Annotated in this window: 57 protein-coding genes and 1 pseudogene (1 of these 58 only partly in view); 33 read left to right on the top strand and 25 right to left on the bottom strand. The window is 62.0% G+C overall.

Features of this window, described 5'->3' with window-relative positions; genetic code table 11:
• Positions 1 to 142 precede the first annotated feature (142 nt).
• Complete coding sequence (locus B4920_RS18365) at positions 143 to 1858, top strand: AAA family ATPase (RefSeq protein WP_079436112.1); 1716 nt, start codon at positions 143 to 145, stop codon at positions 1856 to 1858.
• 262 nt (positions 1859 to 2120) lie between these two features.
• Here the strand turns inward: B4920_RS18365 and B4920_RS28915 are convergent, their stop codons facing one another.
• Positions 2121 to 3356: a hypothetical protein gene (locus B4920_RS28915; protein WP_139379553.1), complete on the bottom strand. Its 1236-nt coding sequence runs from the start codon at positions 3354 to 3356 to the stop codon at positions 2121 to 2123.
• Positions 3357 to 3772: 416 nt separating this feature from the next.
• Between B4920_RS28915 and B4920_RS18375 the strand changes: the two genes are divergently transcribed.
• Positions 3773 to 4195 carry a hypothetical protein gene (locus B4920_RS18375; RefSeq protein ID WP_139379554.1) on the top strand — a complete coding sequence of 141 codons (423 nt, stop codon included), beginning with the start codon at positions 3773 to 3775 and terminating at the stop codon, positions 4193 to 4195.
• Between the two features lie 99 nt (positions 4196 to 4294).
• On the opposite strand, the gene B4920_RS18380 is transcribed toward B4920_RS18375, so the two are convergent.
• The 4 genes from B4920_RS18380 to B4920_RS18395 form a co-directional block, all read right to left on the bottom strand.
• The gene (locus tag B4920_RS18380; RefSeq protein WP_216819944.1) at positions 4295 to 4876 is read right to left on the bottom strand and encodes a metal-dependent hydrolase; all 582 of its coding nucleotides are present in this window, start codon (positions 4874 to 4876) and stop codon (positions 4295 to 4297) included.
• Between the two features lie 141 nt (positions 4877 to 5017).
• A complete protein-coding gene (locus tag B4920_RS18385) occupies positions 5018 to 5353 on the bottom strand; it encodes a FlxA-like family protein (RefSeq protein WP_079436119.1) in 336 nt (111 codons plus the stop codon).
• A 133-nt stretch (positions 5354 to 5486) separates the two neighbouring features.
• Positions 5487 to 6254 (bottom strand): slipin family protein, encoded by a 768-nt coding sequence (locus tag B4920_RS18390; protein WP_079436121.1) that lies wholly within the window; start codon positions 6252 to 6254, stop codon positions 5487 to 5489.
• Positions 6255 to 6323: 69 nt separating this feature from the next.
• Positions 6324 to 7505, bottom strand: a complete 1182-nt coding sequence (locus tag B4920_RS18395; RefSeq protein ID WP_079436122.1) for an MFS transporter — start codon at positions 7503 to 7505, stop codon at positions 6324 to 6326.
• A gap of 106 nt (positions 7506 to 7611) precedes the next feature.
• Here B4920_RS18395 and B4920_RS18400 point away from each other — a divergent pair, with 106 nt between their 5' ends.
• Positions 7612 to 8505 (top strand): LysR family transcriptional regulator, encoded by an 894-nt coding sequence (locus B4920_RS18400; RefSeq protein ID WP_079436124.1) that lies wholly within the window; start codon positions 7612 to 7614, stop codon positions 8503 to 8505.
• Between the two features lie 21 nt (positions 8506 to 8526).
• Here the strand turns inward: B4920_RS18400 and B4920_RS18405 are convergent, their stop codons facing one another.
• Positions 8527 to 9108, bottom strand: coding sequence for an antibiotic biosynthesis monooxygenase (locus B4920_RS18405; RefSeq protein WP_079436126.1), 582 nt, complete (start codon positions 9106 to 9108; stop codon positions 8527 to 8529).
• 120 nt (positions 9109 to 9228) lie between these two features.
• On the opposite strand from B4920_RS18405, the gene B4920_RS18410 reads away from it, so the two are divergent.
• Positions 9229 to 10137, top strand: coding sequence for a LysR family transcriptional regulator (locus B4920_RS18410; RefSeq protein WP_079436128.1), 909 nt, complete (start codon positions 9229 to 9231; stop codon positions 10135 to 10137).
• A gap of 49 nt (positions 10138 to 10186) precedes the next feature.
• On the opposite strand, the gene B4920_RS18415 is transcribed toward B4920_RS18410, so the two are convergent.
• Complete coding sequence (locus B4920_RS18415) at positions 10187 to 11125, bottom strand: MerR family transcriptional regulator (protein ID WP_079436129.1); 939 nt, start codon at positions 11123 to 11125, stop codon at positions 10187 to 10189.
• A 190-nt stretch (positions 11126 to 11315) separates the two neighbouring features.
• Here B4920_RS18415 and B4920_RS18420 point away from each other — a divergent pair, with 190 nt between their 5' ends.
• From B4920_RS18420 to B4920_RS18455, 8 genes are read left to right on the top strand one after another with little or no spacing between them, the layout of a single operon-like run.
• Positions 11316 to 12650: an NAD(P)/FAD-dependent oxidoreductase gene (locus B4920_RS18420; RefSeq protein ID WP_079436130.1), complete on the top strand. Its 1335-nt coding sequence runs from the start codon at positions 11316 to 11318 to the stop codon at positions 12648 to 12650.
• A gap of 21 nt (positions 12651 to 12671) precedes the next feature.
• On the top strand, positions 12672 to 13436 hold the full coding sequence (locus B4920_RS18425; RefSeq protein ID WP_079436131.1) for a DUF1365 domain-containing protein: 765 nt from the start codon (positions 12672 to 12674) through the stop codon (positions 13434 to 13436).
• Complete coding sequence (locus B4920_RS18430; RefSeq protein WP_079436132.1) at positions 13433 to 14635, top strand: cyclopropane-fatty-acyl-phospholipid synthase family protein; 1203 nt, start codon at positions 13433 to 13435, stop codon at positions 14633 to 14635. Before B4920_RS18425 ends, B4920_RS18430 begins: the two co-directional genes overlap by 4 nt.
• A complete protein-coding gene (locus tag B4920_RS18435; RefSeq protein WP_079436134.1) occupies positions 14604 to 15182 on the top strand; it encodes a chalcone isomerase family protein in 579 nt (192 codons plus the stop codon). Before B4920_RS18430 ends, B4920_RS18435 begins: the two co-directional genes overlap by 32 nt.
• Position 15183: 1 nt before the next feature.
• Positions 15184 to 16404, top strand: coding sequence for an MFS transporter (locus tag B4920_RS18440; protein WP_079436136.1), 1221 nt, complete (start codon positions 15184 to 15186; stop codon positions 16402 to 16404).
• Positions 16404 to 16925 carry a DUF3833 domain-containing protein gene (locus B4920_RS18445; RefSeq protein WP_216819946.1) on the top strand — a complete coding sequence of 174 codons (522 nt, stop codon included), beginning with the start codon at positions 16404 to 16406 and terminating at the stop codon, positions 16923 to 16925. Before B4920_RS18440 ends, B4920_RS18445 begins: the two co-directional genes overlap by 1 nt.
• A 22-nt stretch (positions 16926 to 16947) precedes the next feature.
• A complete protein-coding gene (locus B4920_RS18450) occupies positions 16948 to 17703 on the top strand; it encodes an SDR family oxidoreductase (RefSeq protein WP_079436140.1) in 756 nt (251 codons plus the stop codon).
• 1 nt (position 17704) lies between these two features.
• Positions 17705 to 18130, top strand: coding sequence for a nuclear transport factor 2 family protein (locus B4920_RS18455; protein WP_079436142.1), 426 nt, complete (start codon positions 17705 to 17707; stop codon positions 18128 to 18130).
• 40 nt (positions 18131 to 18170) lie between these two features.
• Here the strand turns inward: B4920_RS18455 and B4920_RS18460 are convergent, their stop codons facing one another.
• The 4 genes from B4920_RS18460 to B4920_RS18475 all read right to left on the bottom strand — a co-directional run bounded on the left by B4920_RS18460 (position 18171) and on the right by B4920_RS18475 (position 25130).
• Positions 18171 to 18743, bottom strand: coding sequence for an NADPH-dependent FMN reductase (locus B4920_RS18460; RefSeq protein ID WP_079436144.1), 573 nt, complete (start codon positions 18741 to 18743; stop codon positions 18171 to 18173).
• 267 nt (positions 18744 to 19010) lie between these two features.
• Entirely contained in the window at positions 19011 to 21176 is a 2166-nt protein-coding gene (locus B4920_RS18465; protein WP_079436146.1) for a methyl-accepting chemotaxis protein, read from the bottom strand.
• Between the two features lie 478 nt (positions 21177 to 21654).
• The gene (gene katG / locus B4920_RS18470) at positions 21655 to 23850 is read right to left on the bottom strand and encodes a catalase/peroxidase HPI (RefSeq protein ID WP_079436147.1); all 2196 of its coding nucleotides are present in this window, start codon (positions 23848 to 23850) and stop codon (positions 21655 to 21657) included.
• 158 nt (positions 23851 to 24008) lie between these two features.
• A complete protein-coding gene (locus B4920_RS18475) occupies positions 24009 to 25130 on the bottom strand; it encodes an HD domain-containing phosphohydrolase (RefSeq protein ID WP_079436148.1) in 1122 nt (373 codons plus the stop codon).
• 420 nt (positions 25131 to 25550) lie between these two features.
• On the opposite strand from B4920_RS18475, the gene B4920_RS18480 reads away from it, so the two are divergent.
• Together B4920_RS18480 and B4920_RS18485 are read left to right on the top strand one after the other, a co-directional pair.
• Positions 25551 to 26750 carry a two-component system response regulator gene (locus B4920_RS18480; RefSeq protein WP_254050990.1) on the top strand — a complete coding sequence of 400 codons (1200 nt, stop codon included), beginning with the start codon at positions 25551 to 25553 and terminating at the stop codon, positions 26748 to 26750.
• A 291-nt stretch (positions 26751 to 27041) separates the two neighbouring features.
• Positions 27042 to 27767, top strand: a complete 726-nt coding sequence (locus tag B4920_RS18485) for a cache domain-containing protein (RefSeq protein WP_139379556.1) — start codon at positions 27042 to 27044, stop codon at positions 27765 to 27767.
• Between the two features lie 277 nt (positions 27768 to 28044).
• Here B4920_RS18485 and B4920_RS18490 read toward each other — a convergent pair whose 3' ends face one another.
• Positions 28045 to 28278 (bottom strand): helix-turn-helix domain-containing protein, encoded by a 234-nt coding sequence (locus B4920_RS18490; RefSeq protein WP_079436153.1) that lies wholly within the window; start codon positions 28276 to 28278, stop codon positions 28045 to 28047.
• A gap of 151 nt (positions 28279 to 28429) precedes the next feature.
• Between B4920_RS18490 and B4920_RS18495 the strand changes: the two genes are divergently transcribed.
• Positions 28430 to 28879, top strand: coding sequence for a hypothetical protein (locus B4920_RS18495; protein ID WP_079436154.1), 450 nt, complete (start codon positions 28430 to 28432; stop codon positions 28877 to 28879).
• An 85-nt stretch (positions 28880 to 28964) separates the two neighbouring features.
• Here B4920_RS18495 and B4920_RS18500 read toward each other — a convergent pair whose 3' ends face one another.
• Complete coding sequence (locus B4920_RS18500) at positions 28965 to 30023, bottom strand: DNA-binding protein (RefSeq protein ID WP_079436155.1); 1059 nt, start codon at positions 30021 to 30023, stop codon at positions 28965 to 28967.
• Positions 30024 to 30334: 311 nt separating this feature from the next.
• On the opposite strand from B4920_RS18500, the gene B4920_RS30530 reads away from it, so the two are divergent.
• A complete protein-coding gene (locus B4920_RS30530; protein WP_254050985.1) occupies positions 30335 to 30922 on the top strand; it encodes an antitoxin Xre/MbcA/ParS toxin-binding domain-containing protein in 588 nt (195 codons plus the stop codon).
• Between the two features lie 102 nt (positions 30923 to 31024).
• Here the strand turns inward: B4920_RS30530 and B4920_RS18510 are convergent, their stop codons facing one another.
• Positions 31025 to 33991, bottom strand: coding sequence for a Tn3-like element ISPa38 family transposase (locus B4920_RS18510; RefSeq protein ID WP_003100881.1), 2967 nt, complete (start codon positions 33989 to 33991; stop codon positions 31025 to 31027).
• Positions 33992 to 34193: 202 nt separating this feature from the next.
• Here B4920_RS18510 and B4920_RS18515 point away from each other — a divergent pair, with 202 nt between their 5' ends.
• The 4 genes and pseudogenes from B4920_RS18515 to B4920_RS18530 all read left to right on the top strand — a co-directional run bounded on the left by B4920_RS18515 (position 34194) and on the right by B4920_RS18530 (position 38677).
• Positions 34194 to 35876, top strand: a complete 1683-nt coding sequence (locus B4920_RS18515) for a DDE-type integrase/transposase/recombinase (RefSeq protein ID WP_079436157.1) — start codon at positions 34194 to 34196, stop codon at positions 35874 to 35876.
• A gap of 2 nt (positions 35877 to 35878) precedes the next feature.
• On the top strand, positions 35879 to 36787 hold the full coding sequence (locus B4920_RS18520) for a TniB family NTP-binding protein (RefSeq protein WP_000393453.1): 909 nt from the start codon (positions 35879 to 35881) through the stop codon (positions 36785 to 36787).
• Positions 36784 to 38002 (top strand): annotated as a pseudogene (locus tag B4920_RS18525) (TniQ family protein). The gene B4920_RS18520 and the pseudogene B4920_RS18525 overlap by 4 nt, the downstream one beginning before the upstream one ends.
• A 60-nt stretch (positions 38003 to 38062) precedes the next feature.
• Entirely contained in the window at positions 38063 to 38677 is a 615-nt protein-coding gene (locus B4920_RS18530; protein WP_079436159.1) for a recombinase family protein, read from the top strand.
• Between the two features lie 52 nt (positions 38678 to 38729).
• Here B4920_RS18530 and merE read toward each other — a convergent pair whose 3' ends face one another.
• The 6 genes from merE to merT are packed head-to-tail and all read right to left on the bottom strand — an operon-like array spanning position 38730 to position 41877.
• Positions 38730 to 38966 carry a broad-spectrum mercury transporter MerE gene (merE, locus tag B4920_RS18535; RefSeq protein WP_001087809.1) on the bottom strand — a complete coding sequence of 79 codons (237 nt, stop codon included), beginning with the start codon at positions 38964 to 38966 and terminating at the stop codon, positions 38730 to 38732.
• Positions 38963 to 39328 (bottom strand): mercury resistance co-regulator MerD, encoded by a 366-nt coding sequence (merD, locus tag B4920_RS18540; protein WP_003465059.1) that lies wholly within the window; start codon positions 39326 to 39328, stop codon positions 38963 to 38965. The genes merE and merD overlap by 4 nt, the downstream gene beginning before the upstream one ends.
• A 16-nt stretch (positions 39329 to 39344) precedes the next feature.
• Positions 39345 to 40991, bottom strand: coding sequence for a mercury(II) reductase (gene merA, locus B4920_RS18545; RefSeq protein ID WP_000136268.1), 1647 nt, complete (start codon positions 40989 to 40991; stop codon positions 39345 to 39347).
• Positions 40988 to 41233 carry a mercury resistance system transport protein MerF gene (gene merF / locus B4920_RS18550; protein ID WP_000654684.1) on the bottom strand — a complete coding sequence of 82 codons (246 nt, stop codon included), beginning with the start codon at positions 41231 to 41233 and terminating at the stop codon, positions 40988 to 40990. The genes merA and merF overlap by 4 nt, the downstream gene beginning before the upstream one ends.
• Positions 41234 to 41235: 2 nt before the next feature.
• A complete protein-coding gene (gene merP / locus B4920_RS18555) occupies positions 41236 to 41511 on the bottom strand; it encodes a mercury resistance system periplasmic binding protein MerP (protein ID WP_000735441.1) in 276 nt (91 codons plus the stop codon).
• A 15-nt stretch (positions 41512 to 41526) separates the two neighbouring features.
• A complete protein-coding gene (gene merT / locus B4920_RS18560; protein ID WP_001294667.1) occupies positions 41527 to 41877 on the bottom strand; it encodes a mercuric ion transporter MerT in 351 nt (116 codons plus the stop codon).
• Between the two features lie 71 nt (positions 41878 to 41948).
• Between merT and merR the strand changes: the two genes are divergently transcribed.
• On the top strand, positions 41949 to 42383 hold the full coding sequence (merR, locus tag B4920_RS18565; RefSeq protein WP_000429838.1) for an Hg(II)-responsive transcriptional regulator: 435 nt from the start codon (positions 41949 to 41951) through the stop codon (positions 42381 to 42383).
• A gap of 426 nt (positions 42384 to 42809) precedes the next feature.
• Here the strand turns inward: merR and B4920_RS18570 are convergent, their stop codons facing one another.
• The 4 genes from B4920_RS18570 to B4920_RS18585 all read right to left on the bottom strand — a co-directional run bounded on the left by B4920_RS18570 (position 42810) and on the right by B4920_RS18585 (position 46169).
• The gene (locus B4920_RS18570) at positions 42810 to 43997 is read right to left on the bottom strand and encodes an IS91 family transposase (protein WP_079436161.1); all 1188 of its coding nucleotides are present in this window, start codon (positions 43995 to 43997) and stop codon (positions 42810 to 42812) included.
• 9 nt (positions 43998 to 44006) lie between these two features.
• The gene (locus B4920_RS18575) at positions 44007 to 44882 is read right to left on the bottom strand and encodes a site-specific integrase (RefSeq protein WP_079436162.1); all 876 of its coding nucleotides are present in this window, start codon (positions 44880 to 44882) and stop codon (positions 44007 to 44009) included.
• 177 nt (positions 44883 to 45059) lie between these two features.
• Positions 45060 to 45608, bottom strand: coding sequence for a cytochrome P460 family protein (locus tag B4920_RS18580; protein WP_043743735.1), 549 nt, complete (start codon positions 45606 to 45608; stop codon positions 45060 to 45062).
• A 27-nt stretch (positions 45609 to 45635) separates the two neighbouring features.
• On the bottom strand, positions 45636 to 46169 hold the full coding sequence (locus B4920_RS18585) for a carboxymuconolactone decarboxylase family protein (RefSeq protein ID WP_013521184.1): 534 nt from the start codon (positions 46167 to 46169) through the stop codon (positions 45636 to 45638).
• Between the two features lie 117 nt (positions 46170 to 46286).
• Here B4920_RS18585 and B4920_RS18590 point away from each other — a divergent pair, with 117 nt between their 5' ends.
• The 8 genes from B4920_RS18590 to B4920_RS18625 all read left to right on the top strand — a co-directional run bounded on the left by B4920_RS18590 (position 46287) and on the right by B4920_RS18625 (position 50570).
• Positions 46287 to 47129: an AraC family transcriptional regulator gene (locus B4920_RS18590; protein ID WP_079436164.1), complete on the top strand. Its 843-nt coding sequence runs from the start codon at positions 46287 to 46289 to the stop codon at positions 47127 to 47129.
• 177 nt (positions 47130 to 47306) lie between these two features.
• Positions 47307 to 47597 carry a nucleotidyltransferase family protein gene (locus B4920_RS18595; RefSeq protein ID WP_001247892.1) on the top strand — a complete coding sequence of 97 codons (291 nt, stop codon included), beginning with the start codon at positions 47307 to 47309 and terminating at the stop codon, positions 47595 to 47597.
• Positions 47594 to 47980, top strand: a complete 387-nt coding sequence (locus tag B4920_RS18600) for a DUF86 domain-containing protein (protein ID WP_003100872.1) — start codon at positions 47594 to 47596, stop codon at positions 47978 to 47980. The genes B4920_RS18595 and B4920_RS18600 overlap by 4 nt, the downstream gene beginning before the upstream one ends.
• A 236-nt stretch (positions 47981 to 48216) precedes the next feature.
• The gene (locus B4920_RS18605) at positions 48217 to 48573 is read left to right on the top strand and encodes a cupin domain-containing protein (protein WP_003465043.1); all 357 of its coding nucleotides are present in this window, start codon (positions 48217 to 48219) and stop codon (positions 48571 to 48573) included.
• Positions 48574 to 48827: 254 nt separating this feature from the next.
• On the top strand, positions 48828 to 49154 hold the full coding sequence (locus tag B4920_RS18610; RefSeq protein ID WP_003100858.1) for a hypothetical protein: 327 nt from the start codon (positions 48828 to 48830) through the stop codon (positions 49152 to 49154).
• A complete protein-coding gene (locus B4920_RS18615) occupies positions 49151 to 49651 on the top strand; it encodes a hypothetical protein (protein WP_003100856.1) in 501 nt (166 codons plus the stop codon). The genes B4920_RS18610 and B4920_RS18615 overlap by 4 nt, the downstream gene beginning before the upstream one ends.
• The gene (locus tag B4920_RS18620; protein WP_003100853.1) at positions 49648 to 50019 is read left to right on the top strand and encodes a hypothetical protein; all 372 of its coding nucleotides are present in this window, start codon (positions 49648 to 49650) and stop codon (positions 50017 to 50019) included. The genes B4920_RS18615 and B4920_RS18620 overlap by 4 nt, the downstream gene beginning before the upstream one ends.
• Positions 50013 to 50570, top strand: a complete 558-nt coding sequence (locus B4920_RS18625) for a recombinase family protein (RefSeq protein WP_003100847.1) — start codon at positions 50013 to 50015, stop codon at positions 50568 to 50570. The genes B4920_RS18620 and B4920_RS18625 overlap by 7 nt, the downstream gene beginning before the upstream one ends.
• 388 nt (positions 50571 to 50958) lie before the next feature.
• Here the strand turns inward: B4920_RS18625 and B4920_RS18630 are convergent, their stop codons facing one another.
• The gene (locus tag B4920_RS18630; RefSeq protein ID WP_079436166.1) at positions 50959 to 51177 is read right to left on the bottom strand and encodes a heavy-metal-associated domain-containing protein; all 219 of its coding nucleotides are present in this window, start codon (positions 51175 to 51177) and stop codon (positions 50959 to 50961) included.
• Positions 51178 to 51343: 166 nt separating this feature from the next.
• Between B4920_RS18630 and B4920_RS18635 the strand changes: the two genes are divergently transcribed.
• The 4 genes from B4920_RS18635 to B4920_RS18650 all read left to right on the top strand — a co-directional run.
• A complete protein-coding gene (locus tag B4920_RS18635; protein WP_079436168.1) occupies positions 51344 to 53758 on the top strand; it encodes a heavy metal translocating P-type ATPase in 2415 nt (804 codons plus the stop codon).
• 30 nt (positions 53759 to 53788) lie between these two features.
• Positions 53789 to 54250, top strand: coding sequence for a Cu(I)-responsive transcriptional regulator (cueR, locus tag B4920_RS18640; RefSeq protein ID WP_079436169.1), 462 nt, complete (start codon positions 53789 to 53791; stop codon positions 54248 to 54250).
• Between the two features lie 118 nt (positions 54251 to 54368).
• Positions 54369 to 54617: a hypothetical protein gene (locus B4920_RS18645; protein WP_079436171.1), complete on the top strand. Its 249-nt coding sequence runs from the start codon at positions 54369 to 54371 to the stop codon at positions 54615 to 54617.
• A gap of 148 nt (positions 54618 to 54765) precedes the next feature.
• On the top strand, positions 54766 to 54903 hold the 5' end (the start) of the coding sequence (locus B4920_RS18650) for a hypothetical protein (protein WP_079436172.1). Its footprint extends 228 nt past the window's final position; 138 of the gene's 366 nt are visible here — the first part of the coding sequence; it begins with the start codon at positions 54766 to 54768; its stop codon lies beyond the right edge, outside the window.

Raw genomic sequence — 54903 nt, forward strand, 5'->3', positions numbered from 1 at the left:
CGGGGAGATGCTACCCCATCGCTGGAGGCCGGATTCAGCCTGACGCTCGGTCAAGAGGGGATCGCCGGGTGCTTACCTAGAACCTCCGCAAGAGACGAGCAAGATCGCCGCCCTCTGCTTAACTTAAAGATCCGATCGAGACATGTTTGACTCAGTGACCGTTAAAAACTTCATGCGCATAAGTGCCGACGTGAAGATACCATTAGGGCCAGTGACTATCCTCGTGGGCGAAAACGGATCAGGAAAATCATCGATTCTTCGGGCGATTCACTGGGCAATCCGCTGCGCCGTCTTGAGGGATGGCGCGGATCGTGTGACTCTGGAACGAATGGATTACGCACCAAGTCGAGATTTCCTGCATCTCGCACACAAGGTTCGTCTGAACAGTGAAGGTGCTTCCCCAAAGGTGCGCGTGGTATTGGAATCAGGCACCGACAAGCTAGAAATTAACATGCATTCAACGCGCAATGATGCTGGAATCAAGGCGCTCGTTTCAGGAAGCCTCTCAAGCACCGTCACAGCGACGTCTCAGCTTACAGCATACATTCCCGGCCTAGCAGGCCTATCAGAGGCTGAGTCACTTCTCGCTACTCCGGTCCTTCATAGGCGAGCTGCATCAGGCGAAGGCGGTTCTGTGCTGAGGCATATCCTGCTCGGTTTAGCCAGCTCAGCAACTGGGCGCGAGACCATAGAAAAGCATGAAGAACTCTCGGAACTAAGTCGATGGGTCGGAAAGGTCTTTCCCGGAGTGCGCTTCTGGGTCAAGTTTGATCGACTGAGGGATGTGAACATTGACGCAAAGTTCCTCACCAATGACATGGCTCAATCGGGCAAGAAGCTTGAGCTTCAGTGGCGATCACTTGATATGGCCGGCACTGGCTTCTTGCAAGTGGTCCAGATCTTTGCCTACTTGCTTCACTTCAAGCCACGGCTCCTGCTCATTGATGAACCCGATTCTCATCTTCATCCTGGGACTCAAGAAAGACTTATCTCAGCGATTGAAGAGGCTGCGAAGGAGTTCCCTGAGACCCAGTTCATGCTTGCGACGCACTCTCCTAGCTTAGTTCGAGCATCCAGTGCTACGTCTAAGGTGCTCTGGATGAGCGATGGGGCTGTTCAAAGTAAAAGTGAAGATCAGGTTCGCCAGCGCATGGGGTGGGGAGCGCTAGACAAGGACCTCATGCTCATCACAGAAGACGGGAACCTTCAATTTATGAAGAACATTCTTGCGCAATGGCCTGATCTTGCGCGTAAGGTCTTGCTGTGGCCAACATTTGGCGCTGGGTCTTTACCTCGCGGCAGCGCACTGGCAAGAACCAGAAAGGAACTCGGTATTGCGGTTGCTGTTCACAGAGACCGAGATTTTTTATCCGATACAGATAAGGTAGCATTGATCAAAAAGATGGAATATGACACTCACAAAATTCCATTCTGGATGCCTGCCGGATCTGACATTGAGGCTGGATTCTGCTCACCTGAACACTTGGAGAAAGTGTTTGAAATTGATAGGTCTGACGCGATAGCTTTGCTAGAAGAAGCAGTTGCCCTCGTAGACGCTGATGCAGCAGAGACAGATTTCAATACGGCATATCAATCAGCCATTGGCGGATTGAGCAAGGACGAGGTCAGCGTCCCGAGTAAGCGCTGGAGAGAGCTTGCAGGGCCCTGTGCCGCGACTATAAAAGGGAAAATACTCTTAACGAAGGTCGAAGAGGCAGCTAAGAAGAGATACATCGGGACAACCGATGCGACGAAACTTCGAGGATTGAAACTCCTCTCTAACCCAGCAGCCCCAATGCACGGTGATCTAAAGGCTCTGCTGGAGCAAGCAATCCTGACGCAGAAGCAGCGGTCGTAAAGCCTAAAGCACAAGTTATCGGTTGTTGACGATCACTTAGGCGACAGCTTTCTGGCGTCTTGTTCGCTCTCGTCTAAGACTCCTATGGGTCGGGTGCGGCCCTTCGTTCCAGCAACCGCGCCGCATCAGGTAGCTGTCGACCACAACCAGCCAACCATAGAAGGAGGCTGTCACTCAATCGGCAGCTTCACTCAATACTCTGACTCGAACAAACCAGACAACGAGAGTCATACACCGACAACCCAGTTCAATCTTGGAGTCGTCAATGAATCCTCAAGAATTCTTCAATCGAAAATGCAGGCTGATTGTATGCTTCTCCTAGCAGGTTGAAGACCTCGGTGAGGAATTGAACCTGCGTCTGTGGTTCCCATCTTGTGTCAGCACGGCCCATATAAATTTCACTCTCTAGTGTCGGGTATCGGCGGCCGAATTTGCTCCCCCACACTGCATTCTGCAAGCCGGTGACCCCAGCCTCCACCTGCAATGGCCCCTTTGCCCCAATGTGATTAAGAAGCGCTAGTGTCCGCTCTAGGTGCTCCCGCCAACTATTGGGAATCACTCCCCATGCGAGCAAACGCTGCTGACTATCGGGATCGACGAAAGTTGCATTGCAATTGAATGCCCACACTTCGCTGGTTTTCTTAAACCACTGAGTCGCCGCGAGAGCCTTGCCGTCTCGGCCTATGCCAACTGCGACAACCCCAAGCGGATTGACACCGCCGTCGCCATTGATCCAAGGGTGGAGCACGTTCAGCCGATAGGGTTGCGGAAGATCATGGATATCACGAGGCCGCCAATTGCCGTCGTACCTCGCGGGAATTACTCGGAGGTAGAAGCGTGGTTCCTCAAGAACCGTCCAATTGCTCGCCCCCCCTTCATGGAAGTATCCATGATGTTGAATCGGCTCGCCATTCATCAACCATGTCGATTTGTCTCCAGGCCGCGCTGGTGCGCCTGGATATTCATAGCTCTTTGCCGCTTGATCGAGCACTCGACCTAGGCATCCTGCCAACGCCGACGCTAATGCTCCTACTAACTCTCGTTGCACCCGCTTCCGGTCGTCGGTTGACGCTGTCTCCGGAAGGTCGTAGGAAATAGGAGCACGTCGATGACGCAAGTCGAAAGGCAAATCCTCCGGCCTGCCCCCGTAGGCTCGATTAGTGACGAGGATGATACGTTCTGGACCGAGCGATGTGATCGCATGCCCAAGCTCAATCATCACATTAGGATTGGGCAGCAACTTACCATTCTCAGTTTTTCCAACGTACGTCAGATCGCCAACAAACACCGCGGCCTGACTAATTTTTTCGAAGATTGTGTCAACAATTGACACGAGACCTGGTTCACCTTTTGTGTCGTGGTCAACCTCCGGGCGCTCTGCCTCCGTCAGGCCAAGATCCGCAGCCACTTGCTTTAGTGCGAGAGCGAGGGCATCGCGGACAAAAAAATGGTTTTTCTTTCCGGGCGAATCGCTTTGCCATGACCAAAACACTTTCATCTTCGGACTTCAACTCCATAGGGATGCTCACAGACGCGCATTGTATAGATCACTGCGTCCAATGCTCCTAATCCATGGCACAGTGTTCGACGAAAGATAGCGGCTTGGCCCCCAAAGCGGCCGTAGGGCTTACGAAAACTCGGCAGTCCGTTGAGGGTCAGTAGCAGCCCCCTTGACCCCACCACTCTCCCCCACCCATACTCCCGCCGTTGCCTAAACAGTGGCGACCGGGTTTGACAGCTCGACGAATCCAGGCGGATACCGGCCGCATTGCGGCCGTTTTTATTCGTCACGCCCTTGGTACGCTCAGATTTCACGATCAATGGCGGGCCGGGTGGGGAGGCTTCGGCCTGCCGGTTCCCTGGATTCCGGTCTGTCAACCCTGCTTTGGCCCGCCCCCCGATTGACAGCGGAGGGTGGAACAGTCCATCCAATCCAGGAGCATCCTTCATGGCCGTTCAAGCCTTGGCGTGCGCGTTTCCGCGCGCGTCTGTTTCACTCCCCTGCCCTTCGCCCGCTTCACGCTGCGCTTGCCGCTCCGCATGGAGGGCTGCGCGATGAATACGCCGATGCAGTTTCCCTCGCCGTCCGACACGCTTTACGAGTTGACCGACAGCGCGAGCGCGATGGTCCTTACCGATCAGCTCACGGCGCGCCTGGCGCAGCTGCATGCGATGTTGTCGGCCACCCACGGCAATGCCGGCGACACGTTCCGCCGCCTCTGCCATGAGCATCAGGAGCACTACATGTGGGCCTGCTACATGCTGGCCGGCGAAACGCGGGAGTTGATGACGGCGCTGGTGGAGAGGCAGCGAGTTGCGGCACTGCCGCTCCGGTAGCGCCTTTGGGAATGGGGCGGATGCTCGGGCCGGCAGGCTTGGTGCATCCGGGTTTGGGGGCGGAATGGTCTTGGGAGCATTCCGCCCGCAGTCGCCGGCTCAGTCGCCGGCTTGGTTGATGGCCAGGAAGTGGCGTACGGTGGGTGCCGAACGCACGCACTCCACAATCCATGCACAATGAATTCCGTGGAACCAGACGTAATCGGCGCAGGCAAAAGCTCCGATCCACGAGGCGGCAACAACGAGTAGATCGCAACGCCCGCTCTTCCACCAATTGAGGGAATGGCGGCAACACAGCCACGGCACGCCAAGGGGGTTTGGCCAATCGGCCAACAGGTGCATTACCCCGCCGATGGCAAAGCCGATACCCAGCGGCGCCAGCGTGCTTTTGCCGAGCTGCTCATAGGAATAGAAAAGGAGCGCGATCCAGGCCAGCCCCCAATGCGTGAGGGTGCGATGCGTGATCCATAAACGGCGCGACCTCGACCACCAGGCTACCTCCAGCCAGTCGGGTGCGGTGCTGCCGGCCAAGCCCATCGCAAAGCTCAATGCGCTCCACATTTGATAAGGGCCACCCTCGCCGGCATGGGCGACCACAGCCGCCGCGATAACCGCCGCAGCCCAGCCAGTGGCGTGATGCGCTTTGTTTGAAGCCATTGCTCGACGACGTTCTTTTTCCACAAGGGGAAAAATGGGGGGCCGCAATGGTGGCAGAGTATTGAATAAAAATACAGTCTCGCACGCTATCGACGTGTTATTGCCTTGCAGATGAAAGCCGCTACAGACGTTCTGTGATCGCGTCCCTGGCTGGCCGGCGAGACGCTAAGCAAACTCATCCACATTGGTCCCCAGCTTGCCGTCCGTAGCCTTGGCGGAAGGCTGCGCCGCTGTTGTTGCCTTGCTGCCCTCCTCGGATTCCTGCTTCTTCTGGGCCTTGAGCTGCTCGATACGCGCCTCAAGCTGGGCGACTTGTTGCTGCAGCAGCTTGATCTTCTCCGCATTCTTTCCGGACGTGTCCTTCTGCGCGTTCTCGAGCTGCTTCTGCACGGTTTGAAGCTGCTTTTCCAGTGCTGCAATCTGTGGGTCGCTACTCACACTCGTGGTGGTGGTGGAGTGGGATGCGCTCGAGGCCGCGGAGACGGTAGCAATGGATGCCATTTGAGAACCTCATTCCTTATGGTTTTTCCATGTTTGCTATCGGCATCAGACCGGCAGAGTTTAAGAGGGACCGGTGGTAAAAGGAGGTAAAGACGGCCAGCTTGTCGGGCTACGGCGATTTCAGCGGTCTGGTTTATGGGTCTCTTTTGAGGAACGGGGCGACGAGATCCATCGGTAGCGGGAAGACGATGGTGGTGTTCTTGTCGGCTCCGATCACCGTCAGCGTTTCCAGATAGCGCAACTGGATGGCCTGCGGTTCTTGCGCCAGGATCTTGGCGGCCTGATACAGCTTTTCTGAGGCCTGCAGTTCCCCTTCGGCATGAATCACTTTTGCGCGCCGCTCACGTTCCGCTTCGGCTTGTCTGGCAATGGCGCGGATCATGGATTCGGTCAGATCGACCTGCTTGATCTCGACGTTCGAGACTTTGATACCCCAGGTGTCCGTTTGCGTATCGAGTGCTTGCTGAATGTCCAGGTTCAGTCTTTCGCGCTCGGACAGCATGTCGTCGAGCAGATGCTTGCCCAGTACGGAGCGCAACATGGTCTGCGCCAATTGACTGGTGGCGTTCATGAAATCGACGACCTGGATGATGGCCTTTTGCGGGTCAACCACGCGGAAATAGACGACGGCACTGACCTTGACCGATACGTTGTCCTTTGAGATCACGTCCTGCGTGGGCACTTCCAGCACGACGGTGCGCAGATCGACCCGCACCGCCTGCTGAAAGGCGGGGATGACGATCACCAGGCCCGGCCCCTTCACCCGCTGGAATCGGCCGAGGGTGAAGACGACACCCCGCTCGTACTCGCGGAAAATGCGGATGGCCGAGGCGAGAAAGAGAACTGCCGCGAGAATCAGGAACGGCGTGAAGAAACCGGCGTCAACGGCATCCCAGAACATTTGAGGCCTCCTGTTCTTGAAGATTGCGCAACACTCTGGCAGGTATGGCGCTCACCAAGACTACGCCGATCAGCGCGCGGACGATACAGTGCCGGCCAGCCGGTCGAGGGTGCCCGACCAGGTGGTCAGGCCGAGGGCGACGAGCACGATCAGCGCGCCGATCCACGGGGTTGCCATGATCCCGAGCTGGGCGACGATGTGGCCGCCGGCCCAGGCGCCGAATGCGATACCGACATTGAAGGCGGCAATGTTCAGTCCGGAGGCCACATCGACAGCGTGAGGCGTCGCCCGCTCCGCTTGTTGCACCACGTAGAGCTGCAGCCCGGCGACGTTGCCGAAGGCGACCGCGCCCCACAGCAGCACGGTGAGCACGACCAGCCACTTCGATGCGGCGGTGACGGCGAGCAGCAGCAGGACGGCGGCCAGCCCAGCAAAGATGATTTGCAGCGCACGCACCGGGCCCTTGCGGTCGGCCAGCTTGCCGCCCCAGACGTTGCCGACCGCCACCGACAGGCCGTAGATGAGCATCAGCACGCCGGTTGCCGAGGCCTGGAAACCGCTGATCTGTTCGAGCATCGGCGCCAGGTAGGTGAAGGCGGTGAACGAGCCGCCGTAGCCGAGCGCGGTCATCGCATAGACGAGCAGCAGGCGCGGCTTGCCGAGCACGGCAAACTGGCTGAGCAGTGATGCGGGCGCCGAGCGCGCGATATCCGCCGGCACCAGCAGCAGGCTGCCGACGAAGGCGACGACTCCGAGTCCGGAGACGGCGAGGAAGGTCGCTTGCCAACCAAAGGTCTGGCCGATGAAGGTGCCGAGCGGCACGCCGGTAACGAGGGCGACGGTGAGGCCGGAGAACATCTGCGCAATCGCGGTGGCCGCCTTTTCCTTGGGGACCAGGCCGGTGGCGATGGTCGAACCGATGGAGAAGAAGACACCGTGCGCCAGCCCGGTCAGCACGCGGGCAATGATCAGTGCCTCGTAACCGGGCGCCCGCCAGGCCACCAGGTTGCCGATGGTGAACAGGGCCATCAGGCCGAGCAGCAGCATCTTGCGCGGCACGCGGCCGGTCAGTGCGGTCAGCACCGGCGCACCGACGGCGACGCCGAGCGCATACAGACTGACCAGCAGGCCGGCGGAGGGCAGCGATACGTCGAGGCTCGCGGCGATGGTCGGAATCAGGCCGACGATGACGAATTCGGTGGTGCCGATGGCGAAGGCGCTCAGCGTGAGCGCCCAGAGGGCAAGAGGCATGGCGGACTCCTGAAGCAATTTCGGGTTAGGGAGCCCGCATTGTCTTTGCTTGCCAAGCCGGGAAAAATGCGTCAAAAGAGCAATATCTTTTGATTTTGAATCAGCAATGCTCGCCACCGAGACCCTGCAAGCCTTCGTTGCCGTCATCGACGAAGGCTCCTTCTCCGCTGCCGCCGAACGCCTGCAGCTGACGCCCTCCGGCATCAGCCGCAGCATCGGCAAGCTGGAAAAGCAGCTCGGCGTGCGCCTGATCACCCGCACGACGCGGCGGCTGGACCTGACCGACGAGGGCCGTTGGTTTCTCGACAACGCACGTGACATCCTCGGCCGCCTGGAGGCTACGGCGCTGACGCTGCAATCGGCCGCCGAGCATCCTTCCGGGCTGTTGCGCGTCAACGCCGCCACGCCGGTGTTCAACCATGTGCTGGCGCCGTTGTTGCCCGAATTCTGCCGCCGCTATCCGCGCATCCAGCTCGAACTGACGTCCGGCGAAACCATCGTCGATCTGATCGAGCAGCGCGCCGACGTGGCGCTGCGCGTTGGCCAGTTGCAGGATTCGACGCTCAACGCCCGGCTGCTGCTGGAGAGCCGTTTGCGCCTGGTGGCGGCGCCCGATTACCTGGCACGCCGCGGGCGTCCACAGAACGCGGACGACCTGGCGACGCACGCGCTGCTCGGCTTCACCCAGCCCTCATCCCTGAACCTGTGGCCGCTGCAGCACGCCGGCGCCGACGGCTACCCGATCGAACCGACCATCGCCGCCTCCAACGGCGAGACGCTGGCCTTCCTGGCACGCACCGGCAACGGCATCGCCTGCCTGTCGGACTTCCTGGTCCGCGACGATCTCAGCGCGGGCAGCCTCATCGAGGTTCTGCCCGACGCCGTGCTGCCATGGAAGCAGCCCGTCTGGGCGGTGTTCTACCGTCAGGGTTTCCTGGCGGCGCGGGTCGCGCATTTTGTCGACTATCTGGCTACGCAGTTGCGCGGAGAAACCCGCTAGCGCGCCCGCTGATCGGCATCACTAGCGTGAGTGCGGATTCAGGAAGCCACGCATCACCCTGGTCAGTCGTGGCATCACGACCCAGGTCATCGTCACGACGATGAGTCCGGTGAGCAAGGCGACCTTGGGCAGGAACGGCAGATACGGTCGCAGCAGCGGCTCGATCAGCCACAGGACCAGCGACACCGTGGGGAAGATGCCCATCCATGTCACCAGCGCCATGCGTGCCCGCGGCGGGTGCATCGTCGCAGGCACGACGGCCGGGGTGAACCAGGCCTCCAGCCCGGAGAGGCGGCGATACTCCGGATCGGTGTCGGCCAGCTTGCGCATCCGCGCCAGCAGATCCGAACGCGCTGCGCTGGCATCCCAATTGGCGAGCGCTTCTTCCGATGCAAAGCGGATGATGACCTGGTGCTCGTTGCCCGGTTCGTCGGCCGGGATCAGTTCCGCACCGAGGAAGCCCTTGCAGGCCTGCATCTGCTGGAACATCTCGCCGACAAGCGCTTCATATGCAGCCTCATTTCCCGCCCGGATGTGGCGGCGGGCGACGCGGATAACGGGGTTCGCGGTACTGGGCTGGGTCTTGGTGGCGCTGTTTTCCATGATCTTCCTCACGATGGTTTGATGGCCTTGCGCTTGGCTTGATTGGAGTATGGCAATCATCGATATATAGTTGAAATCGATTGTTGATATTCGACCAATCCGCCACATGGATAGCTCACCGTGGATCTACGCCAGATCGATCTGAACCTGCTGGTTTCCCTCGACGCGCTGCTGGCCGAATGCAACGTGACCCGCGCTGCCCGTCGCCTGCACCTCAGCCAGCCGGCGCTGTCGGCCCAACTGGCACGCCTGCGGCAGATCTTCGACGATCCGCTGCTGCTGCCTGCCGAGGCCGGCCGCGGGATGACCCCCACCGCCCGCGCGCTGGCCCTGGGCCCAATCCTTCATTCGGTGCTGAAAGACCTGGAATCGGTCGTGCAGTATCGGCCGAGCTTCGACCCGCGCACAGACGAACGCAGCTTTCAGATCGCCGCCAACGATACCGCCATGGTCGTGTTGGGACTACCACTGATCGAGCAGATCGCATCCTGCGCAGGGGCCGGCGTGCGCATCGCGTTCCGCAATCCCGACGCGAGCTTGATCGCGGCGCAGATGGAGGGCGGCGAAGTCGATCTGCTCATCGCTTCCGAGCGCATCCTGCCGGTGTCGATGAAGGTGAAGCCCCTGCTCCACGGGTCTTTCGTGATGGCGCAGCGCAAGGATCATCCCCGTGGCACCGCACCGCTCGACATGGACGCCTACTGCGCCCTGCAGCACGTGCTGGTGACCGAGTTCGGGGGGCGCTTCAGCGGCTATATCGATGAAACCCTGGCCGAACAGGGACATCGCCGCAACGTGGTGGTGTCGGTCGAGAAGTTCATGCTGGTGCCGGAAATCCTGCGCAACTCGGATTACGTGTGCACCCTGCCATCGATGCTGAGGAGCCGCTTCTCGAGCGTGCTCGACATGTTCGATCTGCCTTTCGACGACCGGGGATTCGGCCTGCGGCTGGCCTGGCACCCGCGCAACCACACCGACCCTGCGGTAGTCTGGCTGCGCAACACGATCGTCGGGCTGCTGGACGGCTGATACCTGCACATGAATGGAGATGGACTCGTCGACCGGCTGAGCAGGTACATCACGTTGATGTACTCCGCCCCATCGGCTGTCCGGCGTGTGCGCTCCGCCATGCCGCCAGCGCCTCGACGCCCTGCTCCAGACTAGAGAAGCGGCGGACCCCGGCAGGAGGAACAAGGCGCGAGACCCCACTGCCGCCAACCCACAGCTCGGTGTTGGCGGAAAGCGCATCGCGCAATTGCTCCAGCAGTTTCGGAAGTTGCCGCGACGGAAACGCCACGGAGAACGACAGGGCCACGATGTCAGCGCGGTGTGCAGTTGCCGCCCGGCTGATTTCCAGCAAGGGCATCTGCGTGCCGAGCGGAATGCACTCCGCCCCTTCAAGCGCCAGTAAGGCTTCAACCATCAGCAGGCCGAGCATGTGCTGCTCGTCCGGCACGCTGGTCAGCAGCACGCGTGGCGAACCGCTGCCCTGCGGCAGGGCAGCGATGGCCTGGCGCAACACGCGCTTGGTCAGTTCGGTGAACAGGTGTTCCTCAAACACCTCGAAGCGTCCGTCCTCCCAGGCGTCGCCAACCTGCTGCGTCAGCGGTGCGACGATGTCCTGAACAAAACGCTGCAACCCCTGGCGGGCCAGCCGCTGTTGCAGGGCATGCACAAAGCCGTTGGCGTCATGCTGCCTGATCAGCGTGAGCAATTCGTCCTGCCCCGCGCTATCGACTGCATGCCCCTCTGCCAGGGTCGGTCGACTGCGACGCGGCGCCAGCAAGCTCAGCTCCTCCACGGGCGTAGCGATCAGCTTTCCAGGCCTATGCCCTTGATCCATCAAACGTTTGATGACGCGCAGGCGCTCAACCTGGGCGGCCGGATAGACACGTTCGCCGTGAGCGTCCCGCTCTGGCACGGGGAAACCGTAGCGCCGCTCCCACATGCGAAGAACATCTTTGGAGAGCCCGGTGTCGCGCTCGACAGCCGCAATGGTAAAGCTCGGGGTATTCATAATTTGTCCTGAACAAATATTAGACAAACCGTTGACAGCTGCTCTTTTGCTCACTACCTTACGAACAAAATTCGTGTTTGTCCAGGACAAACAAGCAGAGCTTGGACAGAGGTGTAACGCCGAGCCGTCTGCCGCGCGCCCTTCGGGCCAGGCGGCCGTAGTGATGGACGTGGGTCATCAGGAGAAAAGCATGAACGCCAGAATCAATCCGAGGCAACGCATCGCGGTGGTCGGCGCCGGGATCTCCGGCCTGGCCGCGGCCTGGTTGCTGTCCCGCCAATACGACGTCACGGTGTTCGAGGCCGGCACCTACCTCGGCGGCCACACCAACACGGTCGATGTGACGCTCGAAGGCAAGACGCATCCGATCGACACAGGCTTTCTGGTATTCAACGAGAAGACCTACCCGAACCTGATCGCGCTGTTCGAGTTGCTTGGCGTGGATAGTGTCGAGACCGAAATGTCCTTCTCGGTGAGCCTGGAGCGCCCGGATCTGGAATGGGCCGGCAGCAGTCTGGCGACCCTCTTCGGGCAGAAGCGCAACCTGGTGCGGCGCCCGTTCTGGTCGATGCTGTCCGACATCCTCCGCTTCAACCGCGAGAGCACGGCCTGGCTGGCAACCGATCCGGACACCACGTACAGCCTGCGCGACTTCCTGCACGAGGGCCGGTATTCGGACGCCTTTTCCGATTGGTACCTGTTGCCCATGGCGGCGGCAATCTGGTCCTGCCCGACCGGCCAGATGCTCGACATGCCGCTCGCCACCTTCATTCACTTCTGCCAGAACCACGGCCTGCTGCAGATTTTCGACCGGCCGATGTGGCGCACCGTGAAGGGTGGAGGCCGCGAGTACGTAAAAAAGATCGCCACCGGGCTCGACGATGTGCGTATGGCCTGCCCGGTTCACGCCGTCACACGCGCAGCAGACGGCTTGCGCGTGGTGCATGCGGGCGGTAGCGAGCATTTCGATCAGGTGGTGCTGGCCTGCCACAGTGACCAGGCGCTCTCCATTCTCGGCATGACGGCGAGCGACGGGCAGCGCGACGTGCTGTCCGCCATCGGCTACCAGCCGAACCGCGCCGTGCTGCACACCGACCCGGCCCTGCTGCCGCGCGACCGCAAGCTGTGGTCGGCATGGAATTACTTCGGCGGTGGGGCGGCACCGAACGCCGACGCGAATACTCAGCCGGTCGGCGTGTCGTACCTGATCAACAAGCTGCAGCCGTTGCCGTTCTTGACACCGGTGGTGGTGACGCTGAATCCAGCGCGCGAGCCGGACCCGGCCAGAGTGATCGCCGAATTCGACTATGCCCACCCGATCTTCGATGGCCCGGCCATTGCTGCCCAGCAACGGCTGGGCAAGGTGCAGGGCGAAGGCGGCATCTGGCTGGCCGGCGCCTGGGGCAGCTACGGCTTCCACGAGGATGGTCTGAGATCCGCGCTGCGGGTCGCCAACGGCCTGGGGGTCACGGCGCCCTGGCAGGACGCTTCAGTGCGCCGGTCCCGCGAAGCGGAAACCGTCTAGGGAACACCTGCCGGAGCCCCCATGAACGCACTTCCGCAGATCTGCCTCGGTCGCGTTATGCACCGCCGCCTGCGGCCGGTGACCAACGCCTTCGTGTACCCCGTGTTCTACGTGCAGCTGCCGGTACGTGATCTGGCTGCAGCAGCGTGCCGCATCTTCTCGGTAGACGGGCCCAATCTGCTGAGCTTTCACAGCAAGGACCATGGCCCCCGCGACGGCAGCCCTCTGCTGCCGTGGATCGAAGGCATGCTGGCCGAACACGGCCTGCCCAACGATGGCGAGATCGTGCTGCAAACCTTCCCGCGGGTGCTGGGCTACGTTTTCAATCCGGTCAGCTTCTGGTTTTGCCACAACCGGTCCGGCCGGCTGATCGCCGTCCTGGCCGAGGTCAACAACACCTTCGGCGGCAGACACAGCTACCTGTTGCACCGCCAGGGCGAAACGCTGCCCGACGGCGAGACCTTGCGCGCCGAGAAGCGCTTCCATGTGTCGCCCTTCAATGAAATCGAGGGTGGCTACAGCTTCCGCTTCATGCGCCAGCACGCCGTGCAAGTGGCCCGCATCGATTACGACGACGCCGAAGGCGAACTGCTGCTCACCGCCCTCTCCGGCAAACCCGGCCCCTGGTCGGCCGGCGCGCTGCTCAAAGCCTTCCTGAGCATGCCTTTCCTGACCCTCGGCGTCATCGCCCGCATCCATTGGCAGGCACTCAGGCTGTGGCTCAAGGGGGTGCCCTTCCGCGGGGCGAATCCCGTTCCCCGATCCGTACAGGAATCATCCAAATGACCCAGACCCTCGACTACGCACTCCCCCTGCGCGGCGCCCAAGCACAGGCCCGCGATACCCGTACCGTCTTCAAGCTGCTGGAAAAGCTGACCGGCGGGCTGCTCGAAGTACGCCTGCCGGACGGCTCCCGCGCCCTGTTCGGAGAAGGCGAGGGAGACAGCAGCCTGAGCCTCCAGGTGCACGACGAAGCCATGTTCGGGCGAGTGCTCGCCCGCGGCGACATCGGACTGGCAGAAGCCTATCTGGACGGCCAGTGGGACTCGCCGGACGTCACCGGGCTGCTCGCCCTGCTCGCGCGCAACAGAGGGTCGCTTGCCAAGGCCATCTACGGCTCCTGGAGGCAACTTCTGGCAGCGCGCATGCGCCACTGGTTCAACCGCAACAGCCGCGCTGGCAGCAAACGCAACATCATGGCCCACTACGACCTGGGCAACGATTTCTACCGTCTGTGGCTGGATCCGAGCATGAGCTACTCGTCGGCCCTCTACCGACCGCAGGACGACGGCTCCCTGCTCGCCGCCCAGCAGGCCAAGTACCACCGCATTCTCGACCGCCTGCGGGCCAGGCTGGGCGACAGCGTGCTGGAAATCGGCTGCGGCTGGGGTGGCTTCGCCGAAATGGCCGTACACCGCGGCCTGCACATCACCGGCCTGACCCTGTCGCCGGCCCAGCTCGATTGGGCACAAAAGCGCGTGCCGCAGGCCGACCTGCGGCTGCAGGACTACCGTGACACCCGGGAGCAATTCGACCACATCGTCTCCATCGAAATGTTCGAAGCTGTCGGCGAGCGGTGGTGGCCGAGCTACTTTGCCACCATCGCCCACGCGCTCAAGCCGGGCGGCCGGGCCATGATCCAGAGCATCACCATCCGCGACGACCTGTTCGCCACCTACCGGCGCGGCACCGACTTCATTCAGCAATACATCTTTCCCGGCGGCATGCTGCCGTCGCGCAGCGTCTTCCGGAAGACGGCCGAACGGCAGGGCCTGCGGGTCACGGACGAATTCGCCTTTGGCCTCGACTACGCCCGCACGCTGGCCGAGTGGCGCGCCGCCTTCGAGGCCAACTGGTCGCAGATCGCAGCGCTCGGCTTCGACGAGAATTTCCGCCGGCTGTGGCGCTTCTACCTCCACTACTGCGAGGCCGGCTTCCTGGCCGGAAACATCGATGTCGTCCAGTTCGAACTCGCGCATCGTTGAGCCTACCGCGCCACGCACAGGCAGTCCGGCCGCCATGGCGCGCCGCCGGCTACTGCTCGCGTTGATGGCAGGCACCGTGCTTGGCGGGCACGCCGAAACCCATGCCGCCACTGAAGCCATGGCCGGCCTGAAGCGCTGGGGCAGCGGCGAATTCCGCCGCTTCGGCTTTCTCATCTACGAAGCCACCCTGTGGGCCGGCGACGACCCGCAACGCCCGCCGCTCGCCTTGCGCCTCGACTACAAGCGCAACATCGACGGCAAAGCCATTGCCGACGCCAGCGTCAAGGAGATGCGGCGCTTCGTTACCGACGAGGCCTTGCTGAAGCGCTGGGGCGAGCAAATGCAGCGCATCTTCCCCGACGTGAAGGCGGGCGATCACATCCTCGGCCTCTACCGCGCCGACGGGGCACGCTTCTACCAGGACGAGCGCCTGCTCGGCGCCATCAGCATGCCGGGCTTCGCCGAAGCCTTCTTCGCCATCTGGCTCGATACGCGGACAAGCGCCCCGGATCTGCGGGCCGCCCTGCTCCGGCGCAAGGACGGCTAAGGTGTCGAGCGGCGCGGCGTTGGCCTATGGCGCACTCGGTCTCCCGCTGGCGTTCGCCGCGCTGCCGATCTACGTCCACGTTCCCCGCTATTACGTCGAGACAACCGGCATGGATCTGACGCTGCTCGGCTCCATCCTGCTCGGCGCACGCTTGCTCGATGCCTTTGTCGACCCGTGGCTGGGCTGGCTTGCCGACCGCTGGCCACGCCGGCGCATGCTGGCATTCGCCCTGCTCCCTTTCGCAATCGGCTTCGTCGCCCTGCTCAATCCTCGCCCCAATCTGCCGGCCCTCTGGTTGATCGGCTCGCTGGTGCTGACCTACCTGGGCTTCTCCGCTGCCTCGGTGGCCTACCAGGCCTGGGGCGCTGCGCTGGGCGGCGATTCGGCGCTGCGAACGCGGCTGACTGCAGCCCGCGAGGGCTTCGGCCTGATCGGCGTGATGCTGGCGGCCGCTTTGCCTGGCTTGTTGGCAGACGATCTGAGCACCGGCACCGCACACCTGTCCTGGGTCTTGCCACCCTTGCTGCTCGTTGCCGCTGCAGCAACCTTTTCGCGGGTCGGTGCCGACCTGCCCGTGGCCGCGGCGGGTATGCCGCTGGGCAGGAGCATGGGTCGAGCCCTCGGCGACGCAGCCTTCCGTCGTCTGCTCGGTGTGTTCATCGTAAACGGCATCGCCGCGGCCCTGCCGGCGACGCTGTTCCTGTTCTTCGTCGCCGATGTGCTCGGCGCAGCCAACGCCAGCGGTCCATTGCTGGCCCTGTATTTCGTCGCCGGGGCCGCATCCCTGCCGATGTGGGTCAGGCTGGCCGCCCGTTACGGGCGGGTGCGAGCGTGGGCGCTGGCCATGCTGCTGGCCGTCGCAGCCTTTGCCAGCGCCGCATTCCTCGGCAGCGGAGATATCGCAGCCTTCGCCGTGATCTGCCTTGCATCCGGACTGGCACTGGGCGCCGACCTGGCTTTACCCGCCGCCATTGCCGCCGATCTGGGCCAACGCCAGGGACAGGCCGGCGCCTGCTTCGGACTGTGGAATCTGGTCGCCAAGCTCAACCTGGCGCTGGCCGCCGGACTGGCTTTGCCGCTGCTGGATCTGCTCGATTATCGGCCGGGCGGCGCGGGCGGACTTGAGGCGCTGAGCTTCGCCTACGCCCTTCTTCCTCTCGGCTTCAAACTGCTGGCCGCCGCCTTGCTCTGGCGCTGGCGCGATTCACTGGAGATTCGATGATGAAACTGCTGACCACTGCCCTGCTCTCCCTCGGCCTCACCGCCTGCGCATCAAACGGCGTGGAGCACTACAAGGCCGAGCAACCGGTGCTCGACCTGAAGCACTACCTGAACGGCACGCTGGACGCCTGGGGCATCTTCCAAGGACGTTCCGGCGAGGTGAAGAAGCGCTTCCACGCCGTCATCGAGGCCCGCTGGGAAGGCGATACCGGCGTCCTCGACGAGCATTTCAAATGGTCCGACGGCACCACATCGCGCCGGGTATGGACGCTGAAGCGCCAGCCGGACGGCAGCTATCGCGGCACCGCCGACGACGTGATCGGCGAGGCGGTGGGCGAGGTGGCCGGCAACGCGCTGCGCTGGCGCTACGTGCTGGCACTGCCCGTGGATGGCAGAACCTACCACGTCGACTTCGACGACTGGATGTTCCTGATGGACGACAAGGTGATGCTCAACCGCTCCTACATGTCGAAGTGGGGCTTCAGGCTCGGCGAGGTGACGCTGAGCTTCGCCAAACGTTAACGCCGCGGGAACGAAGATCGCGATGAATCCGGCAATCTCGGACTGGTCAGGTCGGCGCGTATGGCTGGTCGGCGCCTCAAGCGGCATCGGTGCGGCCATGGCCAAGGAACTCGCCCGGCGCGGCGCGCGGCTGGCTTTGTCGGCACGTTCGGCAGACACGTTGCGGGCGCTGGACATCGATGCTGCCGTGCTGCTGCCCTGCGACGCCACCGATGCGGCCAGCCTGGCCCGCGCGCATGGAGCGCTGCTGGCCGCCTGGGGCGGCATCGACCTGGTGGTGTACCTGGCCGGCGACTACGTGCCGATGCGTGCAGCCGATTTCGATCTGGCCCGCGCCGAGCAGGTCGTCGCCGTCAATTTCAACGGGGCGATGCGCCTGACCTCCAGCGTGCTTCCCACCCTGCAAGCGGGTGGCGGCATTGCCTTCGTGGCCAGCGTGGCAGGCTATCGCGGGCTGCCCAAGGCCCTGTGCTACGGTCCGGGCAAGGCAGCGCTGATCCACTTTGCCGAGTGCCTGCATCTCGACCTGGCGCCGCGCGGTATTGGCGTCTGGCTGATCAACCCCGGCTTCGTCCAGACCCGCCTGACGGCCCGCAACGATTTCACCATGCCGGCGCTGCTGACAGCCGAGCAGGCGGCCGTCGAGGCAGTGGACGGCTTCAGGACGGGGAACTTCGAAATCCATTTCCCCAAGCGCTTCACCCGCGTCCTGAAGCTCCTGTCGCTGCTGCCTTATCGTTGGTATTTCCCGCTGATCCGCCGCCTAACCGGAGCCTGACATGGATCTAGATCGCGTGATCGCCTTCTACCACGCGCTGACGCCAGAGAGCATCGGGCGCTTTGCCGAGTTCTACGGCGCAGATGCCTATTTCAAGGACCCGTTCAACGAGGTGCGCGGCGTGGAGGCCATCCAGCACATCTTCACGCACATGTTCCGGCAAGTGGATGGGCCGCGCTTCGTCGTCACCGAGCATGTGCGCGATGGGCACGGCGCCATGCTGGTCTGGGAGTTTTCCTATCGCGTGAGCCGCTGGGGCCAGGGCGATGCGCAGGTCATTCGCGGCGTATCGCATCTGAAGTTCGGTGACGATGGCAAGATCAACTACCACCGGGACTACTGGGATGCCGCCGAGGAGTTGTACATGAAGCTGCCGGTCATAGGCAGGCTCATGGGCTGGCTGAGGAGCGCGCTATCCGCCGGGTGAGGTGGGATCGAAGCGATCTCACCTGGCGTCGATGCATGGATCAACTGCTTCGCGGCAGCACCGTCAGCACCCGCACGATGAAGGCGTGAAACTCCTTCATGTAGTTGCTCAGGAACTGCTCCGTCGATGGATCCGTCACCTGTCCGTCTTCGGTGATGAGGCCGGGCTTGAACTGGATGTAGGCCTCGACGGTATTCATCAGCGGCGCATTACAGAAGCACAGCACGCCACGCAGGCTCTGCTGCGCCACCGCCGTGCCGATGGCGCCGGGCGAGGTGCCGATCACCGCGGCCGGCTTGCGGGCGAAGGAGTTGTTGCCCCACGGGCGGCTGGCCCAGTCGATGGCATTCTTCAGGCCGCCCGGGATCGAGCGGTTGAATTCCGGCGTAACGAAGAGGATGGCGTCGGAATCGATGATGGCCTGCTTGAAGCTGCATGCCACCGGTGGAAAATCGGCGTCGTAATCCTGGCTGTAAAGCGGCAGTTCCCGGATCGGAATTTCGGTCAATTCCAGCTCGGGAGGCGCCAGGCGCACCAGGGCCCTGGCCAGCAGGCGATTGATTGAGGTGCTGGAGAGACTGCCGACGAAATAGCCAACTTTGTACGTGCTCATGCGAATCTCCTTGCAGCGTAGAACGGGTTTGTATTCCGCTTGCTGTCGATGGACCGGTCGCGGGCGGGATGGTTGTCGTCGGCGGTACTGCGGGTCTTCCGACATGAATCACCATAGGCGTAACCCGCCCCATTGGCAACGCGAACCACAGTGCGCATGACCGGCACTCGGCTAAAGCGGTGTCCTGGCATACGCCCCCGGATAAAAGCAGTCTCGGTCCGCCAGCCGGGTGCCGGCTCGGCGGGCACCCGGCACCTCCACGACTGACTAACTCCGAATCCGGAAGCGCCCGACCAGCCCGACCAGATTCGTCGCTTGTTGACGCAACATGACCGACGCACGCGAACAGATCTCGGCGTCAGTGCTGTTGCCGTTGGTCACGCGGTCGATCTCACCCAGTCCGATCGACACTTCCGAAAAGCCGGCAGCCTGCTCCTGCGAGGCCAGCGAAATCTCGGACAGCAAGTTCGATACCTGTGTGGTCGCATTGACGATTTCACCTAATGCGCCGGCCGTCGTATCGGCAATGGCTGCACCGCGGCGAGTCTTTTCGGCGGAGCCGGCAATCAGACTGGAGGCACGCTTTGCTGCTTCCGCACTGCGCGTCGCCAGGTTACGAACCTCATCTGCGACAACCGCGAAACCGCGCCCATGTTCCCCGGCCCGGGCGGCTTCAATTGCGGCGTTCAGCGCGAGAAGATTGGTCTGCGTCGTTATCTCGTCGATGACCCGGATGATCTCGTTGATACTGACGCCGGCCTGTTCTATCTCGCCCATTGCCAAGATCATTTCACCCATGTGCGTGCTGGCGCTTACCGCGGAGGTTTGCGCAGCCTTCGACAAACTGTCCGCCTGGCCAGCATTGTCGGCATTGTCGCGAGTCGTGGAGGTCAGCTGTTGCATCGCTGCGCCGATCTCGGTCACCGACGATGCGGACTTGGCTGCGCCTGTCGACAATCCATTGCTGAGATCCGACACCTGCTCGGCACTGGCGGTGATTTCTCTCGCCCCACTCTGCAATTGCCCAACTACATCATTCAGGTTATCCAGCATCCGCTGGAGCGCCATGCCCAGTTGATCCCTGTCCGACGCGAGATCGATCCGAATATTGAGATCTCCCTGAGATATCCTTTCGGCAATATCGGCCTGGGCCTGCAAACGAGCCGCCATGTCGTTAAGCGCCACCCCCAGACGGCCGACTTCGTCGTCAGAGCCACTCTCGACGCGACTGGAAAAGTCCCCCTGACGAATGGTATTGGCCAGCCGTTCGGCCTCACGAATAGGACGGGCCAGGGAAGCGGCCGCAAACCACAGGAAAGTCGTTCCTCCCAAGGCCGCCAACAAGCCGACCAATACCTGCCAGCCGGTGTACGCTCTGGCCTGAGCTGCAAGATTGTTGTCCAGCGCATAGGCTTCGGCCAGCACGACCTCCTTGCTGACGCGGATCAACACCGCCCACGGCTTGCCGGTCCGCCCGAGTTGAATCGGCGCCATTGCCGTAATCAAACCAGTGCTCTCTTCAAGGCGGGCTTCGGATTTGCCCGCCCTGATATCGGCCACCAATGCAGACACATCCTTGCCAGGCATCAATTCCTGCAAGGGCTTGCCGATCATTTCCGGCTTTTCGCTGTCGGCGACAATCAAGCCCATGTTGCTGACGATCAACACTTCGGCTTTTCCGCCGAACAGACCTCGATCGGCCTGCTGGGACAACTCCTGCACGAAGTTCAAGTTGTAATCGGTTCCCGCTACGCCGACAAACTTGCCGTTCACCATGATGGGTACGGAGAGCGTCGTCAGCCAGACCTGGTTGCCCTGGACGATATAAGGGAAGGGATCGAGCACGCTTTCCGTGTTTGTGTCCCGCGGCCCGATGTACCAGCCGCCCTTGAGCACACCGTTCGGATGCTTGTCCATGGTGTCGTATTCGACCAGCGGCTGAACTGCAATATTGCCTTTGGCATCACGATTCCAATAGGGTGTAAAGCGCCCCGTCCTTTCGTTATTTCCGGCCTGTCCGGTACGGAACTGGTCATCGCGACCGTCCAGGGCATTCGGTTCCCAGCAAGAATACGTGCCGTTGAAGTCAGGATTGTTCTTCAGCACATTCAACAGCACTGCATTGATCTGGCCGCGCCCCAGGCTCAGACCATTTTCCTTTTTCCCCAGTTCGAAGACATGCGCCATGGTCCGCGCCGCATCAAGCGCTACATCAAACTTTGCCTGAATGATGCCGGCCTGAGTTCCGGCAATACCTTTGAGGCTGGTAAGTGTGTTTTCCTTAACCAGTCCGCTGACGCGCTCGCTGACGAGTTGCTGGGTGTCACGCGATGAGTACACCCCGAAACCCACCGTAGATATCACTGAAGCAACGAGACACGCCCCGGCGACAGCAGAAATACGATGCTGGATCGATTGAAATTTGATAGCCATAACTTTCCCCTTGAGCACTTTCCTGTGCAACACCTATTTCTAAAGTGTTATGAATTTCAACGGTACTGCTCCATAACCAGACACTTGCCATGCCTATGGGCCAATCTGAATAGCGTCAGGCTTGTATCGCAAAGTTAATGCCATGCGGCCCTGCCCTCCTGCGCATAAAGGCTGCACCTGTAACGATGGACGGGTTTCTGAATGACCAGATTGCCTGCGACGACGTGAAAATCGCCGGTAAGAAGCGCAAGGGAAAATGAAAAGCGGCACACCGGCCTCGATGAAGGCGGTGTGCCGCAGATTGAGGTCACCCGTTACGGTCAGGGCCGAAGCGCGGTGAGCTAGGTTTTCCCGGCCCGTATCGACTGGGAATATGTGTCCACTGCCATACCGGTGAAGCGGGCCAGGTTGATGGAAAGCTGCAGCACCAATTGCGTTCAGGTGCATTCAGCCATCGGGCCAACCCGGGTGGTGAGGCTCAGGCCAGATCAAACCGGTCCAGATTCATCACCTTGTTCCATGCCGCCACGAAGTCACGTACGAATTTCTCCTGCGCATCGTTCTGGGCGTACACCTCGGCCAGGGCCCGCAACTGCGAGTTGGAACCGAAGACCAGATCAACCCGCGTACCGGTCCATTTGAGTTCGCCGGTCTTGCGATCATGGCCTTCGAAGATATCCGCTGTGTCCGACACCGGTTTCCATTCCGTACCCATGTCCACCAGGTTGACGAAGAAATCATTGCTCAACTGACCAACCCGGCGGGTGAATACGCCGTGCTTCGCTCCGCCGACGTTGGTACCCAGCACGCGCAGGCCGCCAACCAGCACCGTCATTTCCGGTGCGCTGAGTTTGAGAAGCTGGGCCTTGTCCACCAAAAGCGTCTCTGCCGGCACACTGAAAGCCTGCTTCTGATAGTTACGGAAACCGTCGGCTTGCGGCTCCAGCACGGCAAAGGATTCCGCGTCGGTCTGCTCCGCCAGCGCGTCGGCACGGCCGGGCGTGAAAGGCACGTCAACGGCATGTCCGGCAGCATTGGCGGCGTGCTCCACGGCGGCGCAGCCGCCCAGCACGATCAGGTCGGCGAGGGAAACCTTCTTGCCTCCACGCTGGGCGCCGTTGAAGGCTTGCTGGATTTCTTCCAGCGCACCAAGCACCCTGGCAAGCTTCGCCGGTTCGTTGGCCTCCCAGTCCTTCTGCGGAGCCAGGCGAATGCGGGCGCCGTTGGCACCTCCGCGCTTGTCGGAACCCCGGAAAGTGGACGCTGCGGCCCACGCGGTGGAGACGAGTTCCGAAACGGACAAGCCGGACGCGAGCACCTTCTCTTTCAGCGTCGCGATATCGGCGGCATCGATCGGCGGGTGAGCGACGGCGGGGATCGGGTCCTGCCAGATCAGATCCTCGGCCGGGACTTCGGGGCCGAGGTAGCGCACCTTCGGTCCCATGTCCCGGTGGGTGAGCTTGAACCAGGCACGCGCAAAGGCATCTGCAAAAGCCTGCGGGTCCTTGTGATAGCGGCGGGAGATCGGCTCATAGAGCGGGTCGAAGCGCAGGGACAGATCCGCAGTGGTCATCATCGGGCGATGCTTGATGGACGGATCGTGGGCATCCGGAATCAGGTCCTCGTCCTTGACGTCCTTGGCCAGCCATTGCCAGGCCCCAGCCGGGCTTTTCACGAGCTCCCACTCGTAGCCGAACAGCGTGTCGAAATAGCCGTTGTCCCAGGTAGTGGGATGGGGCTTCCAGGCCCCCTCGATGCCGCTGGTGGTGGTATGGATGCCCTTGCCGGAACCGAAGTCGTTCTTCCAGCCGAGGCCCATCTGCTGCAGCGGTGCGCCTTCCGGCTCGGGCCCCACGAGCTTCGGATCGCCCGCCCCATGCGCCTTGCCGAAAGTGTGGCCGCCCGCCACCAGCGCGACGGTTTCCTCGTCGTTCATCGCCATGCGGGCGAAGGTTTCGCGCACATCGCGGCCGGAGGCGACCGGATCCGGGTTGCCGTTGGGGCCTTCCGGGTTCACATAAATGAGGCCCATCTGCACGGCAGCCAGCGGATTGGCGAGGTCGCGCTCGCCGCTGTAGCGCCTGTCGCCCAGCCATTCGGTCTCCGGCCCCCAGTAGATGTCTTCCTCGGGCTGCCAGATATCCACGCGGCCGCCACCGAAGCCGAAGGTCTTGAAGCCCATGGACTCCAGCGCCACGTTGCCGGCCAGGATGATCAGATCGGCCCAGGACAGCGCATTGCCGTACTTCTGCTTGATCGGCCACAGCAGGCGGCGGGCCTTGTCCAGGTTGCCGTTGTCGGGCCAGCTATTGACCGGTGCGAAGCGCTGATTACCGGTGCCGCCACCACCACGGCCATCTGCCGTGCGGTACGTGCCGGCGCTGTGCCAGGCCATGCGGATGAACAGGCCGCCGTAGTGGCCCCAGTCCGCCGGCCACCAGTCCTGCGAGTCGGTCATCAGGGCGGTCAGGTCCTGTTTGACCGCGGCGAGATCGAGTTGCTTGAAGGCGTCCGCATAGTTGAAGCCCGGGTCCATCGGATTAGAGGCCGGCGCGTGCTGGTGCAGGATCGCCAGGTTGAGTTGCTGCGGCCACCAGTCCCGGTTGGAGCGTACCCCAGCTGTTGCAGGGGCGCCGTGCATACCGGCAAACGGGCACTTTTGCTGTTCGCTCATGAGTGTCTCCTTCTCGTTTTACAAACGGACAAGCTCTACCTGTAGGTCAGCTTAGCAGTCGCTCGCAACGATACCCATTTGCTTTGCCTGATCTCGACGATATACGGCAACTATCCTTGCCCGGAGAGTCCGTGCCCGGCCATTGCAGCGCCCGTATTTCAGCAGCAGACAGCACCGCTCTCCGGTTGGGCGCCCTCCCCGTCAGTATCCGCATAAGTGCGCTGGATTTCATCGATGCGGGGAAGACAGGTGAGGAAACTGCGTACCACCTCCGGGTCGAAGTGGGTCCCGCTGCTCGCCAAGATGTGCCCAATGGCTTCCTCCTTGGACCAGGCCGGCTTGTAGGGGCGCTTCGAGATGAGGGCGTCAAAAACGTCGCAGATTGCGGCAATCCGCCCCTCGAGCGGAATCTCGCTACCTCGCAGGCCGATGGGGTAACCCGAGCCATCCCACTTCTCGTGGTGCGTGAGCGCGATCCGCCTGGCCATCCCGATGACCTCGGCAGGGTGCTCCGGGATGATGTCCCCACCGATTTCCGGGTGCTGTCGCATTACAGAGAGTTCGTCGGCAGTCAAACGACCCGGCTTCAGCAGGATGCAGTCGGGCACGCCGATCTTGCCGACATCGTGGAGCGGGCTTGCCACCCGCAGCATCTCGGCCCATCGGGCGTCCTTTCCATACGAAAGGGCCACCGCCTCGCACATGCGGCTCATGCGGAGGATGTGTTCACCGGTCTCGTTGTCCCGATATTCCCCCGCGCGCGCCAGGCTCATGTTCAACTGGTGGGCCATTTCTTCCACGTGGGACAGCATGGTGTCGTAATAGACATAGGTCGCCAGCCCCATGTCCATGAACACCACATTGGTCACTGCATTCATGTAGCGCAGGCGGGTTTCCCGGCTGTCGGGTATGGCCTCCTGCACGATGCGGGTCAGCTCGTTCAGGACAATGGCGTACGCCCCCATGTAAAGCCTGAGATCGACCCCCAACTGGTGATGCGCCTTGCCTATGCGTCTGGCCGCCTCCAGGTAATGGTCGTCGAAATTGCCGGCAAACACGTGCTTCAGCCAGTGCTCCTTCTGGCTCCGCCGGGCCCGAGCGAGCGTGTCCTCGTCTCGAAATGCCTGCGCGGATGCCGTACAGGCACGCAGCCTCTCGTACAGCACGTCCAGAATTGAATCGATATGGGCCTCGATGAGCGGAAGAAATTCCCTTAGGGTGTCCGAAACATTCCCGTCAATAGAAAGGAATTCAAACCACTGATTCAACTTCATTTGCATCGGAAAACCCGCTCAGACCCTGTTATGAAAAGAGCGAAATAAAAGCAATGACTGCACTATTTCGCCGAACCTCGATTTTAAACGTCTGTAAAACGCCCCCCGGTTGATCGAAGTCAAACGGCACGGAGCCTGTTTTCCGGATCGATATCATGCCCCGTTAAATAGTTATCGCCGGCGCACGCTTCGCGAAGCCTTGCACCAATCGCGCATATTGATGCCTGCTGCGGCGCTCCAGGTGATCCGCATGACAAATGTGCCCGCCCGGAGGGTTTCAGGTCAACCGCTTCGAGACGGATATTTGAAACCTGCGAGCTATTTGTTTCATTTCAGGCCTGCTGTCACGGCAACTGTCTTTCCCCGGAACATACCTGCCATGGCACGACTTTCCGAGTCGCCGTGATACCCTCCCATTTGATCCAGGTGCAACAAACCACATACGCCCGGACCGCCGACCAGAAGACTGAATCAGGGCTTGAGGAGCCAGGAATCGCCATGGGTAAAAAGGTTCGTATCGCAGTTGTCGATGACAATGCTCCGCAACGGTTCATCCTGAGCAAACTGTTGGGCAATGACTACGACGTCGAGGCTTTCGAGAGTGGGGATGCTTTTCTGGCCAGCACCGAAGCCTTTGCCGTCGTGCTGCTCGATATCGGCATGCCCGGCCTCGACGGCTACGACACCTGTCGGGCCTTGCGCAAGCGGCCTGGCGGCAACGCGGTGTCAGTCGTCTTCGTCTCAGCCCACGATACGGCGGACGACAGGGTCGCAGCCTATGAGGCAGGCGGCGACGATTACGTACTGAAACCGGTGGCTGCCCATGAACTGCGCCACAAATTGAGCAGCATCGTCGCCCACCGGGAGGCGATTCATACCCTCGCCCATCAATCGAACAAAGCGCAGGTTCTGGTGCAGAAGGCCTTCAGCAAGGTCGGCGATCTGGGCATGGTGGTGGACGCCCTGCGCAAGCTCGCAGCCCAGGGTAGCCATGAGGCCGTTGCCGACCTGTTGGTCAGTATTCTGAAGGCTTGGGATCTGAACGGTGCGGTACGGGTGATCGGTGAGGGCGGCCCGCTGGATCGCACCACCGACGGCCCGCTTTCGCCACTGGCGGCCTCCGTGCTCGCCACCCGGCGTGACTCGGGACATCTTTTCGAATTCGGCAGCCGTGCACTTGTCACCTATCCGTACATCGCCATCCTCATCCACAACCTGCCGATCGACGAACCGGAACGGCGCGCCGGCCTGCGCGAGCATCTATCGACTCTGGCCGAATGTGCCGATCTGCGCATCCGTGATATCGCAGCCCTGAATGGCCAGCCCGCCCAGTCGAGCGACATCGGCCGCCAGCTGGCCGAACTGGGCCGCACGCTGGTACAGATCTCGGAACAAGGTCGCAACAATCTGTCCCAGGCCCAGCACCTGCTTGTCGAGCCGCTGGAAAACCTTGAGCGGGCCCTGGACAGCATGAGCCTGACGGATATTCAACGGGCCTATCTGGACGACTTGTTCAAAGGCGCCCTGGACGATCTGCATCGCTATTTCGACCGGGCCACCGACATCGACCTGGAGTTTCGGGAAATCGTGGGGCGGCTGTTGAAATTGGCCGCCAACGGGCACTGACCGAGAACTCGAATAGCGGCATCCCAGACAGGAAATACATCGCAACATCACGCCTCGCTCCGGGCGGGAAATTCGAATATGAAAAAAATGAATCTCCCCGTCCATTAGACGCAGGGAAAACCCGGAGCCCATACCTGGCATATCCGTCAATTGCCCAATTTGCAAGGGCAGGAATGGTCCACAGGCCTTTTCCGGCACGGAATGCCGGGAATCGTGTGCGCCATTGCACTACCTTCCTGCATTTATCGGGAATATGATGAGCAGAAAGGTTCATCGATCTTCCTCGAAGAAATGCAGGAGACTCGAATCAGTTCCATTTATTTCATTTCGAAAGACCCCAAGGGCGTCAGCACAATAGACAGACGCGATCTGCTGATCCAGTTCCTGTCCATTTTCCTGCCGGTAGCGCTGATCGTTACCGGAGGCGCCTGGCTGTTGGGACGCTCTTCGGAACAGGCTGCGATCACGCCGATTCTTGCCCATGAGCAGGAGCACATATCGGCGGCCCGTCGCCGCCTGGAGGAAGACCTCGCGCTTCCTCTGAACCATATTCACAGCCTGGTAACGGAAGCCCCCATCCGTAACGCTTACCTGTCTCCGTCCGGGGATACGCTGGCCGCCATGCAGGAGGCTTTCGTCACGCTGCTGTCCCGCAACCCGGGCTACAGCTCCGTTCGCTGGATCGATCAGGACGGCCAGGAACGGGTTCGCGTCGACTGGAACGGCATCAACGGCCGGCCCCTCCCGCGCGCCCAGCTCCAGAACAAGCGCGATCGCTACTTCTTCAAGGAGATCATGGAGATGCAGGGCAACCTGATCTACATCTCCCCCCTCGACCTGATGATGGAAGGCTCACGCATCGTGGAGCCCTACACGCCGACCCTCAGGGTCGGGCAACGGGTGTTTGACGAGCACGGCAAGGCGCGCGGCTTCCTGCTGATCAACCTGGCCGCACGCAACAACATCGACGCCTTCATCAAGAGCGCAGCACCCCTCGCATCCCGGCTGGGGGTATGACCGGGATGAAGGGAAAACATATACATATCCCCTGGAAGTCAATGTTTTAAAAGGATTAAAAAATAACCATTTTTGATTTATTCGGCATAGTTCACGAGGCCGCAGACTCACCCACCCACCTCACAAGCCTCACTTTGGCGGCGCGCACAACTCCTGCCAAGGCAGGATCACCGATCTCAGTAAGCTGATGGTCCGTCGTAACGGACTTTGCGATGCCCGCAATGCCTAGCAGTTGATGAATACGGGAACGAGGAAATGTGGTGCAGTGGCGGAAGGGTTACGCATCACTTGTTCGGCTCAAACTGACCGACAAGTCCACGCCCAGTACGACAGAAATCCGATGAAGAATCAGCAGCGATGGATTGGCGACCCCGCGCTCTAGTTGCGAGACGTAGGTTCGATCCACCTCGGCCTGCAAGGCCAGCGCCTCTTGAGATAGCCCAAGCCGCTTGCGAGATTGCTTGATCTCAGCGGCAAGGTCGGCACGAAGTTCGTCGAAAGATTTGACCACCGACGAACGATGCCGGTGGCGGGATTATCAATCCACGGAATATAATCTACACTCCATTCGATGGTTCCCCCTCGTTTGTTCCAATCCCCTCGCCCAGCCATTCGAGCCGTATAACCGGTGCGATGGCTCTTCGCTGCCATGAGAGAGTCTGATGTTTCTTACCGATAACGCCGCCCGTCATCCATTTGCCTCCCAGTTTTATGGTGATGGAATGAATGTCTGGAGAGCGGCCACTTTGGCTACGCTGGATGAATGGTTCTACTTGAATTGCTTGGTCAAATCTCCGGAAGGCGAATTCCCGGAGATCATCCTGATCTCCCATCCCTCGCACGATCTGCTGTCGTTTCTCGATCAACGAAAAGATGACGTCACGGTTATCGACGTCCAACTCGTCAGCCCGCCGCACTTGAATGGCACACGGCGCTGGAAGATGGAACCACTGGTTCGGATTTGGAGAGATCCGTCGAACTCCTGGTCTCACCGATACGAAGTCGCAAATGGAAACCGGTACTACTCCATCCAAAATGATCGGGATAACACCGAATTCGAGCTTTGTCGGGAATTCACTTTAAGTGATGCGGTCGAGTCTGCGCCTGCATAGATGGCCCGATCGGCTCGGACTCTGGAAGACGGCCAGTGAAATCTTCCAGGCCGGGTCGCATCTGCACTGATCCACTCACTTTGCGTCACGAGCCATGCGCTTGCGGCCCTTGCATTTTCTTGCGCCGCTCGGTGACCAGCTCGGCAACATCTCCCTGAATGCGCTCAATGATCGCCTCCAGGGCCGCTGCGGTAGCCTTGGAAGTTGCCAGATCCAGACTCATTTGCTGCAGACGCTCTTCCAGCGCAGTGCGACTGGCTTCGAGGCCCTGATTTCGTTCGACGAGCTCGCCGATGCGTGCTTCGCGCTCAAGAGCCTGCTGCTCGACCTCATGCAGGCGTTGCTGGGCAAAGATGAGTTCATCCCGCTCCTTCTTGAGCGACTGATTCTCTGCCTTTGCCTGACGCAAGCTGGTGCTGGATCCCGCCAATTCGCTCGCCAAGCGCGAGCATTCCTGGTGAGCGTGAATGAGCTCATGCTGCTTTTTGTTGCCGGCCTCCTGTTGGGCGCGAAGCTCTCCCTGCAGATAGGCCACCTGCTGTTCATGCTGGCGCAACTCCTGATCCCGCTGCTCTTTCACTGACTGCCTGAAATGCGCCAGGGCTTCACGGGAATTCTGGTGTTTTTCCTCCAGCGACTGCCGATGCTCTTCCTCGGCCGCCAGACGCTCTTGAAGATCCGCCACCTGTTGAACGAGCTGCGTGCGGATCAAGGTCTCATCGCGCAGCACCTTTTGCGTGTCCTTGTGTGCCTCCCGCTCACGCACAAGCGCGAGCTGACACGCCTCCAGTTGCTGGCGAAAGGACTCCGCCTCATCGGAGGCAGCCTTTGATTGCGCTTGGGCGTCTTGAAGGCGTTTGCTGTACCGTGTTTCTGCCTCGGACACTCTGGCATTTGCCTCTCCATGGAGGCGTTCAGCCAGTCGTCCCACCAGATCCAGCAAGGATTCGCTGACGGCCACCTTACTGCCCGTGACCGGACCTTCCTCCTCCTCGATCTCCTTCAGGTGGCGACTGATGGTGGTCCGCGACCCCGTATTTCCCAGCTCTACCCGAATGGCATCAATCGACGGGTGCTTGCCGAGGGCGATCAGCTTGTCCCGTGCTCGCACCACTTCGGATTTGTAGATGCCTGCCCTGGCCATGGTCTGCCTCTAATTTCGTACTGTATTACGTATCATGATAGTACATACTAAAAGTGGCGTCAGATTTTTCAAATTTCCTTGAAATCTAACATTCAATAATAGGGGGTTATTCAATGTTAAACCCCTTGGTGAGGCAAGCGGACACGCCTCTGGCGTACTGAGGGCTCTGGCCCTATGGACGCAGAGCGTTCATGCAGCATCTTCGTCACTGACTCTTTGGCTTTTTCGGCTGCAGGCAAGCGCAGCCTGGACGGACCCGGGGCGTTGCCTCATCGGAGCTATACTAAAAGCTCAAATGAGCGGGTTTAATCATGGAATTCAGTGTGAAGACACCACATCCCAAGAGGGTTCAGACAGCTCAAGCCAAGGCGCGCGCGACCTCTGGCGTCAAGGTGATCAGCCCCATAAAGAAGTCCCAAGGTAGGGTGATCAAGAAGCTTGCAGGCATCACTGATGCTCGCGTCGGCGTGCTCGCTTACGCTGAGAGTCTCTACCAAGCCTCCCCGGCCGAGCTTGTCGGCGCGATTCGGGGAAAGGTTCCGGCCACCCGCGTGGACCTGATCGTTGAAGTGACGTCCGTTCCGAAAGAGCGTCTTGTTCATATCCTTGACCTGCGGCGAGCCACCATTGCGCGGAAAATACGTGAAGGCGAGATGCTTTCGACCGATCAGTCAGAACGCGTACTGGGACTGGAGCGCTTGATCGGTCAAGTCGCTGTCATGGTCGGCGACTCTGGGGATTCAACAGGCTTTGATGCGGCCCGATGGGTCGGCGATTGGCTTGAACAGCCCATTCCTGCGCTGGGAGGGGCGAAGCCAGCGGACTACATGGACACGATAGAAGGACAAGAACTGGTTTCCCGCCTGCTTGTGCAGTCCCAAGCCGGGGTTTTTTCCTGATGCGCGCATGGCGGATTGCAACCTGCGCATCGTCCATGCCTTGCGTGCCTGGAAACGATGGTCCACCTAGGGGTCGTCTCAGAAAACGGAAAATAAAGCACGCTAAGCCGGTTGCAGCGGCCGTAGCGGCCTGAACTTGCCCGCGCCGATCTTGGCGCTGCTGCGCCAGAGGTAATCGCCGGTCAGGTTGATGTGCTCCCAGCCGAGCGGCGACAGGTACTGCAACAGGCCGTCATCGACGGCTTGACCGTGGCCACGCAAGGCGTTCGCGGCCCGCTCCAGATAGACCGTGTTCCATAGCACGATGGCCGCCGTCACCAGGTTGAGGCCGCTGGCCCGGTAGCGCTGCTGCTCGAAGCTGCGGTCGCGGATTTCCCCCAGGCGGTTGAAGAACACGGCGCGGGCCAGCGCGTTGCGCGCCTCGCCTTTGTTCAGCCCGGCATGCACGCGGCGGCGCAGCTCGACGCTTTGCAGCCAGTCCAGGATGAACAGTGTGCGCTCGATGCGTCCCAGCTCACGCAGGGCGACGGCCAGGCCGTTCTGGCGCGGGTAGCTGCCAAGCTTCCTGAGCATCAGCGAGGCCGTCGCCGTGCCCTGCTTGATCGAGGTGGCCATCCGCAGGATTTCATCCCAATGGGCGCGGACGTGCTTGATGTTGAGCGTGCCGCCGATCATCGGTTTCAACGCCTCGTAGGTGGCATCGCCCTTCGGGATGTAGAGCTTGGTGTCGCCCAGGTCACGAATGCGCGGGGCGAAGCGGAAGCCCAGCAGGTGCATCAACGCGAAGACGTGGTCCGTGAACCCTGCCGTGTCGGTGTAGTGCTCCTCGATCCGCAGGTCGGATTCGTGATACAGCAGGCCGTCGAGCACGTAGGTCGAGTCGCGCACGCCGACGTTCACGACCTTGGTGTGGAACGGCGCGTACTGGTCGGAGATATGGGTGTAGAACGTCCGCCCTGGGCTGCTGCCGTATTTCGGATTGATGTGGCCGGTGCTCTCGGCCTTGCTGCCGGTGCGGAAGTTCTGGCCGTCCGACGATGACGTGGTGCCGTCGCCCCAATGCTCGGCGAAGGGATGTCGGAACTGCGCGTTGACCAGCTCGGCCAGTGCCGCCCCGTAGGTTTCGTCGCGGATGTGCCAGGCTTGCAGCCAGGCCAGCTTGGCGTAGGTCGTGCCGGGGCACGATTCCGCCATCTTGGTCAGGCCCAGGTTGATCGCGTCGGCGAGGATCGTGGTCAGCAACAGGTTTTTGTCCTTGGCCAGGTCGCCTGACTTCAGGTGGGCGAAGTGCCGGGTGAAGCCCGTCCATTCGTCTACCTCCAGCAGCAATTCGGTGATCTTGACGTGCGGTAGGATCATCGCCGTCTGGTCGATCAGGGCCTGTGCGGTATCGGGCACCGCCGCATCGAGCGGCGTGATCTTCAGGCCCGACTCCGTGATGATGGCGTCCGGCAGCTCGTTGGCCAGCGCCATGCGGTTGACGGTGGCGAGCTGCGTTTCCAGCAGCGTCAGCCGGTCATGCAGGTACTGGTCGCAATCGGTGGCCACGGCCAGCGGCAATTCGCTGGCCTGCTTGAGGCTGGCGAATTTCGCGGGCGGCACCAGGTAGTCCTCGAAGTCCTTGAACTGGCGCGAGCCTTGCACCCAGATGTCGCCGGAGCGCAGCGCGTTCTTCAGCTCCGACAGCGCGCACAGTTCGTAGTAGCGCCGGTCGATGCCGGTGTCGGTCATCACCAGCTTCTGCCAGCGCGGCTTGATGAACTCGGTCGGCGCGTCGGTGGGCACCTTGCGGGCGTTGTCGCTGTTCATGCTGCGCAGCACCTCGATGGCGTCGAGTACGTCCTTGGCGGCGGGCGCGGCCCGCAACTTGAGCACGTCGAGAAATTCCGGCGCGTAGCGGCGCAGCGTGGCGTAGCTCTCGCCGATGCGGTGCAGGAAATCGAAGTCCTCGGGTTGCGCGAGCCGCTGCGCTTCGGTGACGCTCTCGGCGAAAGCATCCCAGGACATGACGGCCTCGATGGCGGCGAACGGATCGCGGCCCGCTTGCTTGGCCTCGATCAGCGCCTGGCCGATGCGCCCGAACAGCCGCACCTTGGCATTGATCGCCTTGCCGGATGCCTGGAACTGCTGCTGATGCTTGTTCTTGGCGGCATTGAACAGCTTGCCCAGGATGCGGTCATGCAGGTCGATGATTTCGTCGGTGACGGTGGCCATGCCCTCGATGGCGAGCGCCACCAGGGTCGCGTAACGCCGCTGCGGCTCGAACTTCGCCAGGTCGGCGGGCGTCATCTGGCCGCCCTCGCGGGCGATCTTGAGCAGCCGGTTCTGGTGAACCAGCCGCTCGATGCCGGAGGGCAGGTCGAGCGCCTGCCACGCCTTGAGGCGTTCGATGTGTTCCAGCATGTGCCGCGAGTTCGGTTTGACCGGGGATTGCCGCAGCCAGGCCAGCCACGTCGTCTTGCCGTTGTCGCGGCGCTTGAGCAGATCGTCGAGGCGACGGCGATGCACGTCCGTCAGCGGCTCAGCCAAGGCGTCGTAGAGACGCCGGTTGGCGCGGGTAATCGCTTCGGCGCTCGCCCGCTCGACGGCGTTGAGGGCGGGCACAATGACCGACTGCCGCCGCAGGTGCTCGATCAAGGCTCTGGCCAGCACGATGCCCTTGTCGGTTTGCATGGCCAGCTCGGTCAGCAACTGGACAGCCTGCCGGTAGTGGCCAATCGTGAACGGCTGGAAGCCGAACACCGTTTGCAGCTCGACCAGGTGCTCGCGTCGGGTCTGCTCACGCTGCCCGTACTCGTCCCAGCTTTCGATGCCGACCTTGAGCTGGTTGGCGACCAGTCTCAGCAATGGCGGGAACGGTGGCTCATCAGCGCCAAGGATGACGCCGGGAAAGCGCAGGTAGCAGAGCTGCACCGCGAAGCCCAGCCGATTGGCCGGGCCGCGCCGCTGCCGGATGATGGAGAGGTCGCTTTCGCTGAACGTGTAGTGACGGATCAACTCATCCTTGGTGTCCGGCAACGCCAGCAGGCTTTCGCGCTCGGCGGCGGAGAGGATCGAACGGCGGGGCATGCGGTTTCCTTCTTCTTGAAAACGTAGGTTTGTGACAAGCCCGCCAAGGCAACCGGCGCTGTCATTTTCAGAAGACGACTGCACCAATTGACGGGGCGTAACGCCAGATGTGCAGGCGACTCCTGACAACGCAATATCAGAAGTCATCTGCACCAATCTCGACTATGCTCAATACTCGTGTGCACCAAAGCGAGGTGTGAGCATGGCGTCAGACACATCATTGATTGCCGAGCAAGGCGTGGCCACCCTGCCCGATGCGGCTTGGGCGCAGGCCCGGCAACGGGCGGAAATCATCGGGCCGCTGGCAGCGCTTGATGTGGTCGGGCATGAAGCCGCCGATGCCGCTGCTCACGCGCTTGGCCTGTCCAGGCGGCAGGTGTATGTCCTAATCCGCCGTGCCCGGCAAGGTGCTGGGCTTGTGACGGACCTGGCTCGCAGCCGATCCGGCGGCGGAAAAGGCAAGGGACGCTTGCCGGAATCAGTTGAGCGCATCATCCGCGAGTTGCTGCAAAAGCGCTTCCTGACCAAGCAGAAGCGTAGCCTGGCAGCGTTCCACCGCGAGGTCGCGCAGGCTTGCAAAGCGCAAAAGCTGCGGGCGCCGGCGCGCAACACCGTGGCTCTGCGGATCGCCGGCCTCGATCCGCTCAAGGCCACTCGCCGCCGGGAAGGTCAGGATGCGTCCCGCAGCCTGCAAGGTGTCGGTGGTGAGCCTCCCGCCGTGACCGCGCCACTGGAACAAGTGCAGATTGATCGCACGGTCATCGACCTGATCGTGGTGGACGAGCGCGACCGGCAACCGATTGGCCGTCCGTATCTGACCATCGCCATCGACGTGTTTACCCGCTGCGTGCTCGGCATGGTCGTCACGCTGGAAGCGCCGTCATCTGTTTCGGTCGGCCTGTGCCTTGTGCATGTCGCCTGCGACAAGCGTCCCTGGCTGGAGGGTCTGAACATAGAAATGGAGTGGCCGATGAGCGGCAAGCCCAGGCTGCTCTACCTGGACAACGCGGCCGAGTTCAAGAGCGAAGCGCTACGCCGAGGCTGCGAGCAGCATGGCATCCGGCTTGACTATCGCCCGCTCGGGCAGCCGCACTACGGCGGCATCGTGGAACGGATCATCGGCACGGCGATGCAGATGATCCACGACGAATTGCCAGGGACGACCTTCTCCAACCCTGACCAGCGCGGCGACTACGATTCCGAAAACAAGGCCGCCCTGACGCTGCGTGAGCTGGAGCGCTGGCTCACATTGGCGGTCGGCACCTACCACGGCTCCGTGCACAACGGCCTGCTCCAGCCGCCGGCAGCGCGCTGGGCCGAAGCTATCGCGCGGACCGGCGTGCCAACCGTCATCACTCGCACCACGGCTTTTCTGGTCGATTTTCTGCCCATCATCCGCCGCACGCTGACCCGCACCGGCTTCGTCATCGACCACATCCATTACTACGCCGATGCGCTCAAGCCGTGGATAGCTCGGCGCGACCGCTTGCCTGCGTTCCTGATCCGGCGCGACCCGCGCGACATCAGCCGCATTTGGGTGCTGGAGCCGGAGGGGCAGCACTATCTGGAAATTCCATACCGCACCTTGTCGCACCCGGCTGTCACCCTCTGGGAACAACGACAGGCGCTGGCGAAATTGCGGCAGCAAGGGCGCGAACAGGTGGATGAGTCGGCGCTGTTTCGCATGATCGGCCAGATGCGCGAAATCGTGTCCACCGCGCAGAAAGCTACGCGCAAGGCGCGGCGCGACGCGGATCGACGCCAGCATCTCAAGGCAACGGCAGTTCTTTTCAAAACCACGCCACCACCGGACGCGGACATGGCTGACCCGCAGGCAGACAACCAGCCACCTGCCAAACCGTTCGACCAGATTGAGGAGTGGTAGCCGTGGAAGAATATCCCATCATCGACTTGTCCCACCTGATGCCGGTGGCCCAGGGCTTGGCCCGTCTTCCGGCGGACGAACGCATCCATCGCCTTCGCGCTGACCGCTGGATCGGCTATCCGCGAGCAGTCGAGGCGCTGAATCGGCTGGAAGCCCTGTATGCGTGGCCGAACAAACAACGCATGCCCAACCTGCTGTTGGTCGGTCCAACCAACAACGGCAAGTCGATGATCGTCGAGAAATTCCGCCGCACCCACCCGGCCAGCTCCGACGCCGACCAGGAGCACATTCCGGTACTGGTCGTGCAGATGCCATCCGAACCGTCGGTAATCCGCTTCTACGTCGCGCTACTTGCCGCGATGGGCGCGCCATTGCGCCCGCGCCCACGGCTGCCGGAAATGGAGCAATTGGCGCTGGCACTGCTACGCAAGGTCGGCGTGCGCATGCTGGTGATCGACGAATTGCACAACGTCCTGGCCGGCAACAGCGTCAACCGCCGGGAATTCCTCAACCTGCTGCGTTTCCTCGGCAACGAGCTGCGCATCCCGCTGGTCGGGGTCGGCACACGCGATGCCTACTTGGCGATCCGCTCGGACGACCAGTTGGAAAACCGCTTCGAGCCGATGATGCTGCCGGTGTGGGAGGCCAACGACGATTGCTGCTCACTGCTGGCCAGCTTCGCGGCTTCGCTCCCGCTGCGGCGACCCTCGTCGATTGCCACGCTGGATATGGCCCGCTACCTGCTCACGCGCAGCGAGGGCACCATCGGCGAGCTGGCGCACCTGTTGATGGCGGCGGCCGTCGCTGCCGTGGAGAGCGGTGAGGAAGCGATCAACCATCGCACGCTCAGCATGGCCGATTACACCGGTCCCAGCGAGCGGCGGCGGCAATTCGAGCGGGAACTGATGTGAAGCCAGCGCCACACTGGCCACTGCATCCGGCTCCCAGGGAAGGCGAAGCCTTGTCTTCGTGGCTCAACCGCGTGGCCCTTTGCTATCACATGGAGGTGTCCGAGCTGCTGGAGCACGATCTTGGTCACGGCCAGGTTGATGACCTGGACACCGCGCCACCACTGGCGCTGCTGGCGATGCTCTCCCAGCGGAGCGGCATCGAGCCGGACCGGCTGCGTTGCATGAGTTTCGCCGGCTGGGTGCCTTGGCTACTGGACAGCCTTGATGATCAGATTCCAGACGCATTGGAAACCTATGCGTTCCAGCTCTCGGTGCTGCTGCCGAAACTCCGCCGTAGGACGCGATCCATCACGAGCTGGCGTGCCTGGCTGCCCAGCCAGCCGATACATCGCGCCTGCCCGCTCTGTCTGAACGACCCGGCAAACCAAGCCGTACTGCTTGCATGGAAGCTGCCCCTGATGCTGAGCTGCCCGCTGCATGGCTGCTGGCTGGAATCCTATTGGGGCGTGCCTGGGCGGTTTCTCGGCTGGGAGAACGCCGACACTGCGCCGCGCACCGCCAGCGACGCGATTGCGGTGATGGACCGGCGCACCTGGCAGGCACTGACGACCGGCCATGTGGAGCTGCCGCGCCGACGCATCCACGCTGGATTGTGGTTTCGGCTACTACGCACGCTGCTCGATGAGCTGAACACCCCGCTTTCGACGTGCGGAACCTGCGCGGGGTATCTCCGCCAAGTCTGGGAAGGCTGCGGGCATCCGCTGCGTGCTGGGCAAAGTCTGTGGCGACCGTATGAAACCCTGAACCCGGCAGTACGGTTGCAGATGCTGGAGGCGGCGGCAACGGCAATCAGCTTGATTGAGGTGAGGGATATAAGCCCGCCGGGCGAGCATGCAAAGCTGTTCTGGTCCGAACCCCAAACCGGTTTCACCAGTGGCCTGTCGGCGAAAACGCCGAAGCCCGAACCCGTCGATCACTGGCAACGGGCAATCCAGGCCATCGATGAGGCCATCATTGAAGCGCGGCACGACCCCGAGACGGCACGCTCGCTGTTCGCGTTGGCTTCCTATGGTCGGCGCGACCCCGCTTCCCTGGAACAGTTGCGCGCCACCTTCGCAAAGGAAGGCATCCCCCCCGGAATTCCTGTCACATTACGTGCCTGATGGACCCTTTGCATGTCTTAGACAGAATGACGGGTTAAGTGACAAATTTTGACGACCAGAACTTTCCGGTGCACACTGTCACATAATCGAACGTATATGTGACAGGTGCAAGATGCTGATTGGCTACATGCGGGTATCGAAAGCAGACGGCTCACAGGCCACCGACTTGCAGCGTGATGCACTGATCGCTGCCGGCGTCGATCCGGCCCATCTCTACGAGGATCAAGCGTCGGGCAAACGCGAGGATCGTCCCGGCCTGTTGAGCTGCCTGAAGGCGCTACGACCGGGGGATACGTTGATGGTGTGGAAACTTGACCGGCTCGGGCGCGATCTGCGGCATCTCATCAACACCGTGCATGACCTGACCGGGCGAGGCATCGGTCTGAAAGTGTTGACTGGGCACGGTGCAGCCATTGACACCACGACGGCCGCCGGCAAGTTGGTCTTCGGCATCTTCGCCGCCCTGGCCGAGTTCGAGCGCGAGTTGATCGCGGAGCGCACGATTGCCGGCCTAGCCTCGGCCCGCGCGCGCGGGCGGAAAGGCGGCCGGCCGTTCAAGATGACCGCCGCCAAGCTGCGGCTGGCGATGGCGGCAATGGGTCAGCCAGAGACCAAGGTCGGCGACCTGTGCCAGGAACTTGGCGTCACGCGGCAGACCCTGTATCGGCATGTTTCACCCAAGGGTGAGCTACGTCCAGATGGCGAGAAGCTACTCAGCCGAATTTGATGCCGGCATGAGGCAACGTAGCGACAGCGTGGTTTGTCTCAATGGGAAGCGCTCATGATCGATCTTTGAAGGCCCGCAGCAGTCGTGTCACAGACAGGACGAACAAACCGGTCAGCGTGAGGGCTGCGATACCCCAGTACTCTCCGATGAACGCGCCGGCCGTCGTGCCGGCCAGCACAATGGCGAGAATCGGCAAATGGCAGGGACAGGTGAGCACGGCCAGCGCGCCCCACAGGTAGCCGGTGATCGGTTTGTGCGTCTCGGACGGCAAGCGCTCGGGGCTGTTCATGGCAGACTCTCCGCGTGCTGTGCCGGCTCGGTCGGCATGGTGGCCAACTGCACCTCCAGATCGGCCAACGCTTCGCGCCGACGCTCGACGAACTGGCGCAGAACGGCAAGCTGCGCGGCCGCTTCATCGCCGTCCGCAGCATCCAGCGCCCGGCACAGCCGCGCCAGCGCGTCCAGGCCGATGCCCGCCTCGAAGGCCGCCCGCACGAAGCACAGCCGTTGCAAGGCGGCATCATCGAACAGGCCATAGCCGCCCGGGGTGCACGCCACCGGACGCAGCAATCCGCGCAGCAGGTAGTCGCGCACGATATGCACGCTCACCCCGGCATCAAGGGCCAGCCGGGACACGGTGTAGGCGCTCATTGAAAACCTCCTTTTTTTATCCAGCGCAGCAGGAAAGCTGCTTCACATCCTTGTTGAAGGTCTGCGCCGCAAGCTTCAACCCCTCGACCATTGTCAGGTAGGGGAACAACTGGTCGGCCAGTTCCTGCACCGTCATGCGGTTGCGGATGGCGAGCACCGCCGTCTGGATCAGTTCGCCCGCTTCCGGGGCCACCGCCTGCACGCCGATGAGCCGTCCGCTACCTTCCTCGATGACCAGCTTGATGAAGCCGCGTGTGTCGAAGTTGGCAAGCGCTCGCGGAACGTTGTCGAGTGTCAGCGTGCGACTGTCGGTCTCGATGCCATCGTGGTGCGCTTCCGCCTCGCTGTAGCCCACGGTGGCGACTTGCGGGTCGGTGAACACCACTGCCGGCATCGCGGTCAGATTGAGGGCTGCGTCGCCGCCGGTCATGTTGATCGCGGCACGGGTGCCGGCGGCCGCTGCCACGTAGACGAACTGCGGCTGGTCGGTGCAGTCGCCGGCCGCGTAGATGTTCGGGTTGCTCGTGCGCATGCCTTGGTCGATAACGATGGCCCCTTGCGCATTGACAGTGACCCCCGCCGCGTCCAGCGCGAGGCTGCGCGTATTCGGTGCCCGACCGGTGGCAACCAGCAACTTGTCAGCGCGCAATTCACCGTGTCCGGTGGTCAGCACGAATTCGCCGTTCACATGGGCGACCTGGCTGGCTTGCGTGTGCTCCAGCACCTCGATGCCCTCGGCGCGGAAAGCGGCTGTCACGGCCTCGCCGATGGCCGGGTCTTCCCGGAAGAACAAGGTGCTGCGTGCCAGGATCGTGACCTGGCTGCCGAGCCGGGCAAAGGCTTGCGCCAGTTCCAACGCCACCACCGACGAACCGATCACGGCCAGGCGTGCGGGAATGGTGTCGCTGACAAGCGCTTCGGTGGAAGTCCAGTAGGGTGACTCTTTCAGGCCCGGAATCGGCGGCACGGCCGGACTGGCACCGGTGGCGACCAGGCAGCGGTCGAACGTTACCTCGCGCTCGCCACCCTCGTTCAAACGGACGACCAGGCTCTGGTCGTCCTTGAAACGCGCTTCACCGTGCAAAACGGTGATGGCTGGATTGCCGTCCAGGATGCCTTCGTATTTGGCGTGCCGCAGTTCATCGACACGGGCCTGCTGCTGGGCCAGCAGTTTGCTGCGGTCAATCGCAGGCACAGTTGCCGCAATACCGCCGTCGAACGGACTTTCCCGGCGCAGATGGGCAATATGGGCAGCGCGGATCATGATCTTGGACGGCACACAGCCGATATTGACGCAGGTGCCGCCGATGGTGCCGCGTTCGATCAGCGTGACCGTCGCGCCTTGCTCGACGGCCTTCAGCGCCGCCGCCATCGCGGCCCCGCCGCTGCCAATGATGGCGATATGCAAACCGGCGCCCTCAAGTGCATCACGGATTTTTGGTTCATCTTTGAAATCACCAACCCGGATCGAGCCTTGATAACCCAATGCGGCGATGGCGGCCAGCAGTTGGTTGTGGCTCACGGCGGTGTCTGCCATGACTTGCGCGCGGCTTTCTGGATAGGACACCACAGCGGCATTCACGCCGGGAATCTTTTCCAAAGCATCTTTGACATGGGTGGCGCAGGATGTGCAGGTCATGCCATTCACGGTGATTTCGGTCATTTTTTTACTCCATTGAATTTCGGGGTGCAGCAGGCATCGGCTTGGCGTTTTCGTTGGATGGCGTAGATGGTCAAGCCGATGAAAATCGCCAGCGCAGGCAGCAGCACATAGTCCAGATAGCCGGTCAGCGCGGACAAGCCGACCACACCGAGCAAAATGACCAGAACAGGGGTGAAGCAACACAGCGCCACGAGGGTTGTGCCAATGATGCTGACCCGCAGCAGTGTCTTCGGGTCTTTCATGATCAGTTCTTGACTGATGATGGGTAGCCCGCATCCTCGGTAGCCTTGGTCAGTTTCTGCACGCTGGTCTTGGCATCATCGAAGGTGACCACCGCTTCGCGCGTCTCGAAGGTCACGTCAACTTTACTGACGCCATCGACCTTGGAAATCGCCTTCTTGACAGTGATCGGACAGGCCGAGCAGGTCATGCCCGGTACGGACAGCGTAACGGTCTGGGTGGCGGCCCACACGGGGGCAACAACGGCAGCGAGGGCAAGGGCGGAAAGCAGCTTTTTCATGGTGAACTCCTGTGATCAATAGAAAAATGGCACGACGTAGGGAAATCCGAGCGCGACCAAAACCAGCACGGCCACGCCCCAGAAAATGAGCTTGTAAGTAGCTCGCACTTGGGGAATCGCGCAAACCTCACCCGGTTTGCAGGCGGCTGACGGCCGGTAGATGCGCCGCCAGGCGAAGAACAACGCCACCAGCGCCACGCCGATAAAGATGGGGCGATAGGGTTCCAACACCGTCAAGTTGCCGATCCAAGCGCCGCTGAACCCCAAGGCGATCAGAACCAGCGGCCCGAGGCAGCAAGCCGAGGCGAGGATGGCGGCCAGCCCGCCAGTGAAGAGCGCGCCGCGCCCGTTTTGAGGTTCAGACATACGTTTGTCCTTTCGAATCTGAATTGGATAGCTTAAGCTTACTTCCGTAGTTATGTACGGAGTCAAGCGATATGGAAAACAATTTGGAGAACCTGACCATTGGCGTTTTCGCCAGGACGGCCGGGGTCAATGTGGAGACCATCCGGTTCTATCAGCGCAAGGGCTTGCTCCCGGAACCGGACAAGCCTTACGGCAGCATTCGCCGCTATGGCGAGACGGATGTAACGCGGGTGCGCTTCGTGAAATCAGCCCAGCGGTTGGGCTTCAGCCTGGATGAGATCGCCGAGCTGCTGCGGCTGGAGGATGGCACCCATTGCGAGGAAGCCAGCAGCCTGGCCGAGCACAAGCTCAAGGACGTGCGCGAGAGGATGGCTGACCTGGCGCGCATGGAGGCCGTGCTGTCTGATTTGGTGTGCGCCTGCCATGCGCGGAAGGGGAACGTTTCCTGCCCGCTGATTGCGTCACTGCAAGGGAAGAAAGAACCGCGCAGTGCGGACGCGGTGTAGCCCGAGGGAACTACGCCTTAGCGTGCTTTATTTTCCGTTTTCTGAGGCGACTCCAACGTCAGAAAAGGTTAAGGGTTGTCCGATGCCTGCCCCCACGTGCAACGGGTTAAAGCCCTGCCTCACCCGGCCGGGCAGGCGGCGGACAAGCCTCGGGGGAGGAAACCGCGGAACGGGGGCGACACACCCGGAGCGGGTGAGGCCGCTATGGCGAATTGACGCCCCGTACGGTGGCCAGATGGGGCGCCGAGCGTGCATTCATGAATGGCAACGCCGGCCATTCACCCGACGTGAAGGCGGAAATGCCTGAGGTATGCCGGGGCCGCGCACAGGAAACGGCGCGCTTTCCATGACCAGCACAAACGTCCCCTTTCGGCTCGGGCAACCCCGGAGCCGACAGTCTGTTTGCACGGCATGGGACGTGGGTGTTCATGGGCAACCCGATCGTGGCGGTGGAGCGCGGATCGACGGTCTGCGTGCGAGGACCTCGACGACGACCATTGCCGCGCCGCAGCACCGGCACACAAAGGTCGGCGGGACGTGGCTGACCTGCGCATCCGCGCCTCCAGGCGTCTCCGGCTTCGTCGCAACGCCCAGCAGTTCCCGCGCCGTGGCCAGATTCTCTCGCCTTCCCGCGTTGGCGAGCAGGCCGTAGTGACGGATGCGGTGAAAGCCGCCGGGCAGCACGTGGAGCAGGAAGCGGCGCATGAACTCGTCGGCCCCCAGCGTCATCGTCTTGTGACGGGTCCGTCCCGTAGCCCGGTAGTCCTTCCAGCGGAAGGTGACGCCCCTCTCGTCCAGCGCGACGAGCCGCTGGTTCGAGATCGCCACCCGGTGCGTGTAGCGGGACAGATAGGCCAACACTGCCGCCGGCCCGGCAAACGGGCGCTTGGCATAGACCACCCATTCACATTGGTGCAGCGGCTTCATCCACGCAGCGAACGTCGCCGGGTCGGCGAGCCCGGCCTCGTCACCGAAGAAACGCAATTGCCCCGCGCGATGGGCTTTGTTGAGTTCTTCAAGGTAGCGCCGCCGGAACAGGCGCGAGAGTACCCGTACCGGCAGGAAGAAGCCTGGCCGACAAGCGATCCAGTGCGCCCCGTCGGGCGCCAGCCCGCCACCGGGCACGATGCCGTGCACGTGGGGATGATGGGTCAGTGCCGAACCCCAGGTGTGCAGGACCAGCGTCGCACCGATCTGCGCGCCCAGATGCTTCGGGTCGGTGGCGATCCGGCGTAGAGTCTCGGCGGCCACGTCGAACAGCAGACCGTAGAGCACGGCCTTGTTGGTGTAGGCGATCTGGCTGATCGGCGCCGGCAGGGTGAACACCACGTGGTAATAAGGGACCGGCAACAGATCGGCCTCGCGGGCAGCGAGCCAGCGCCGGGCGGCGTTCCCCTGGCACTTCGGGCAATGCCGGTTGCGGCAGGAGTTGTACGCGATCTCCACCTCCCCGCAGCCCTCGCAGCGGAGCACATGTCCGCCCAGCGCCGCACTGCGGCACTGTTCGATGGCCGACATGACCTTGAGCTGGCCTGCACTCAGGGCGGTGCGCGCCCGCCAGGCCGGCCCATGGGCGCGGAAGATGTCCGCGACCTCCAGGGCAGGATGCCCCATGGGAGCGGCTTACGCCGGCTGCAAGCGCTCCAGCGGACTGATCACTTCGCGCAGCAGGTCGGTGGCGACCTGAGTGTAGAGCGCGGTAGTCTCCAGCTTCTTGTGTCCGAGCAGCACCTGGATGACCCGGATATCGACCTTCTGTTCCAGCAGATGGGTGGCGAAACTGTGCCGCAGGGTGTGCATCGACACCCGCTTGTCGATCTGGGCGAGCTCGGCGGCGGCGTGGATGGCCCGGTTGAGCTGCCGTGTGCTGAGCGACTCAATCGGGTTCAGCCCCGGAAACAGCCAGCCGCCGTCGAGCATCTTGCCCTGGGCGCGGGCGACCTTCCACCAGACGCGCAGCCGCTCGAGCAGCACCGGCGAGAGCATCGCGTAGCGATCCTTGCGGCCCTTGCCCTGCTCGATGCGCAGGGTCATGCGCTGGCTGTCCACATCGCCCACCTTCAGCGCGACCACTTCGCTAGCCCGCAGCCCGGCCCCATAGGCGACTGACAAGGCGGTCTGGTGCTTGAGGTTGCCGGCCGCCGCGATCAGGCGGGACACTTCCTCGGGGCTGAGCACCACCGGCAGCGTTCGTGGCACCCGTACCGGCCGCATCCGGGCCATCAGTTCTACCCGGCCGAGGGTGATGTCGAAGAAAAACTTCAGTCCGCTGATCGCCGCATTGAGCGAGACCGGCGAGATGCCCTGATCAACCAGGTGCAGTTGATAATTGCGCAGATCTTCGGTCCTGGCCGTGTCCGGTGAGCGCCCGAGGTAAGCGGCGAACTGCCGCACGGCGCGCAGGTAATGGGTCTGGGTCTTGTCTGCGAGCTTGCGCAGGCGCATGTCGTCGATCATGCGTTGGCGCAATGGACTGATGGTGTGTGTGGAGGCGGTCATGGCTGCGGCTCCTTGAGAACGAGGCGGAGTGCCTCAGTTCTCAAGGTAGGAAACCGCGCGCTTCTGTCAGCGACCACTGCGCGGAATCGGAGGGCTACCGCGAGAGCGGTTTAGTCCTAGACCGTGCGGTCGACTTTTGATATTTCGTGCTGTCGCCTTCTGAAAGTGACAAGCAAGTCAGTGCTGGGTCAGTGTCGGATAGCCCTGGATGAATACGCGGTCGGTCTTGGCCGCCGGCACATGGCAGCCCATGCAGTCGGCTGCGTAGCTGACGGCGACATTCTTGGCGGGGGCGTCGGCCTTGAACAGCGCCCAGCCCCAGCCGTCGCCCCACAAGGGGTTGCTGGCGAAACGGCCTTTGGCGTCCTTGACCATCACGAACCACACGGCCGCATCGGAACCCCAGACCACAGGGTCGCCGGTGGTCATGGCGCTGGTTTCGAGCTTGCGGATCTCTTTCACCAGCGTGGCGCCGTCCGGGAACTTGCCGGTCTTGCGGTAGTGCTCGGCCGAGGCCTTTTCGGTGTACACATCGTGCAGGCCGCGAGAGGCGGATTTTTCGTCCAACACCGCATATGAGCCCAGGTGGACGAAGTTTGTGCGGAAGTCTGTGGGGCGGCTGATGCCGCCCTGGCTGTCCACATAGGGCGAAAAGTCGCCGGCCGTGACGGCCAGTGGCAGGACGAGGGCGCTGGCGAGCAGAGCGCCGGTGAGTGCGATTTTCATTGTGTTCTCCTTATATGCCTATGGAGATCAGACGGCGACCACGGGGAAATCCACCGTGGTGTCGGCGATGTGGTTGGTGTAGTTGGTGAGCGTGTTCAGCGCGATGTTGGCGATCACTTCCAGTATCAGGCCGTCGTCGAGCCCCGCGCGGCGGTAGTTGGCCATGGCGTCGGCCGACACCACGCCGCGTTGCTCGACCAGCGCGCGGGCAAAGCCGGCAATTGCATCGTCAAGTGCGTTGGCCGCCTGGCCGGTGCGGGCCGCGGCGATGGCCTCTGCCGACAGTCCGGCACCTTTGCCGATCAGGGTGTGTGCGCTCAGGCAGTACTGGCAGCGATTGGCTTGACCGGCAGCCAGCGCAACGATCTCGCGCTGGGTGGCACTCAGGCGGCCGGTGCCCAGCGTTTCGGACAGGCCGAGGTAGCCGTTGAGCGCTGCCGGCGCGTGGGCCAGCGTGGCGAGCAGGTTCGGCACCACGCCGAGCTTGGCTTTGACGGCCTTGAGTGTGGCAGCGGTAGCGGCGTCAGCGGTGTCGATGGTCAGGGGGGCGATTTGGGTCATGTCTATCTCCGTAGTGGGTGAGGTGCAAGAGCACGTGGGCATGATCGCCCTTTGTTTGGTACGATATGGCACGTAAAGTATCAAATACGTAACCTATCGTCTTATATGGAGAGTGGAATGGCGGATCGACTGGCCGGCTTGCTCCGGCACTACTCGCTTTCGGCGCGCGTTTTTCACAGCGGCGCCTTCTGTGGGCAGCATCATTACGCGGCGCCGCATGGCTATATCCATCTGGTGCGGCGCGGCCCGATTACGGCGCGTTCGCCCGTGCATGAAGATCTGCTGGTTACCGAGCCGAGCCTGCTGTTTTATCCGCGCGTGGCGTCGCATCGTTTTGTCGCCGCCCCCGGCGATACCGCTGAGCTGTTGTGTGCGGAGGTCGATCTGGGCGCTTCGACGGGCAATCCGTTGGCCATGGCCTTGCCGTCGATGCTGCTGATTCCGCTGGCGGACTTGCCCGGCCTCGGGCCGACGCTAGAGCTGCTGTTTGCCGAAGCCGAGCGCGACCAGTGCGGTCGGCAGGCCGCCATCGACCGCTTGTGCGAGTTGCTACTGATCCAGTTGCTGCGTTATCTGATGGATGGGCGGCTTGGCGCCACCGGACTGCTGGCGGGACTGGCCGACCCGAAACTCGCGCGCGCCATAACCGCCATGCACGATGCGCCGCAGACCGCGTGGTCGCTCGAGGCGCTGGCGGCGCAGGCGGGCATGTCACGCGCGCGCTTCGCCGCCGCGTTCAAAGACGCGGTGGGCGTCACGCCGGGCGACTATCTGGCCGACTGGCGGATGAACGTCAGTTGCACCCTGCTCAAGCAGGGGCGTCCGGTGGCGGTGGTGGCCGACCGCGTCGGCTACGGCAGCCCGAACGCGTTGGCGCGCGCCTTCCGCGTGCGCATGGGCTGCGCCCCGCGCGACTGGCTGGCGCAGCAGCGCGGTGACGCGTCGCTCAGCGGTTCGTGAGTTTGAGGTCGATTCGCCGGTTCTTGGCGTAGGCGGCGTCGGTGTTGCGCTCGTCGAGCGGGTGAAATTCACAGGCGCGGCACGGGAATCAAGGCATTGCGATTCTCGAAAATAGTTCTTGAAATTCTATTCTTGATTGCATATCATCTCAACGAGTTTCGATAAGAAAGGATGCGCATGCGACCGTCTGTTGTGCTTGACATGAAGCGAAGCGCAGTGCGTGAAGCGGTAGGCCGCTTTCGCGCCGCGAACCCGCGCGTCTTCGGCTCGGTGCTGCATGGCACCGACCGGGATGGCAGCGACCTCGACCTGTTGGTCGATGCGCTGCCCGGTGCCACGTTGTTGGACTTGGGCGATTTGGAAGAAGAACTGAAATCGCTGCTCGGCGTTGACGTCGATCTGCTGACTCCCGGCGACCTGCCGCCGAAGTTCCGGGCCAAGGTGCTCGCGGAGGCGCAACCGATATGAGCGAGAACCGCCTGCCCGATTACCTCGACCACATTCAGCAGGCCGCAACCGATGCGCGCAGCTTCGTGGAAGGGATGGCCAAGGACGACTTCTTGGCCGACAAGCGCACCCAGCAGGCCGTCATCATGAGCCTGATCGTCATCGGCGAGGCGGCCACAAAGGTGATGGATGGCTACGTCGAGTTCACCCAGGCGCATGCCGACGTGCCGTGGCGCAGCATGCGCAATATGCGTAATCGCATGGCTCACGGCTATTTCGACATCAACCTCGATGTGGTGTGGGAGACGGTACAGGAATGGCTGCCGGCGTTGCTCCAGCAATTGCCCGCCGTGCGTCAGGATGCCGACGATGAAGACCGTAACGACAAAGGCATGGAGCCATGACCAATCAAGCCGCCGATGTTCGGCCCCTCTGGCGTGTTCGATCCCGCGACCTATGAGCCGCGCTCGGGCAAGACCTTCTGGATGGCCGCAACGGACGTGAGTTCGCTGGTGGGCAAGGAGGCAGCAGCCGACACGCTCATCGGCAACTGCACGACCGCACGACCAGCCTCCCGTTCAAATTCGAGTTAGAACTCATATCCAGCCTGTCTGGGGGCACTGTGAAAGAGGGATCTCCGATGACTGTTGAATCGAGAATATTTTCTGTAGCCGAGTATGTTCAGCCGTCCGAAGGCGAGCCTATTCGTTCCGTTGTGCTTGAAACCCGAGACTCAATTATCGTGGTTTGGCATGTCCATCCCGGGCAGGAAATTGCGGCTCACATTCATCCTCACGGCCAAGACACGTGGACTGTTTTGTCGGGAATGGCTGATTACTTTCAGGGCAATGGGATTGTTCGTGCCCTCAGGGAAGGTGAGATAGCCGTGGCAAGACCGGGCCAAGTGCACGGGGCGCGAAATACAGGTACCGAGCCATTTGTGTTCGTCTCGGTTGTGGCATCAGCCAATGCCGGTTTCGTATTGGCTGAGCGATAGAGCCCAATCTCTGGAGTTGGTCCAATGAGCGGTCGGGGAGATAGGTAACAGACATGCAGCGGACACGGCTGCTAAACCAGGTCGCAAACCTCCTTGCGTCGCAGCGTGCCGCAAGCGACGCGATCAATCGAATGGGGTCGGCATGAGACTGAACACCATCCAGTTCCCGACCGCGTAGCCGCCTGTCCTGCCGATCAGGTCTTGACCATCGACGCCTGGGATCAGTCCTGAATGTTCTTGGAGACCACTACGTTATGAGCCGCAGCCGCCGCAAAACACCCATCGTCGGGCACACGACCTGCGGCAGCGAGCGCGAGGACAAGAAGCTCTGGCATCAGCGCTGGCGCACCCGTGAGCGCACGGCGCTGACCAGCGCGTCGCCCGAAGCCCTGAGCGCCCATCTGCCCCTGCTGGAAAACCAGGCCAGCAGCGTCTGGTCGATGGGCAAGGATGGCCGCTCCTACTGGCCCGTCAAGCGCCAGGCCGCCACGGCGGATCGCATCGCCAATCACAAGGGACGCAACCCGCAAGAACGCGCCTCCCTGAAAAAGCGCCTGCTGCGCAAGTGGATGAGCAAATGAAGCTCTCCTTCCATCAGCACATTGCGCTGTTCTGGATGATCGGTGCTCCGGGCGTCTTCGCGCCCGTGATCGAGAACGCCAAGCGGCCCGATGCCGGCGCCGTCATGGCGTGGGGTGTCGCGATCGTGGCGGTGATGATCCTCTTCACCCCTTTGCTGCTGCGCTGTCCACCATTCCGGCGCTGGTATGGCCGGACGGATGCGCTGTCGGAGCGGCAGCGCCAGGCGCTTGCCGAGCGCGGCCTGCGCCGCTACTACCAGACCGCTTTCGATGACGGCTACGTGCCCCGCGTGATGCCCTACGTGTGGCGCATCATCTGGACGGTCGGCGGGTTGATGGCTGTGACCGCCGTACTGCCTACCAACACCGGACGGCCAGCCTTCGATGCCTTGGTGGTCTTCTCGACCTGGTATCCGATAGGCGTGATGCTGCTGGTTTTCGCGTCGAGGCCCCTTGGCCGGTTGATTCGCCAAAGAGCACAGGAGCGGCGGAAATGAGCACGTCAACCATCGAGGCGCTGGCCAGCGCCTGGGCAAGGATTGCCGAGGAAGCGGAATTCCCCGCTGACTACGAGGGGACTGCCACACCACAAGCGCATCGGGCTAGCGAAGCTATTCAGGAGCAGATTCGGGAGCGCATCGTCGCCACCAACGACATGCGGCTGTTCAGCCTGCTGCACCTGCTGGGTCAGGCGTCGCTGCGCATGGAGCAAGCGCTGTGGCCGGAGGATTACGAGCGGATGACGCGCGAGGTTGAGGAAGCCCTGCGGCAAGCCACCGACGCCAACGCCAGATCGTACACCCACGAAGAAGTGATGCAGGCGATGCAGGAACGCATCGACCGGGCGCGAGACAAGCCATGTTGATTGGCTATGCGCGCGTCTCGACGCAGGATCAGAACCTGGAGCTGCAACGCGAAGCCTTGAGCAAGGCCGGATGTAAAAAGGTCTTCGAGGACAAGGTGAGTGGCACGCGGGCAGACCGGCCTGGCTTGGCCAAGACGCTCGAAATGCTGCGCGAAGGCGATACTTTGGTCGTCTGGAAGCTCGACCGGCTGGGCCGGTCGGTCAAGCAACTGGTCGATCTGGTCGGCGATCTGCACAAGCACGGTGTCCAGTTCAGGAGCCTCACCGACTCCATCGACACCGGCACACCATCCGGGCGGTTCTTCTTCCACGTCATGGCGAGCCTTGCCGAAATGGAGCGCGAGCTGACCGTCGAGCGCACCCGCGCCGGGCTGGAAGTCGCCAAGCAGCTCGGCCGCAAAGGCGGCCGCAAGCCGAAGATGACCGACAGCAAGATCGAGTCGGCCAAGAAGCTGCTGGCCAGCGGGGTGCCGCCCAAGGACGTGGCCAAGAACCTCGGCGTGTCCATTCCGACGCTGTACCGCTGGGTGCCAGCCTCCACGCACGCTTAGCGTGCTTTATTTTCCGTTTTCTGAGACGACCCCACCTAGGTGTAGGAGGCCTGCCTCTCAATCGTTACCTCGTTGAGATCGAGATCCCGGATCAAGCCTGGGACCGGCGCGAGGAACATGCTGAAGCTACGCTGCCAGTCGGCTGGGACGCAGCGCCCCCGGGCAAAGTGAGCTTGGATTTCGGGGATGACTGGCTGCAGTCCATGCGCTCGCCCGTAATCCTTTTGCCCTCATCCATTGCGCCTGAGGATTCGGTGATACTCATCAATCCTGCCCATCCAGATGCAAAGGGTGTTACCGCGAAGAAGACCCGGCGTTGGTTTTACGATCCGCGGACCTTCATCGCGAGTAAGCCTTCAAGCGCCTAGGCGTACCAGCGAGCACGCCATCAGCTCTCAGCGGAAATACCCACCTGGATAGGTGTATAGCCCGCTTCGACAAGCACTTCCTGGAGCTCGGTCGTGGTCATCGTTTTCGTCGCAATCGAAACCTGATGCTGTTTCAGATCGATCGCGACGGTGGCGTCGGGCGCGGCCTCCTTCACCGCCTTGGTGATCGTGCTGGCACAGTGGCCACAGGTCATGTCTTGAATGGCGAAGGTGATCATGATGTTCTCCTTTGAGGGTTGAGAAACGGTTCGTATGAAACACTCTGGACCTTCCCACCGTTGGAAGGTCAAGCGTTGCCTCAAGAAATTCAGGTGACGCCGACCCTTGACCTTCCCACCGTGGGAAACTTCACCATGCAGACACATCTTCGTTTTGGAGCGAAACATGTCTGCATCCCTCTCGATGCCTTCCCTGGTCCAGCATCACCTCCGCGTCACTGGAATGACCTGTGCGACGTGCGCCACGCGCATTGAAAAAGCACTCGCAAAGCTGCCGGACGTCCAGGCAGTCAGCGTCAATCTCGCCACTGAAGAGGCCATCGTCAGCACTGCGGCGACACTCCAGCCTGCTGTTCTCGCCGAGGCCGTGCGTGCCGCGGGCTATGATGTGGAAACACGTACGACCGAACTGCAGATCGGCGGCATGAGCTGCGCCTCCTGCGTGTCCCGTCTCGAAAAGGCGCTCCTGAAAGTGCCCGGCGTGCTCAGCGCAACAGTCAACCTCGCCACTGAGAAAGCCCGGATCGAGAGCGTCACCTCCATTTCCTATGCCACGCTTGCCGCAGCCGTTGAGGCGGCCGGCTACACTGCATCTCCCGTCGCGCAGGCTCAGCCATCCGCACCACCGCTTCATCGGCGGCCTGAATGGTGGCCGGTCCTTGTCAGCGCCCTGATGACGCTTCCTCTTGTCGTACCCATGGTGCTACAGGTCTTGGGATACCACTGGATGCTCAGCGGTGAGTGGCAACTCGCCTTGGCCACACCGGTGCAGTTCTGGCTCGGTTGGCGCTTCTACGTTGCCGGCTGGAAGGCGCTGAAGGCACGCGCCGGCAACATGGATCTCCTCGTGGCGCTCGGGACCTCCGCGGCTTACGGGCTATCCGTCTATATGCTGCTCCAGCAGGCCGGCGCGGGGATGCCCCACCTCTACTTCGAAGCCTCCACCGCGGTCATCACGCTGGTGTTGCTGGGCAAGTGGCTGGAGCACCGGGCCAAACGGCAAACCGCCGATGCGATCCGTGCGCTGAATGCACTTCGCCCGACGATCGCCCGCGTCTGGATCGATGGTCAAGAGATCGATACGCCGGTCGAGCAACTGTCGCTGTCGGACGTCGTGGTGGTTCGCCCGGGCGAGCGGATTCCCGTCGACGGCGAGGTGCTGGAAGGCCAGAGCGAAGTCGATGAATCGCTGATCACCGGCGAGAGTCGCCCGGCGCCCAAGTCACCCGGCCAAACGGTCACCGGGGGGGCCATGAATGGTGCCGGCCTCCTGCGCGTCCGCACGACTGCGATCGGCACCGAAACCACCTTGGCGCGCATCATCCGGATGGTCGAATCGGCCCAGGCCGCGAAAGCGCCCATTCAGCGGATCGTGGACCGTGTCAGCGCGGTCTTCGTGCCCGTCGTCCTGCTGATTGCCGCGGCAACCTTCACGGGTTGGATGCTGGTGTCGGGCAGCTGGGAGACGGCGATCCTCAACGCGGTCGCAGTCCTAGTGATTGCCTGTCCCTGCGCCCTGGGGCTCGCAACCCCCACGTCGATCATGGCAGGGACAGGGGTTGCCGCACGACATGGCATTCTGATCAAGGACGCCTCCGCTCTTGAGGTCGCCCATGCAGTCACGGCCGCTGCGTTTGACAAGACCGGCACCCTGACCGAAGGCAAACCGTCCCTGACGACCCTCATCGCTGCCGAAGGCCTTGATGAGGCCGACGTGCTCAAGCTGGCGGCGGCCCTCCAGCAAACCAGCGAACATCCCCTTGCTCATGCGGTTCTGGAACGGGCCGATGCGCTCAGTCTGGATGTTCCCGGGGTCCGCGATGCGACCGCCCTGCCAGGACGAGGTATCCAGGGTGTTGTCGGGAACGAAGTGTTCGCGCTCGGCAGTGCCCGCCTGATGACGGAACGCGGGGCCGATGGTGGCCTTCTTCAGTCACACGCCCAACAGTTGGAGGCTGAAGGACAGACCGTATCGTGGTTGTTGCGCGGCCAGGGCAATGAATGGGAAGTTCTGGGGGTATTGGCTTTCGGTGATTCGATCAAGAAAGCGTCCTTTGCCGCCATCAAACGGTTGCAAGCCCTAGGCATCAAGACCGTGATGCTCACCGGGGACAATCGGGGCAGTGCGCAAGCCGTGGCCAGATCGCTGGGCATCGACGACGTGAGGGCCGAGTTGCTGCCTGGGGACAAGGCCTCCATCGTGCAATCCCTGCGCGACCAGGGCCACGTCGTAGCCATGGTGGGCGACGGCTTGAATGATGCGCCCAGCCTCGTGGCTGCAGACGTCGGGCTCGGTATGTCCACGGGAACAGATGTGGCAATGGAAGCCGCTGGAATCACGCTCATGCGTGGCGATCCGCGCCTGGTTGCGGACGCCTTCGACGTGTCCCGGAGAACCTACTCGAAGATCAAGCAAGGCTTGTTCTGGGCCTTTGCCTACAATGCGCTAGGGATTCCGTTGGCGGCCTTTGGCATGTTGAATCCCGTTGTTGCGGGGGCCGCCATGGCATTCAGCAGTGTCAGCGTCGTGGCCAATGCATTGCTCCTGCGCCGTTGGCGCGGGGCATCCGCCGTGCAATGACCCACTCCATAATCCAGAAGGAACGCCATCATGAACATTGGTGAGGCCGCCAGGCTCTCTGGAATCTCGGCCAAGATGATTCGTCACTATGAGGGGGTTCAACTGCTTTCCCCGGCACAACGAACCGACTCAGGGTATCGGCAGTACACGGAGAACGACGTACGTGCCCTCCAGTTCATCCGTCGTGCGCGCGACCTCGGCTTCTCCATCGACGAGATCCGCGATCTGCTCAGTCTCTGGCAAGACCGCAACCGTCCAAGTCGCGAGGTCAAGGCGCTGGCTGCGGTGCATCTGGAAACACTCGACAAACGCTTGAAAGAACTGCATTCCATGAAATCCGCACTGGAACATCTGGTCCACGGCTGCCAGGGAAATGATCGCCCTGACTGTCCGATCCTGGAGACCTTGGCAGGAAGCGGCGACGAGGCCACGTCGGAAGCCAACGCGGCGTCGCTCAAGCGCCATCGCCGCGGCCACCAAATCACGGGCTGAGCGGCTTGGTGTGCGGCCCTCGCCACCTCGACGAAATGCTTCTTGGTCCAAGCAAGAGAATTCCAAAGTCATGTATGCTGTTGGCGCGTTCCTTCACCAATTATGAGGAGAATTCGTAATGCCGAACACGAAGACGACGGGGGGCAAGGCTGCGACGGCGGCGTCCAAGACCCTGCAAAGCAAGGCGACGGGCAACAATTCCAAGACTGCTGCCGGAAGTGCCCTCTCACAAAAAGACGCACCTAAGAAACAGACCTCGCCGAAAGCCGCGACAGCGGCATCGAAGGTCCTGAACGATGGTCGAACCAGCGCCCAGTCGAAATCAGCAGCAGGCAGTGCCCTGGCACAGTCCAAGGGCAAGAAATGAGGCCCCGTCGAGGGCGGCGAAGCGGGTCAGGACATCCTGACAATTTGATGACCGAGTTGTAACCGCCCGGTTCGGGAACGGTAAGGGTCGAAGTCGCATGATGTGTCTGCCAGTTAGTTCATAACAACGGAACCGAAGGAGATACATCATGAAACTGATTTCGACCCTGTTTGCCTCTTTGATGGTCGCCGCCGCAAGTGCCTACGCCGACCCGGGCATCGACAACCATGAAGAAGCCAACGGCCACATGTTGAATGAGGTCCAGAAGCAGAAGCCCACGGCGGCA

This window comes from Zoogloea sp. LCSB751 (assembly GCF_002028455.1).
Lineage (GTDB): Bacteria > Pseudomonadota > Gammaproteobacteria > Burkholderiales > Rhodocyclaceae > Zoogloea.

Excerpts from the sequence above, each read along its gene's own strand:
- B4920_RS18515 (WP_079436157.1), top strand. The coding sequence starts at position 34,194 with ATGGCGTCAGACACATCATTGATTGCCGAGCAAGGCGTGGCCACCCTG.
- B4920_RS18590 (WP_079436164.1), top strand. The coding sequence starts at position 46,287 with ATGGCGGATCGACTGGCCGGCTTGCTCCGGCACTACTCGCTTTCGGCG.
- B4920_RS18415 (WP_079436129.1), bottom strand. The coding sequence starts at position 11,125 with ATGAATACCCCGAGCTTTACCATTGCGGCTGTCGAGCGCGACACCGGG.
- B4920_RS18615 (WP_003100856.1), top strand. The coding sequence starts at position 49,151 with ATGAAGCTCTCCTTCCATCAGCACATTGCGCTGTTCTGGATGATCGGT.
- B4920_RS18430 (WP_079436132.1), top strand. The coding sequence starts at position 13,433 with ATGACCCAGACCCTCGACTACGCACTCCCCCTGCGCGGCGCCCAAGCA.
- B4920_RS18500 (WP_079436155.1), bottom strand. The coding sequence starts at position 30,023 with ATGGCCAGGGCAGGCATCTACAAATCCGAAGTGGTGCGAGCACGGGAC.
- B4920_RS18580 (WP_043743735.1), bottom strand. The coding sequence starts at position 45,608 with ATGAAAATCGCACTCACCGGCGCTCTGCTCGCCAGCGCCCTCGTCCTG.
- B4920_RS18365 (WP_079436112.1), top strand. The coding sequence starts at position 143 with ATGTTTGACTCAGTGACCGTTAAAAACTTCATGCGCATAAGTGCCGAC.
- merE (WP_001087809.1), bottom strand. The coding sequence starts at position 38,966 with ATGAACAGCCCCGAGCGCTTGCCGTCCGAGACGCACAAACCGATCACC.
- B4920_RS18405 (WP_079436126.1), bottom strand. The coding sequence starts at position 9,108 with ATGGAAAACAGCGCCACCAAGACCCAGCCCAGTACCGCGAACCCCGTT.
- B4920_RS18585 (WP_013521184.1), bottom strand. The coding sequence starts at position 46,169 with ATGACCCAAATCGCCCCCCTGACCATCGACACCGCTGACGCCGCTACC.
- B4920_RS18635 (WP_079436168.1), top strand. The coding sequence starts at position 51,344 with ATGTCTGCATCCCTCTCGATGCCTTCCCTGGTCCAGCATCACCTCCGC.
- B4920_RS18595 (WP_001247892.1), top strand. The coding sequence starts at position 47,307 with ATGCGACCGTCTGTTGTGCTTGACATGAAGCGAAGCGCAGTGCGTGAA.
- merT (WP_001294667.1), bottom strand. The coding sequence starts at position 41,877 with ATGTCTGAACCTCAAAACGGGCGCGGCGCGCTCTTCACTGGCGGGCTG.
- B4920_RS18445 (WP_216819946.1), top strand. The coding sequence starts at position 16,404 with ATGAAACTGCTGACCACTGCCCTGCTCTCCCTCGGCCTCACCGCCTGC.
- B4920_RS18645 (WP_079436171.1), top strand. The coding sequence starts at position 54,369 with ATGCCGAACACGAAGACGACGGGGGGCAAGGCTGCGACGGCGGCGTCC.
- cueR (WP_079436169.1), top strand. The coding sequence starts at position 53,789 with ATGAACATTGGTGAGGCCGCCAGGCTCTCTGGAATCTCGGCCAAGATG.
- B4920_RS18435 (WP_079436134.1), top strand. The coding sequence starts at position 14,604 with ATGTCGTCCAGTTCGAACTCGCGCATCGTTGAGCCTACCGCGCCACGC.
- B4920_RS18485 (WP_139379556.1), top strand. The coding sequence starts at position 27,042 with ATGCAGGAGACTCGAATCAGTTCCATTTATTTCATTTCGAAAGACCCC.
- B4920_RS18530 (WP_079436159.1), top strand. The coding sequence starts at position 38,063 with ATGCTGATTGGCTACATGCGGGTATCGAAAGCAGACGGCTCACAGGCC.
- B4920_RS18450 (WP_079436140.1), top strand. The coding sequence starts at position 16,948 with ATGAATCCGGCAATCTCGGACTGGTCAGGTCGGCGCGTATGGCTGGTC.
- merA (WP_000136268.1), bottom strand. The coding sequence starts at position 40,991 with ATGACCGAAATCACCGTGAATGGCATGACCTGCACATCCTGCGCCACC.
- B4920_RS18460 (WP_079436144.1), bottom strand. The coding sequence starts at position 18,743 with ATGAGCACGTACAAAGTTGGCTATTTCGTCGGCAGTCTCTCCAGCACC.
- merF (WP_000654684.1), bottom strand. The coding sequence starts at position 41,233 with ATGAAAGACCCGAAGACACTGCTGCGGGTCAGCATCATTGGCACAACC.
- B4920_RS18600 (WP_003100872.1), top strand. The coding sequence starts at position 47,594 with ATGAGCGAGAACCGCCTGCCCGATTACCTCGACCACATTCAGCAGGCC.
- B4920_RS18420 (WP_079436130.1), top strand. The coding sequence starts at position 11,316 with ATGAACGCCAGAATCAATCCGAGGCAACGCATCGCGGTGGTCGGCGCC.
- B4920_RS18625 (WP_003100847.1), top strand. The coding sequence starts at position 50,013 with ATGTTGATTGGCTATGCGCGCGTCTCGACGCAGGATCAGAACCTGGAG.
- B4920_RS18620 (WP_003100853.1), top strand. The coding sequence starts at position 49,648 with ATGAGCACGTCAACCATCGAGGCGCTGGCCAGCGCCTGGGCAAGGATT.
- B4920_RS30530 (WP_254050985.1), top strand. The coding sequence starts at position 30,335 with ATGGAATTCAGTGTGAAGACACCACATCCCAAGAGGGTTCAGACAGCT.
- katG (WP_079436147.1), bottom strand. The coding sequence starts at position 23,850 with ATGAGCGAACAGCAAAAGTGCCCGTTTGCCGGTATGCACGGCGCCCCT.
- merP (WP_000735441.1), bottom strand. The coding sequence starts at position 41,511 with ATGAAAAAGCTGCTTTCCGCCCTTGCCCTCGCTGCCGTTGTTGCCCCC.
- B4920_RS18425 (WP_079436131.1), top strand. The coding sequence starts at position 12,672 with ATGAACGCACTTCCGCAGATCTGCCTCGGTCGCGTTATGCACCGCCGC.
- merR (WP_000429838.1), top strand. The coding sequence starts at position 41,949 with ATGGAAAACAATTTGGAGAACCTGACCATTGGCGTTTTCGCCAGGACG.
- B4920_RS18400 (WP_079436124.1), top strand. The coding sequence starts at position 7,612 with ATGCTCGCCACCGAGACCCTGCAAGCCTTCGTTGCCGTCATCGACGAA.
- B4920_RS18495 (WP_079436154.1), top strand. The coding sequence starts at position 28,430 with ATGTTTCTTACCGATAACGCCGCCCGTCATCCATTTGCCTCCCAGTTT.
- merD (WP_003465059.1), bottom strand. The coding sequence starts at position 39,328 with ATGAGCGCCTACACCGTGTCCCGGCTGGCCCTTGATGCCGGGGTGAGC.
- B4920_RS18455 (WP_079436142.1), top strand. The coding sequence starts at position 17,705 with ATGGATCTAGATCGCGTGATCGCCTTCTACCACGCGCTGACGCCAGAG.
- B4920_RS28915 (WP_139379553.1), bottom strand. The coding sequence starts at position 3,356 with ATGAAAGTGTTTTGGTCATGGCAAAGCGATTCGCCCGGAAAGAAAAAC.
- B4920_RS18570 (WP_079436161.1), bottom strand. The coding sequence starts at position 43,997 with ATGGGGCATCCTGCCCTGGAGGTCGCGGACATCTTCCGCGCCCATGGG.
- B4920_RS18390 (WP_079436121.1), bottom strand. The coding sequence starts at position 6,254 with ATGTTCTGGGATGCCGTTGACGCCGGTTTCTTCACGCCGTTCCTGATT.
- B4920_RS18465 (WP_079436146.1), bottom strand. The coding sequence starts at position 21,176 with ATGGCTATCAAATTTCAATCGATCCAGCATCGTATTTCTGCTGTCGCC.
- B4920_RS18610 (WP_003100858.1), top strand. The coding sequence starts at position 48,828 with ATGAGCCGCAGCCGCCGCAAAACACCCATCGTCGGGCACACGACCTGC.
- B4920_RS18385 (WP_079436119.1), bottom strand. The coding sequence starts at position 5,353 with ATGGCATCCATTGCTACCGTCTCCGCGGCCTCGAGCGCATCCCACTCC.
- B4920_RS18510 (WP_003100881.1), bottom strand. The coding sequence starts at position 33,991 with ATGCCCCGCCGTTCGATCCTCTCCGCCGCCGAGCGCGAAAGCCTGCTG.
- B4920_RS18605 (WP_003465043.1), top strand. The coding sequence starts at position 48,217 with ATGACTGTTGAATCGAGAATATTTTCTGTAGCCGAGTATGTTCAGCCG.
- B4920_RS18575 (WP_079436162.1), bottom strand. The coding sequence starts at position 44,882 with ATGACCGCCTCCACACACACCATCAGTCCATTGCGCCAACGCATGATC.
- B4920_RS18630 (WP_079436166.1), bottom strand. The coding sequence starts at position 51,177 with ATGATCACCTTCGCCATTCAAGACATGACCTGTGGCCACTGTGCCAGC.
- B4920_RS18475 (WP_079436148.1), bottom strand. The coding sequence starts at position 25,130 with ATGCAAATGAAGTTGAATCAGTGGTTTGAATTCCTTTCTATTGACGGG.
- B4920_RS18395 (WP_079436122.1), bottom strand. The coding sequence starts at position 7,505 with ATGCCTCTTGCCCTCTGGGCGCTCACGCTGAGCGCCTTCGCCATCGGC.